The sequence below is a fragment of the Planomicrobium sp. CPCC 101110 genome, assembly GCF_007859395.1.
GTDB lineage: Bacteria > Bacillota > Bacilli > Bacillales_A > Planococcaceae > Planococcus.
In genome coordinates, this window is sequence record NZ_VOHD01000003.1 from 1,283,779 (window position 1) to 1,341,449 (window position 57,671).

Below are 57,671 nucleotides of genomic sequence, written 5' to 3' on the forward strand. Positions count from 1 at the left end.
AATATCCGAGCAAATCTTAACTTTTACCATCGATCGCCCCGATATTCGAAACGCCATAAACGATGAAGTAATGGCTGGATTCGAAGAACTGGTTCAAAAAGCGGAAGAGGGAGATATCCGCTATGTCGTGATAACCGCTTCTGGAACAAAAGCTTTTTGCTCGGGCGGCGACCTTTCCGTTTTCCATGAGTTGAAAACGGAAGCGGAAGCTTATCCGATGCTGAAAAGAATGAGTGACGTGCTGTACCGCATCAAAACTTTGCATGTTCCAGTCATTGCAATTTTGAACGGTGCCGCGGTCGGAGGTGGCTGCGAAATTGCCACAGCCTGCGATTATCGGCTTGTTACAGCGCATGCTAAGTGTGGATTTATTCAAGGGACACTTGCCATTACAAGCGGATGGGGCGGAGGAACCTACTTGTTCGAGGCTTTGCCGCACGACAAAGCGCTTCGCATGCTGACAGAAGCACGCGTGTATACTTCCGATGAACTTGAGGAGAATGGCTGGGCAACGAAAGTAGTCTATAAAGAAGAAGATATACATAATTTTTTTGCTTCAATGAACAATATCCGTCCAGAAGTGCACCGAGCTTATAAATCAATTGCTTTACGCAAATGGCAGGAAACCGATTTAAAAGGAAGAGTGGATGCTGAAGTTCGGAAGTGCGCCGAATTATGGGCGGAAGATGCCCATCATGAAGCAGTTGAATCTTTTTTGAACAAAAACAAGAATTGATAAAAAGCCACAACTTCTCAGTCGTGGTTTTTACAGGCTACCGAGAGTTTCTCGACAGCCTGAAAGGATGAAGAGTAAACTCTTCATCCTTTTTTTATAGGATAAAGAATTTGGAACTAAAAGAGCGATACAGCTAATTGCAAAAAAGTTTGAACAATAGTTGAAATCGCTTACAAAAGTCGTATATGCTAGAAGGGGGAGAAAATCACAGGGGGTATTTCTTATATGAAAAAAATCCTGATTGCGAACCGCGGCGAAATTGCACGGCGCATTATCCGTACGTGTAATCGCCTAGGAATCGATACGGTTGCGATACACTCCGAGGCTGATGGGGATCTGCCTTATGTCAGTGAAGCGACTGAAGCTGTATTGATCGGGCCTAATCCAGTCGTACAGTCATACTTGCAAATGGACAAAATCATCGAAGAAGCGAAAAAACGCAATGCAGAAGCGATTCATCCGGGCTATGGCCTATTATCAGAAAATGCCCGATTTGCCCGCAAAGTGAAAGAAGCGGGAATGGTGTTTATCGGTCCTGAAAGCGGGATTATCGAAAAAATGGGCGATAAGATTGAATCGCGCAAAACCATGATCAAAGCGGGCGTGCCGGTTGTTCCAGGGACCGAAGAAGGCACAAGGACTCTCGAAGAGGCGGCAGAAGCAGCTGAAGGCCTCGGTTATCCCGTTATGTTGAAAGCGAGCAGCGGCGGCGGCGGAATAGGCATGGTCCGCTGTGAAAATGAGCAAGCGCTCAGTCAGCAGTTTGAAGGAGTCAAAAACCGTGCGAAAGCGTATTTCGGGGATGATGTCGTCTTTTTGGAAAAGTTCATCCCGGATGCACGGCATATTGAAGTCCAAATTTTTGGCGACCACCATGGCAATATCGTCCACTTGTTCGAGCGCAATTGCTCTGTGCAGCGGCGCAACCAGAAAGTGATCGAAGAATCGCCGTCGCCGCACTTGCCGCAGGATTCCAGGGAGCGCTTATGCGCCGCAGCTGTGCAGGCAGCCAAAGCTGTCAATTACACCAATGCTGGCACGGTGGAATTTATTGTCGATGGGAACAACGATTTTTACTTTTTGGAGATGAATACGCGCCTTCAAGTCGAGCATCCTGTGACGGAAGAAGTAACAGGACTGGATTTGGTGGAATGGCAGCTGAAAGTGGCAGCAGGCGAAGCTTTGCCTGGACAAGAAACCATCCAGGCTAAAGGCCACGCCATTGAATACCGTATTTATGCCGAAGACCCGAAAACATTTTTTCCATCGCCGGGAGTGCTGGAGAAGATCGAGTGGGGGAAAGAGGCCCGAATCGAATCGGGATATGAAGAAGGGAATAGCGTGACGCCATTCTATGACCCGATGATTTCAAAAATCATCATTAAAGGCGGCGACCGGGTGGAGGCTCTGGCAAAGTCACAAAAATTTTTCGGTCATGCCGCAATTACCGGAGTAAAAACGAACATTCCGTTATTTAAAGAGTTTATTGAATCACAGGAATTCGTATCCGGAGACTATGCAACATCGGTATTGCCGGGATGGATGGATAAAACAAAGGAGGAAAAAAGACTATGACAGAACTTAAAGCATCAATGGCAGGGACGGTATTGAATGTATTAGTGGCAGAAGGCGACGCAGTAACAGCCGGGCAGGCGGTAGTGACAATCGAGTCCATGAAAATGGAAATTCCGATTGAGGCGGAATCCGGAGGCAAAGTCGAGAAAATCCATGTGGAAGCCGGAAGTTTTGTCAACGAAGAAGACATATTGCTGACATTGGGAGAATAAGTCTGAAGCTTAAGCAAAGGGGAAGCGTATTATGACAAAAACAAGCGAGACGACAGGATACAACGAACGGCTGGAACAGAAACTGGCAACAATTTTCGCTGGGGGACATCCCAAATACCATGAAAAAATGAAAGAGAGCAATAAGCTTTTTGTCCGTGACCGCTTGAATCTTTTGTTTGACAGCGGGGAATACATTGAAGATGGCCGTTTCGCCAATGTAGAAGCGGGAGACCTTCCGGCGGATGGTGTAGTAACAGCAATCGGCAAAGTAAAAGGCGAGACGGTTTGTGTCATGGCCAATGACTCGACTGTCAAAGCCGGTTCATGGGGATCACGGACTGTGGAAAAAATCATCCGCATCCAAGAAACCGCTGAAAAGATGCAAGTGCCGATGCTTTACCTTGTTGATTCCGCAGGAGCACGCATCACGGACCAATTGGATATGTTTCCAAACCGTAGGGGTGCGGGACGGATTTTCCATAATCAGGTGAGAATGTCAGGGATGGTTCCTCAAATTTGTTTGTTGTTTGGTCCTTCAGCAGCGGGCGGGGCATACATACCGGCCTTTTGCGATATCGTCATCATGGTCGAAGGAAACGCATCAATGTATTTGGGCTCGCCGCGGATGGCCGAGAAAGTCATCGGCGAAAAAGTGTCCCTCGAAGAAATGGGCGGAGCACGTATGCATTGCACAGTCAGCGGTGTAGGTGATGTGCTTGTTGCCACCGAAGAAGAGGCTATCGCTGAAGCCCGCCGCTACTTGGCGTATTTTCCGGCAAACTTTGCATCCAAACCGGAAAAAATCGCGGGAATAGCAGTGAAAGAGGGACGGCCGCTTGAAGCAATCATACCGGAAAATCAAAATGCTCCTTTTGATATGTATGAATTGATTGGCCAATTGGTTGATGAAGGCAGTTTCTTCGATATCAAAAAACTCTTTGCAGGTGAATTGATAACCGGCCTCGCCAGGATTGACGGCCAAGTGGTCGGGATATTGGCCAATCAGCCGAAAGTGAAAGGCGGGGTATTGTTTGGTGATTCTGCCGACAAAGGGGCAAAGTTCATAAATCTATGCGATGCATTTTCGATTCCACTCCTGTTCTTGGCTGATGTGCCAGGCTTCATGATCGGGACGAAAGTGGAGCGGGCGGGAATTATCCGCCACGGTGCGAAGTTTATTGCAGCCATGAGTTCTGCGACGGTGCCCAAAATCTCAGTCATTGTCCGTAAAGCATACGGTGCTGGCCTATACGCCATGGCAGGCCCGGCATTTGAACCTGATGTATGTATTGCGCTGCCGACCGCGCAAATTGCCGTCATGGGGCCAGAAGCGGCTGTGAATGCTGTTTACTCAAACAAAATTGAAGCGATTGAAGATCCGAAAGAACGCTTGAAATATGTGCAGCAAAAACATCAGGAGTATAAAGAGGAAATCGATATATATAAATTGGCTTCAGAACTGATCATTGATGAAATTGTAGCACCCCATGAATTGAGGAAAGTTCTTGTGCAACGCTTCGCATACTATGAAACAAAAGATTTGCCGATGCCATATCGAAAACATGGAGTTTTTCCGGTATAATAAAATCAATTGTAAAGTCTGCCTTTTACAGGCAGGCTTTTTTATAAGCGAAAATACTGACGCGTCGGGAGGCGGAGGGGATGAAATTCGCCATTGTTGGAGCAGGGGCGGTCGGTTTGCTGACAGCTTGTCTGCTGAAAGACGCAGGCAACGAAGTACAGCTTATTGTGCGGAGAGAAGAGCAGGCGAAACTGATCAACGGGCAAGGCGTATTAAAAGGGGGCGTCCGTTACAATATAACAGCTAACACCGGCTGGCAGGCCATTGCACCTGAAGAATATGTCGTTGTAGCTGTAAAATATGACGGTTTGAAAAACGTACTCCCTTTCTTGCAAACTCGAGCATTGACCAACCCGGTTGTTTTTCTGCAAAATGGAATGCTTCATATTGAAACTATCACAAAGCTTCCACAAACGAATATTGCAGCGGCCAGTGTCGAGCATGGCGTAGTTAAGGTAAGCGACCATGAAATCCGCCACACTGGGAACGGAGTCTATAAATTCGCTTTGTTAAAAGGCGAGGGGAACATCTTCCGGCCGCTGACAGCAATGCCCGGAGTCCGGGCGGAATGGCATGACGATGCTGACCGATTGCTGTTCCGAAAGGTGTTGTTGAATGCTTTGATCAATCCGCTGACAGCGCTGATGGAGTTGAAAAACGGACAATTGTTGTCTAACCCCTATGCTTTTGCATTGCTGGAAAGGATGTATGAGGAGTTGGCCGATGCTTTTCCTGAAATGGTTTCATTGCTGCCGTTTGAAGAAGTGGCTGCACTTTGCAATTCAACATCCGAAAACACTTCCTCGATGCTTGCCGATAAATTAGCAGGCAAAAAAATGGAGCTGGACACAATCTTATTGTACACATTAAACCGTTCAAAAAAAGAGCTGCCGATACTGCAATCGGTATATCAGTTATTAAAATCCTACGAGGTATAAGTGATGATTATCATACAAACTATTGGAGCCGTTTTTATCTTTGCTCCATTTATCGCCTTCATTCTAATCTTTTTAGCTGCACGCAAAGCTTTGCACCGTAAAGCTTTTGCAGTAGCCGCAGATTTCACGACACTGCTGCTATTTTTTGCTATACCAGTGATGATTTATGCGGTATGGAATTATAAAGCGTCGGTTCTTATTGTTTTTATCGCAATTTTGCTTGCCATCGGCTTTTTGGTCGTCGAATGGAAGAGTACAAAAGAAATCAACATTCCGGCCTTTTTGCGCAAAACATGGCGAATGTATTTTCTGGTTTTGACTTTCGCTTACTTTGTTATTTGGATGGCGGGTTTCTTTTATACAGTCAGCGGTTTTCTTTTGGACAATTACGGAGCTTAAGGTCGGCCTGGCGCACTTCAATAGCGCTCTGCCGATTTTTTATGGTTAGAAATCCAGGGCGGTTTTTTTTTGTCCAGTTCCGTCGCCTAGCCCCTCGAGGCCGCTTCGGTCTCTCCGTCCATGGCAGAAACCGCCATGTTCGGCAAGCCCTCCAGCGCTTGTCGGGGCTGCACAGGCGCCTGCGCTTTTCTTTGCAAGCCAAATATTTTTTCAAGTTTGTTTTGGTCTGCTATAGTAAAAGTTAATGTAAAGGGAAAAGGGGACTTTTTTTCATGAGGTTAGAACAACACTATACAGCTCCACCGAGCAAATTGATGAGGGATTACATACATGGCGAGCATACGATTCGCCGATATTTTTCGTACGAACCGCTCCAGTCGGAATTCAGTGCCAGGTTGGAGAAACTTCGCACCCATGCTGCAGACAGAGAAAAACTCAGCAGGATTATGCGCAATTTCATGGAACCGAATGGGATTTCCGAAGCGGCATCGGCTCATTTGGACGATTTTAGAAACGGGGCGCCTGTAATAGTTACTGGCCAGCAGGCGGGGCTTTTGACTGGTCCGCTCTATACCGTACATAAGGCGATTTCCGTGATTGTATTAGCAAAACAAGCTTCTGAGCAGCTGCAGACGAAGGTTGTTCCGGTTTTCTGGATAGCTGGCGAAGACCATGACTTGGCAGAAATCAGCCATTTGTACCGGGAAGTGAACCATCGTGTGGATAAGTTGAATTTTCCGCATGCGGAATACGGAAAAAATTCCGCCTCCACCGCTGTCTTGAATCATGATAAAGTCCGGACTTTCTTGGAAGAATATTTCCGCAGCCTGCCAGAGACGGAACATTCAAAAAGCCTTCACCAGCTAGTGTTCTCTTACTTGGAAAAAGCGGAAACATTCACGGATTTCTTTGCAGCAATCTTGAATTATTTTTTCAGCGAAGAAGGGCTGCTTTATATCGATGCGGCTTTTCCCGAACTTCGGCAGTATGAATCCGTTTATTTCGAGAAGCTGATCGAGAAATCGGAAGAAATCGCTGCGACTGTCTATGAGACAGAGCAAGCTCTGGCGAAGGACGGATATAGCGCCGTTATCGGTGCTGAAAAAGACGCCGCCAATCTTTTCATTACAGTAAAAGGAGAGCGGATTTTGCTTCAGCGTGAAGGAAGCAGGTTCTTTGGCAACAATGGTGCAGTGTCGTTCACTTATGAGGAGCTGATGGATATCGCGAAAACATCTCCTGAACGGTTGAGCAACAATGTCGTGACCCGGCCGATCATGCAGGAAATGGTTTTTCCAGTCTTGGCGTTCGTCGGCGGACCAGGTGAAATTGCTTACTGGGCGGCGTTCAAAGGAGCATTCAACTTGTTGGGAATGGAAATGCCTGTTGTGATGCCTCGCTTGAATATGACATTGATCACTCGGCAAACTGAAACGCTGCTGAAAAGATACAATCTCACTTTCATGGACGTGGTCAATGATCGGAAAATAACGGCTTTGAAGGCTGAGTTGGAAGATGCAATTCGTGAGAAAAAGGCGGAATCATTGGTTGACAGTCTGAAAGAAAAAATAGAAGCCGAATACGAGGAAGTCAAAGAGCAGTTCATGCAAGTCAGTAAAGGGCTGGAGCCGATTGTTGAGAAGAATTTGCAGATTCATTTGAAGCAGCTGACATTCCTTAAGAATAAACTCCAGGATGAAGTGATGCTGAAGCATAGCACCCAGTTCAACCACTATGCATTTATTGAAAATGAACTGCTCCCGAATAACGGATTCCAAGAACGGATCTACAACCCGTTTCCCTATATGAATCTGTATGGGGAGGAACTGGTAAAAGATATATTGAAATTGCGAATTCCATATGACAAAAATCACAAAATAATCTATCTGTAACTAGCTAAAGTCTGCCTCGGCAGGCTTTTTTGCGTCTCAAGAAGACATAATGAGATGAAATTATGTAACATTCATGAAATATTTCAAAAACAAGTGGTGACAAGTGGGGGATTGTGGTACATTAATTACAATAAGTGGGGTGAAGGGAATGTTCATGGGCGAATATCAACATAGCGTTGATGCAAAGGGTCGATTAATCATACCGGCTAAGTTCCGTGAACAGCTCGGAGAAAATTTTGTCATTACCCGAGGCCTTGATCAATGCTTATTTGGCTACACAATGGATGAATGGAAGAAGATCGAAGAAAAGCTGAGAGAGCTGCCGGTCACTAAGAAAGACGCCCGTGCTTTCACCCGATTCTTTTTTTCTGGAGCTACGGAAGTGGAGCTCGACAAACAAGGGCGCGTCAATATTCCTTCAACATTGCTTTCATATGCGCAACTTAAAAAAGAATGCATCGTCCTAGGAGTGTCCAATCGTTTTGAAATTTGGGCAAAAGATTCATGGGAAGACTATTTCGCTGAATCTGAGGATTCGTTTAATGACATTGCGGAGAATTTGGCGGATTTTGATTTTTAAAAATTGAACGGAGGGATTGGATTGTTCGACCACACTACGGTTTTACTTCGAGAAACTGTTGATGGACTGAACATTCGCCCTAACGGTATTTATGTGGACTGCACGCTTGGCGGAGCGGGGCACAGTGAATATTTGGTACAGCAACTTTCAGATGAGGGTCATCTTTATTGTTTTGACCAAGACACAACAGCGATTACACACGCAAAAGAGAGACTGCAAAACTACTTACATAGGATCACGTTTATTCACGCGAACTTTAAATTCATTAAAGAAGAGCTTGCCATGCGGGGTGTAGAGAAAGTTGACGGCATTTTATATGACCTCGGCGTTTCTTCTCCCCAACTCGATACTCCTGAAAGGGGATTCAGTTACCATAATGATGCCCCTTTAGATATGCGAATGGACCAGTCAGCTGAATTGAGCGCTTATCATGTTGTCAATGATTGGCCGTATGAAGACCTAGTAAGAATATTTTACCGTTACGGCGAAGAAAAGTTTTCAAAACAGATTGCACGAAAAATAGAAGCAGCAAGAGAAAAACAGCCGATCGAAACGACCGGACAATTGGTTGAATGCATCAAAGACGGTATTCCCGCTTTTGCGAGACGGACTGGCGGACATCCGGCGAAAAGGGTGTTTCAAGCTATCCGAATTGCGGTCAATGATGAACTGGGAGCAGCTGAAACATCGCTGCAAGATGCTATCGGATTGTTGGCAGTAAACGGGAGAATCAGTGTAATTACGTTCCACTCGCTAGAAGACAGGCTTTGCAAAACGATTTTCAAGGAAGCGTCCTCATTGCCTGAATTGCCGCCAAACATGCCTATGATTCCAGCAGGAATGGAACCGATTCTGAAATTGGTCACAAGAAAACCCATTCTTCCATCAGAAGAAGAACTTGCGCAAAACAACCGGTCACGGTCAGCAAAGCTGCGAATTGCAGAAAAAATAAGAGAGTAAGGACGTGTTCAAATGGCGTTGAATGCTACTAAAGAAACCTACATACAACAGCCGGCCGTTCCTCAAAACCCGGAGCGGCAACCGGTACGGAAAAAGAGTCCCATTACAACAGGCGAGAAAGTTTTGTATTTTTCATTTCTGGCCGCACTCGTAATGTGTGCGTTATTGGTTCTTCAAAACCAATCCGCCATCCAATCGTCTACTCAAGAAATCCAAACAATCGAACATTCAATCGACGAAATAACGAAACAAAACAAAGATTTGTCTGTACAAATGAAAGAAAACTCTACATATGAGCGCATTATGGGTATAGCTAAAGAGCGGGGCCTAAAATCAAATGAGCAAAATGTAAAGGTAGTGCCAGGACAATGAAAAAAAAGTTTCGATTTCAATGGGGAGCCTTTCTGCTATTTTTGTTATTTGCAGGGCTCTTTTTCCTTTTATTCGCTAGAATTGTAACTATTCAGGCAACGGGACAAGTGGAAGGCCAGGAGTTGGCGGCCAAAGCGGCAGCAAAATACAGCCAGGAACAAGTGCTGAAAGCTGAACGCGGGAAGATTCTTGACCGGAACGGAGAAGTCATCGCAGAAGATACGTTGACATATCGGTTAGTAGCCGTATTGGACGAGTCGGCTACACAAAAAGCAAGTGACCCGCGGCATGTCGTGGATGTCGAAAAAACGGCTGATGTGCTGTCGGAACATCTGGGTGCAGAGCGTGAAAGCATTTTGGCGATACTGGAGAACGGTGTGGAAAAAGACTTGTATCAAGTTGAATTTGGGTCTGCCGGCCGGGAGATTAGCCATACCAAAATGAAAGAAATGGAAAAAGAAGAGCTCCCAGGTATATTATTCGTCAAAGATTTGAAACGCCTTTACCCGAACGGCGCATTTGCTTCCCATTTGATCGGCTTTGCCATGAAAGAAGAGCTTGACGATGGGCAAATTGTTACAAAAGGGAAAATGGGTCTTGAAGCGATCCATGATGAGGTGTTAACTGGGAAGAACGGAAAAATGGAGTTTGATACCGATAAGTGGGGTTATTTGCTTCCTAATAGCGAGTCGGCAGTGACACCGGCAGTCGATGGATCAGACGTGCAATTGACCCTCGATAAGACATTGGAGAATTTCCTTGAGGATGCCATGTCGACTGTACAAAAAGAATATGACCCAACACGGATGATTGCGGTTATCGCGGATCCGAAAACAGGTGAAATCCTGGCCATGTCCCAACGGCCGACTTTCAATCCGAATACACGTGAAGGATTGTCTGACAACTGGTTGAATGAAAGCATCGAGCTGACAATCGAACCAGGTTCTCCGATGAAAATGTTTACAATAGCTTCGGCGATTGAGGAAGGGAAATGGGATCCGGATGCCACATACAAATCAGGCACATATAAATTGGGCCCTGATGTGATTGGAGACCATAATTATGGTGAAGGATGGGGGACAATCACCTTCTTGGAAGGAATCCAACGCTCCTCCAACGTTTCCATGGCATATTTGCTGGAACGAATCGGAAAAGAGAACTTCCTGAGATATATAGATGCATTCGGCTTTGGGGAAAAAACAGGAATTGATTTGCCTCACGAGGCATCAGGGAAAATCCTTGATGAGTATGCGAGCAATGTGCTTACTCTAACGTACGGTCAAGGATCGACTGTCACACCAATTCAATTGATTCAGGCCGCATCTGCCATTGCTAATGATGGCGTCATGATGAAACCCTATATTATCGATCAAATAAAGAATCCGGATACAGGGGAAGTAACCATGAAAGGCGAACCGGAAGAAGCAGGACAGCCGATATCCGCAGAAACGGCAAAAGAAGTCCGCGAAATCCTTGCATCAACTGTTACTTCAGAACATGGTTCAGCCGCAGGCTTTGCACTGCAGGATTACACAATTGCCGGTAAAACCGGAACTGCACAAATCCCAGGAAAAGACGGCCGCTATATGACGGGCCGAAACAATTATCTTTTCTCTTTCCTCGGCATGGCGCCGGCGGAAGATCCGGAACTGCTTATCTACATCGGTGTTCAGCAGCCCGATTTGCCGGCAAATGAATATGGCTCTGTGCCTGTGTCAAAAATCTTCACTTCTGTAATGGAAAATGGGCTGAAGCATATGAACATCGAACCGGAAGATATGAAGACAGCAAGGTCGGTTGAATTAGCCGATTATAGCGGAAAGTCCTCAAAAGAAGCTGCAAAAGAATTGAAGGACAAAGGCCTTAAAGTTGTGAAAACCGGATCGTCGTCTGAAGTCGAAGCGCAATACCCGGCTGCGGGAGAAACGGTGCTCGAAAACGGGACAGTGATCCTGAAGACAGGGGGAACAGCCGTGGTGCCGAACTTCACTGGCTGGTCCAAACGTGAACTATTGGCTTACCAATCGCTTAGCGGATTATCGCTCGAAATTGTGGGCCAAGGGTTTGCGGTAAGCCAAAGCTTATCAAAAGGCGCTAAAGTTTCACCGGAAGATCCGCTCGTCATTCAATTGCAGACACCTGAAGATTCTTACAAAGTGAAGATGGCGGATGGACCTGAAGGGATTCCTGCAGCAGACGGCACAAATGCAGAAACAGCAGAATCTCCTGCTGAAGAGGCAACTGTAGAACAAGAAGTTGAAGAAGATATAACAGAAGAGTAAACAACAAAAATATAAATAATAGAAGACACATCTGGTTGATACCGTGTTTAAAGGAGCTCTCAAATGAACGCTGATATGTTGCTTGGTTTTGGCTTTGCCTTAGTTATGACTGTAATTTTAATGCCGATTTTCATTCCTTTGCTGAAAAGAATGAAATTCGGCCAAAGCATACGGGAAGAAGGCCCGCAATCCCATATGAAGAAGACGGGTACACCGACAATGGGCGGCCTTGTATTCCTGATTGCCATTATTGCCACTACACTGATCGTGGCATTGATCGCAGATTTGTTGACATCGGAAATTATGATTTTGTTGCTGGTCCTGTTCGGTTTCGGCTTGATCGGATTTTTGGACGACTTTATCAAGGTTGTATTGAAGCGCAATCTTGGATTGACATCCATCCAAAAATTGGCTGCACAAATTGTTATTGCGGTTGTATCGTTCTTTTTGCTGAATAGCATCGATTTTGATACTGCGTTAACAATTCCATTTACTTCAGTTTCTATTGAACTGTCAGGTTTGTATGTATTGTTCCTTATTTTTTGGCTGGTCGGATTCTCGAATGCAGTCAATCTAACGGACGGCCTTGACGGGTTGGTGGCTGGTACGGCATCAATCGCGTTTGCAGCGTTTGGCGTATTGGCCATTTACCAAGACAAAATGGGAATTGCTCTTTTCACTTTTACCGTAGCGGGAGCATTGATCGGATTTTTGGTTTTCAACAAATATCCGGCAAAAGTCTTCATGGGAGATACTGGATCTCTTGCATTGGGCGGGGCATTGGCTGTCGTTTCCATTTTGCTTAAACAAGAATTTCTGCTATTGATCATCGGGTTGGTTTTTGTGCTGGAGACTTTATCGGTTATCCTGCAAGTCGGCAGTTTCAAACTTAGAAAAAAACGCATTTTCAAAATGAGCCCAATCCATCATCATTTCGAATTAAGCGGTTGGTCAGAATGGAAAGTCGTTACAGTATTCTGGCTGGTCGGACTAGTGGCAGCAGTTATCGTTGTTTCGTTGGAGGTAGTGTAAATGAAAAATATAAAAGATGTATATCAAAAAAAAGTATTGGTTCTGGGACTTGCAAAAAGCGGCTTTACAGCGGCGCGCCTGCTTCATAAACTAGGGGCATTTGTTACGGTCAATGATTCTAAGCCGTTTGAAGAAAATCCGGAAGCCCAGGAATTATTGAACATGGGCGTAACCGTGATTTGCGGAAGGCATCCTGAAGGGCTTCTCGAAGAAGGTTTTGAAATCGTCGTGAAAAACCCTGGAATTCCTTACACGAACATCTTGATCCGTTCGGCATTGGAAAAAGAAATACCGGTATGGACAGAAATCGAACTTGCTTATCTGATCAGTGAGGCGCCATTTATCGGCATTACCGGATCAAACGGCAAAACGACAACGACTACCTTGCTTTTCCATATGTTGAACCAAGATGGCAAAAAACCGTTGATTGCCGGGAACATTGGAACGGTGGCAAGCGGAGTTGCGGAAAAAGCGACTCCGGAAAATGTTGTTGTGACGGAACTGTCTTCTTTCCAATTAAAAGGGACATCAACCTTCCGTCCTCATATTGCCATCATCACTAATTTATACGAAGCCCACCTTGATTATCATGGTACGGTTGAAGATTATGCGGCTTCCAAGATGAAAATCACGCAAAATCAAACCGCGGAAGATTATTTCATCTACAATGCTGATCAGCCGGTGCTGGCGGCCCATGCGGCAACTTGCACAGCCCAAGGGATTCCGTTCACACTAAAGGGCAGAACTGAACACAGTATCAGCGCTGATGATAAATTTGTTTATTGGCAAGGCAAAAAATTGATCGAGCGGTCCAAAATCATGCTGGGCGGCCAGCACAATTTAGAAAATATACTGGCTGCTACAGCCGCCGCCCTTTTATGGGGAAGCACGAAAGAAACCATCCACCGCGTGTTGACGTCTTTTACAGGAGTGAAGCACCGGTCGCAGTTTATCGTTAACTGGAAAGGACGTAAGTTCTACAACGATTCCAAAGCGACCAACGCATTGGCGACAAAAAGCGCGCTTGAAGCTTTTCCGGGACAGATTGTTTTGCTGGCCGGAGGGTTGGAACGCAATCATTCACTTGAAGAATTGCGTCCATACATGGATCGGGTAAAAGTGCTGATCACTTTCGGGGAAACAGCAGACCGATTTGCGGCATTTGCAAAAGAGTGCGGAGTGCCGGAAGTCGAAAAGGCGGGCATGATGCATGATGCAGTTGAAAAAGCGATTCGCCATTCAGCGAGCGGCGATACCATTTTGCTTTCTCCGGCTTGCGCAAGCTGGGATCAATATGACAGTTTCGAAATCCGTGGCGATGCTTTTATCGACGCAGTAAAACAATTGACCGAAACGAACGATTAATAGATAAGGAGCAGCAATTATGGACAAAGTGATTGATATCGAAGAACGCATCCCGACGCTCCGTGAGCGGCGGAAAAAAAGAACCAATCGCAAGTTCGTGGCTCTGCTTGTTATTTTTCTCGTTTTTCTTGCTATTCTTTATTACAGCCAGTCAAAACACAGTGAAATTCAAAATATCGCAGTTGCTGGCGCTGCTGTGTATGAAAAAGACGATTACTTGGAAGCCAGCGGATTGGCAGTCGGCCAGTCGATGTGGTCTTTTAAAGAATCGGCGGTTGAAAAGCGCTTGAACGATTTGGAATGGGTCAAAGATGCGACAGTAGAGAAAAGGTGGCTGACCGGCGTAGATATTAACGTCGATGAATTTGAAAAGATCGGATATCTGGAAAGGGAAAACAATTTTCAAATGGTCCTGTCCAATGGCTACACGGTCGAAAAACCGGTTTCCAGTATTGATGGGCCTATTTTCTCCAATTTCGAAAATGACGAGGCCCGGAAAAAACTGGTCTCTCAATTGTCTGAAATTGATGCCGAAGTGTATAACTTGATCTCCCAAGTCATACTCGCGTCAGAAGAAACAGAGACATCTTATGTTACGTTGTACATGAATGACGGAAATGAAGTCCGCACCATTTTAAGCACGCTTGCCGAAAATTTGAATTACTATCCATCAGTAATCGCGCAGCTCAAAGAGAGCCAAAAAGGTGTAATCGACATGGAAGTTGGAATCTACTTCCGTTCCTATGATGACGTATACGGTCCTCCGAAGGAAGGAGTCGAAGATGAAGAAATCACCCCGGAATAACCGGTCCAAGTTCAGTAAATCGATTATCTTTTCACTCGTATTTTTAGTCCTTGGCTTTATGTTTTCCTATTCGTATAGCCTTTCTAAATCTCAGGAAAGATCAAGTGAATTTACTGGCGGGGCATTTTTTGAGCAAGAAGAGCAGTATCGAAAAGAATTGATTGAACAGCAGGAGCGCAACAAAGCACTGCGTGAAGAATTAGAGAAAAAACAAGCGGCAGTCCAGGAATTTGAACAATCCTTCTCGGAAGGGGAGAGCCGCAACACCGATTATGCGGAAGAGGCCGAAGAGCTTCGCCGGGTTCTTGGCTTGCTGCCGGTGGAAGGGAGCGGCTTGACCGTAACTCTCCAAGATGGCGAATACAATCCGAGTTCTGTGGATCCAAATGATTATATTGTTCATGAGAGCCATATCTTCCAAGTCATTAACGAGCTGTACATTTCTGGAGCAGAGGCCGTTTCGATCAATGGCCAACGCATCCACGCCAATTCACATATTGTATGCACAGGGCCTGTCATAACGGTGGATGGAGTGAAATATCCAGCTCCATTTACTATTGCAGCCATCGGAAAGCCGGATGTTCTGGCTTCATCCATAAAACTGCCGGGGGGCGTCATGGATCAGCTGGTCAATGATAATGTAGTGGTCACTTTGGATGAGGGGCAGACCATATTCATGCCGGCTTTTTTGACGGAATCGTAAGTGAGGGAGGGATTGCATGAGAAAAAAAATCTTTTCCCGGTTTTCAATCATACTATTTGTTATCGGTTTGATGATGGCAGTGCAATATAATACGATCAATGAACCTGACTCCCGAGATACACGGGATGTATGGGAGATTAGGCAAGAGCTTTCTGTTGAAAAGCAGCTTCACTCTGAATTGTTATCGGAAATCAGCCAGATGGACAGCACGCTGGAAAAATACGAAGCAGCTTCTGAAGCAAGCCCGGAACAGGCCTTAAAAGAAACGGTAGAAGAGTTGAGGAGCTTGGCGGGCTTGACAGAAGCCGCCGGGCCGGGAATCGAAGTCTCCATCGAGCCCTCGCCTGAAGCAGTAGCCCTAGGGCAGAATATTGAAGGCATTTCACCTGACCTATTGATTCGGTTTGTCAATTCGGTCAACTCATTCAACAATCTGGAAGTATCGATTGACGGAAACCGGCTCGTCAACACATCAGCCATACGAGACATTAACGGCAAAACAACAGTGAATGCCAATCCGATACAAACACCGCCTTTTACGGCTAAGATTGTTGCGGGCTCCACGGAAGATGCCGAAAAGCTTTATAATTACCTGTTATCTTCTCCGCTGCTGGATGATTTTTATATCGACGACCTGGTTGTCACAGTATCGGAACCGAAAGACGATATGGTGGTGGAAGCGTACGATGGCGAAATCAGTTATCAGCATTTGAAAGAAGCAGAGGGGGAATAACAATGTGGTTGTCTGTGTTAGGCTTGCTATTAGGCATTTCGCTCGGGCTTTTGACAGATATGCAAATCCCTCCGGAATATGCCGACTATTTATCTATTGCTGTTCTTGCCTCTTTGGATACTTTATTTGGAGGAATAAGAGCTCATTTGCAGCATATGTATGACGACAAAGTGTTTGTTTCAGGATTTTTCTTTAATATTGTTTTAGCAGCTGGCCTTGCATTCCTTGGAGTGCATTTAGGAGTCGATCTGTATTTAGCGGCAATTTTTGCCTTCGGAGTAAGGTTATTTCAAAATATTGCCGTTATTCGCAGGCTTTTACTGGCAAAATGGGCCAATAAAAAAGAAGCTGGAGAAACACTTGGATAAATTGAAGGAAAATTTATAAAGTTACACTATTATACTTAGACAAGGTGTAAAATTTACAATAGAATGTAAGTAATTGCAGTTTAATAAGGAGGTGCTACGAATTGAGTCAATCAGAGTTATACGTAAGTTTAGATATTGGATCATCATCGGTTAAAGTCTTAATCGGGGAAATGGCCAATAAGTCGTTGCATGTCATCGGCGTCGGAAATGTAAAATCCCATGGAATAAAAAAAGGTGCGATTGTTGATATAGATGCGACAGTACAATCCATTAAAAAAGCTGTCGACCAGGCGGAACGTATGATCGGGAGATCGATACAGGAAGTGGTTCTAGGAATTCCAGCCAGTAAAGTGGCTCTTCATCCAGTTAAGGGCGTCGTAGCAGTCAACAGCGAGAATCGTGAAATAACGGATGAAGATTTGGACCGTGTGCTGGAATCCGCCCAAGTCATGTCGATTCCGCCAGAACGGGAATTGGTGAATATCATTCCAGAACAATATATTGTGGACCATCTGGATGAAATAAAAGATCCGCGGGGTATGATTGGGATTCGCCTCGAAATGGATGGTACAATGGTGACGACATCCAAAACAATGCTGCATAATGTTTTAAGATGTGTAGAAAAGGCCGGACTTCAAATTCGGGATATTTATGTGCAGCCATTAGCTGCAGGATATTATGCGTTGACAGAAGACGAGAAAAACCATGGCACAGCGTGCATCGATATTGGCGGCGGTTCAACCTCCATCGCCATATTCCAAAACGGCCATTTGTCTGCCTCATCGGTTATTCCGGTCGGGGGAGACCATGTTACAAAAGATCTGTCCATCGTTTTGAAGACTCCTACGGATCAAGCAGAAAGAATTAAAGTCGAGTATGGCCATGCTTTCTATGATAATGCTTCAGAAGACGAATTGTTCGAAGTGCCTGTCATCGGATCGGATACAAGGGAACAATACAGCCAAAAATACATATCTGAAATAATCGGAGTTCGCCTGGAAGAACTTTTCGAATTGATTTTAGATGAGCTTTACCGTCTTGGTGTCCAGGACCTTCCAGGAGGTGTCGTTTTGACTGGAGGCATGGCTAAGCTAGAAGGGCTGCCGGAACTTGCAAGAAATATCCTGCAAACTCGCGTCCGGTTGTTCACCCCGGAATTTATCGGTGTCCGGGAACCGCAATATACAACGGCTGTTGGTTTGATCCAATACGCTTATATGGAAGATGTATTCTACGGACGCATCGGAAGCGGAGTGGCATTATCCGAATCGGCAAAGGTCGAACAAGAACCACAGCCGCAGAAAGTGCAAAAACAGCCGAAACAACCAAAGCAAAACGGTGAAGGTGTAGTTACAAAGGCCAAGAAAATGTTTGATAGATTCTTTGAATAAAATGAACGTTGCAGAGCGTTTACTGAAAGCCCTGCAATCTAGGAGGAAAAAGAATGTTGGAATTTGATACTTCAATAGATTCGTTGGCAGTAATAAAAGTGATTGGCGTTGGCGGTGGCGGAAACAATGCGGTAAACCGAATGATCGAACATGGTGTCCAAGGCGTTGAGTTTATCGCTGTAAATACGGATGCTCAAGCTTTGAACTTATCTAAAGCGGAAGTCCGCCTGCAAATCGGCGGCAAGTTGACGCGCGGTTTAGGCGCAGGGGCAAACCCTGAAGTCGGCAAAAAAGCAGCAGAAGAAAGCAAAGAACAAATCGAAGAAGCATTGCGCGGAGCGGACATGGTATTCGTCACTGCGGGCATGGGCGGCGGTACCGGTACTGGAGCAGCGCCGGTAATCGCAGGCATTGCAAAAGAATTAGGCGCTTTGACAGTTGGTGTAGTAACCCGTCCGTTCACATTTGAAGGACGCAAGCGTTCGACACAAGCGATTGGCGGAATCGGTACGATGAAGGAATCAGTCGATACGCTGATTGTCATCCCGAATGACCGATTGTTGGAAATCGTTGACAAGAGCACACCAATGCTTGAAGCTTTCCGTGAAGCGGATAATGTTTTGCGCCAAGGTGTCCAAGGCATCTCTGACTTGATCGCCGTTCCTGGATTGATCAACCTGGACTTCGCCGATGTTAAAACGATCATGTCCAACAAAGGTTCTGCTTTGATGGGCATCGGTGTTTCTTCAGGAGAAAACCGTGCGTCTGAAGCAGCCAAAAAAGCGGTATCAAGCCCATTGCTTGAAGTTTCCGTTGATGGTGCCAAAGGCGTATTGATGAACATTACAGGCGGATCAAACCTAAGCTTGTATGAAGTGCAGGAAGCAGCTGATATTGTTGCTTCAGCCTCAGATGAAGAAGTAAACATGATTTTCGGTTCTGTCATCAATGACAATTTAAAAGATGAAATTGTTGTAACTGTTATCGCCACAGGCTTCAACGAAGAGCAGTTGCAGCCGAGAACACCGCGAGGGTCTGGCTTGAACTCCAGCCGTGTGCAATCGATTCAGCAGCAGACGCCTCCGCCATCTTACCGCGAATCACGCCGCGAGGAACAGCGCCGTGAAGAGCAAGTCCCTTCTTATCAACAAGAGCCGGTGCGCCAAGAAAAACAACAGGATGATGCGTTAGACATCCCTACGTTCTTGCGCAATCGCCAAAGAAGACGTTAATCCAAACAGCTGCCTTTAAGGCAGCTGTTTTTTTAAAATTCCGATGTTCAAGAAATCGTTGCTTTTTATGGGGCGCCGAAGCCTAAACTGAAAGGGATAATTGATATATTAGGCTTTCCTTGATACAATAAGTTGAACATGCAAAGAAAAGTTGTGAATTTATGAAACCGATAAAACCTGTTTTTGAACAGATGAATAATGAAATCCAAAACATACGAAAAGAAGTCCAGGTAATAGCAGTTACCAAACAAGTGGGAGTCGAGCGCACCAAAGAAGCGATCGATGCAGGCATCCGGCATCTTGGAGAAAACCGCCCTGAAGGCTTGGCTGCAAAACGCGCTGCTATTGCCGACGATGTCCAATGGCATTTTATTGGAACGCTGCAAACCCGGAAAGTGAAAGAAGTCATCAATCAAATCGATTTTTTGCATTCGCTTGACCGGTTAAGCTTGGCAAAGGAAATACAGAAGCGGGCAAACCAACCAATAAAATGCTTTGTTCAAGTGAATGTTTCGCAGGAAGAGTCAAAAAGCGGACTTGCTCCAGAAGAAACTTTGGAATTTATCAAGTCCTTGGAAGCTTTTGATAAAATCCGCGTTGTAGGCTTGATGACGATGGCCCCCAATACAGCGGATGAAGAAACCATCCGGAAGGTTTTCAAGGGCTTGAAAGCCCTTCAATTGGAAGTTGCTGCTGAAAATTGGGAGCATGCGCCGTGTACGGAATGTTCCATGGGCATGTCCAATGACTACTTGATTGCGGCTCAAGAAGGGGCAACGTTTGTCCGTATAGGAACTGCATTAGTAGGAACGGAAAGTGAGGGATGAAAATGAGCATAAAAAACAAGTTCAAAAACTTCTTTTATTTAGAAGAGTACGAAGATGAACAACCGCAGCAACAGCCACAACCTCAGCAAACTCCACGCTATGAAAAACCGGCATCGGTGCAGAAGGTGAGAGAGACGCCGAAAGAGCGCCGGCAAAAAGCGGTTGAAACGCCCGTATCAAACATTGTCAGCCTGCAAAGCGCCATGAAGTCTTCAAAAGTCAATCTTGTCGAACCACGGGTTTACGCTGAAGCGCAAGACATAGCTGAACATTTGAAAAGCAAACGGGCGGTCGTTGTCAATCTGCAGCGGATCGAGAAAGACCAAGGCCTCCGCATCATCGACTTTTTGAGCGGAACGGTCTATGCACTCGGTGGAGATATTCAGCGCATCGGAACCGACATCTTCCTTTGCGTACCTGACACTGTAGAAGTGGACGGCGCCATATCGGATTTTTATTACGATGATCAACAATAAAAGAGGTGGCTAAAGAATAAATGGGCGAACTATTGGGAATACTACTAACAGCTATTCAAATTTATTCGTATTTGCTTATTGCCAGCATTTTAATGAGCTGGCTGCCAAATGCCAGGGAGTCGAGCATTGGCCAGATGCTTGCAAAAGTTACAGACCCTTATTTGGATATCTTCAGAAAAATTATTCCACCGCTTGGCATGATTGATTTTTCTCCAATCATTGCTATTTTTGCATTGAATCTAGCCAGAAACGGCCTTGTAGTTTTATTTAGCTACTTTTATTAATAACCTCACTTTGCGTGGGGTTTTTTTCTTGAAAGCTATTTCATATAAAGGAGGCAGGCACTTTGGAATCTTTGCTGCAGCATTTCAGAAAAGATGAACAGCAGTTTATTGAACAAGTTTCAGGATGGATCATCGATGTGGAAGACCGTTATTCTCCAAAGCTGACGGATTTTCTCGATCCGCGCGAACGCTTTATCGTCCAAGCGGTTATTGGATCGAGCGATGTCCGGATGGCTGCATCCGGCATGTTTGAAGGAGCAGAGCGCCAACGGGTTTTGCTTTATCCGTCATATTACGAACCGCAGCAGGAAGATTTTCAAGTTACAATGTTCGAGTTGAAATATCCGGTGCGTTTTGTCACGCTCAAGCATCCGGATATTTTAGGGTCTTTGATGTCCATCGGTTTAGGACGCGGAAAATTCGGCGATATCCGGATTGAAGGAGAACGGATCCAATTTGCAGCAGCAGAAGAAGTGAGTGCTTATTTGCAGACGAACTTTGTATCAGCGGCGAAAGTGAAAGTCCAGCTGAACCCGGTAGAAGATCCTGCGGAATTTTTAACGTCAGTCGATGAATGGACAGAAGAGTCGTTTACAGTCAGCTCGCTGCGGCTGGATACGGTCATCAGTTCGGTATACAATATCTCCCGTCAAAAAGCGGCGTCTTTGATCCATGCAGGAAGAGTGCGCGTCAATTGGACAGTCCAGGAACATCCATCGTTCGAATTGCACGAATCCGATTTGATCTCTTCTAGAGGGTATGGCCGGATCAAAGTCGGCATGATCGAAGGGCGAACGAAAAAAGATAAAATCCGCCTGCAGATTGGACGTTTGGACACGAACAAGTAAGCGACTTTGAAAAAATGCAAAATAATACTGAAATTTGTTCTATTGAACTGTATAATGTATAGAAACGACGATAAGTTAAGGAGAGGTGCACGTAATGCCATTATCCCCGCTGGATATACATAACAAGGAATTTGGCCGAGGGTTTCGCGGTTACCAAGAAGATGAGGTAAACGAATTCCTGGATCAAATCATCAAAGATTATGAGTTGCTGCTGAAAGAGAAACGGGAACTTGAAGAACGGCTGAAACAGACGGACGAACGGGTCGGCCATTTCACTACGATTGAAACGACTCTTCAAAAGTCCATTCTCGTGGCACAGGAAGCGGCCGAAGAAGTGCGCCGCAATGCACAGAAAGAAGCAAAACTTATTGTGCGTGAAGCAGAAAAGAACGCTGACCGCATTGTCAACGAATCATTGACAAAAGCGCGCCGCATCGCAATGGAAATTGAAGAATTGAAAAAACAGTCCAAAGTATTCCGCAACCGTTTCAAGATGATTGTTGAAGCGCAATTGGATTTGATCGACACAGACGATTGGGATACATTAATGGAATATGATGTGGATACGACGAATCTGGACAAGCTGGAAGACGAGAAAAGCGACTCCCGTTCTTGACGCAAACGGATTCAACTTCTATAATTATTTAATATTCAGGGCAGCGAAGGCGAGAGCCTGGACTATCGATAGCAAAAGCAAGGACAGAGACAGTACTTTAGATGATTCGACAAAGCGATCCAGGGATAGTGGGAGCCTGGTGAAAAATCGTTAAAGGAAAATCACTCTCGAGCTGGATTGGTGAAACTAAGTATCCAATCCCGTCTACACCACGTTACGGTGATCGAGTGGCAGCGTTCAAGCTGCAACAAGGGTGGTACCGCGAGTTTAAGCTCCTCGTCCCTTTACCAGGGATGGGGAGCTTTTTATTATGCCTACAGGAGGAATTGCAATGGATTATAAAGATACGTTATTAATGCCAAAAACAGATTTCCCGATGCGTGGAAATTTGCCGAACCGGGAACCAGAAATGCAAAAGAAATGGGAAGAAATGGATATCTATCGCCAAGTTCTGGACCGGACAAAAGACCGCCCTCATTTTATCCTTCATGACGGACCTCCATATGCCAATGGCGATCTTCATATGGGCCATGCATTGAATAAGGTATTGAAGGACATGATCGTCCGTTCACGTTCGATGATGGGCTTTCATGCTCCATACGTGCCAGGCTGGGATACACACGGTTTGCCGATCGAGCAGGCTTTGACCAATAAAGGCGTCAACCGCAAAGAATTGTCGCTTGCTGAATTCCGTAAATTGTGTGAGGAATATGCTTATGAGCAAATCGATAACCAGCGCACGCAGTTCAAGCGCATTGGAGTGCGCGGCGATTGGGAAAACCCTTATGTTACATTGAAACCGTCATATGAAGCCCGCCAAATCGAAGTGTTTGGATCGATGGCCAACAAAGGCTATATCTATAAAGGGTTAAAACCGGTATATTGGTCTCCTTCAAGTGAATCTTCTTTAGCTGAAGCAGAAATCGAATATCAAGACAAAAAATCTCCTTCCATCTATGTTTCGTTCCAAGTAACAGATGGAAAAGGGGTTTTGGCTGAAGGGACGAAAGTGCTGATCTGGACAACAACTCCTTGGACAATTCCTGCTAATCTTGGAATCACTGCACATGCAGATTTCAACTATGTTGAAGTTTCCGTAAATGGTTCGCTGTATGTAGTTGCGCAAGATTTGTTGGAAGAAGTGGCAAAAGAAGTAGAGTGGACGGATTACGAAGTTGTACGCGAATTCAAAGGGGCAGCATTCGAACATATTTTAACAAAACACCCGCTGTATGACCGTACGTCATTAATGATGCTTGGGGAGCACGTAACGACTGATTCCGGTACTGGATTTGTCCATACGGCTCCAGGCCACGGGGAAGATGATTTTTTGGTCGGCAAGAAATACGGCTTAGAAGTTCTTTGCCCTGTTGACGAAAAAGGTGTGATGACAGACGAAGCACCAGGTTTTGAAGGGCAGTTCTATGATAAGGCTAATAAATCTATCACTGAAGCTTTGAAAGAAGTTGGGGCTCTTGTGCATTTAGAGTTCATCACACACTCTTATCCGCATGACTGGCGGACGAAAAAACCGGTCATCTACCGTGCGACGGCTCAATGGTTTGTTTCTATCGAAGCTTTCCGTGACCAGATTCTAAAAGCAATCAACGAAACAACGTTTACTCCCGCCTGGGGAGAAACGCGTTTGTTCAATATGCTGCGCGACCGCGGCGATTGGAATATTTCCCGCCAGCGCGTCTGGGGTGTTCCGATTCCGGTATTTTACGCGGAAAATGGCGATGCCATCATCACAAATGAAACAATTGATCATATCGCGACCTTGTTCCGCGAAAACGGTTCGAACGTCTGGTTTGAGCGCACTGCTGCGGAATTGCTGCCGCCAGGGTTTACACATCCAAGCAGCCCGAACGGAATTTTTACAAAAGAAACGGATATCATGGACGTCTGGTTTGACTCCGGTTCGTCTCACCAAGGTGTTTTGGTTGAACGCGAAGATTTGTCCTATCCGGCTGATTTGTACCTGGAAGGATCTGACCAATACCGCGGCTGGTTCAACTCTTCTCTTACGACAAGTGTAGCCATCAACGGAATCGCACCATATAAGAGCATTTTGAGCCATGGCTTCACGCTGGATGGCAATGGCCGCAAAATGAGCAAGTCGCTTGGAAACGTCATTGTTCCTGCAAAAGTGATGAACCAAATGGGAGCGGACATCTTGCGCCTATGGGTAGCCTCAGTGGATTATACGGCTGATGTACGGGTATCGGACGATAACTTCAAGCAAGTATCGGAAGTATACCGTAAAATCCGCAACACACTGAAATTCCTTCACGGCAACTTGGCAGATTTCAATGAGCAAGAACATCGCGTTGCATTCGAAGATATGCGCGAAATGGATCAATACATGGCGATGAAGCTTCAAAAAATGGTGGAAACTGTTCGTAAAGGCTATGAAACATATGAATTTTCGTCCATCTACCATGCGTTGAACGGATTCTGCGCAAACGATCTGAGCTCGTTCTATTTGGACGTAGCAAAAGATGTAGTCTACATCGAAGCGCCGAATCATCCGCACCGCCGCGCTATGCAGACAGTCATGTTCGATTCGCTGATGGCGCTGCTGAAATTGGCAGCACCAATCATTCCGCATACAGCTGATGAAATGTGGGGCTATTTGGATTTTGTGGACGAAGCTAGTGTGCAGTTGACCGACTTCCCTGAAGTTCAGGAAAATCAGCTGTTTGCAGATCTGGACTCTAAATGGACGCAGTTCATGAGCATCCGTGATGATGTACTGAAAGCTTTGGAAGAAGCGCGTGCAGCGAAAACGATCGGCAAGTCGCTTGAAGCGAAAGTGACGGTCTACGGAAGCGAAGAAGCGGCCAACTTGCTGGCGTCTGTCGACAGCAACGTCGGCCAGTTGTTCATCGTATCTCAATACCAATTTGGCGGAGCCAAGGAAGCGGCTCCTGAACATGCACTTCAGTTGAGCCAAGTAGCTGTAGTTGTCGAAAAAGCAGAAGGCGAAAAATGTGAACGCTGCTGGACCATTTCCGAAGAAATCGGCCAGAGCGATGCACATCCGACTCTTTGCCCTCGATGCGCATCAGTTGTTGAAACTCAATACGCGTGATTTTCTATTGCCCCGAAGAACTGAAAGCCAGTTCTTCGGGTTTCTTTTTTTTAAAAAGGAAATGCCATCTTTCGCAACTGATTTTTGCAAACTAGCCTTGCCGGCCTGGAAAGTGAAACCCCCCTGGAACAAACTCTTCAGTTCAATGATATGTAGTCCAACTTATCCACTTGTCGATTCAACTTAGTATAGGGAGCTCTTCGAGGTGCTTACTCTTTCACCCGGTATGTGTTAAAATGGAGTGACTGATGAATTGACGGAGGATACACATGTTTATTTATTATGGGATTGCTTTGCTGATCGTGGCGATTGATCAGTGGACGAAATGGTTGGTTATGAAAAATATGGAGTTGGGTGAGCGCATTATTTTGGCGGACCCTTACTTGGCCTGGCTGTCGCACCGGAACCGCGGGGCAGCATGGGGAATGCTTGAAGGGCAGATGTGGCTGTTTGGAATCATTACCGTTGCGGTGATTATCGGCATCCTGTATTATTTCCACAAGCATGCACAAGGAAAGCCTTTGTTTCAGCTGAGTTTAATGGTGATTCTCGGCGGGGCGATCGGAAATTTCATCGATCGCATGTTGCGCGGAGAAGTGGTGGACTTTGTAGACGTGCTTATACCGGTCATCAATTATGAATTCCCGATTTTCAACGTGGCGGATGCTGCTTTGACTGTCGGAGTGGTTCTCATGATCATTTTTATCATTTATGACGAAAAACAAGAAAAGAAAAAGGTGTCTTAATGGAAGATTTAACAATAGAAATTACAGAAGAAATGGCTGGAGAACGGATCGACAAAGCAGTTTCTTCGATTGATGAAGACTGGTCGCGCTCGCAGATCCAAAACTGGGTCAGAGAAGGCGCAGTGAAAGTGAATGGCGAGACCGTGAAACCGAATTATAAGGTGCGGTTGGAGGATGTCATTATCGTTACGCCTCCTGTTCTAGAAGAATTGGATGTTGTAGCTGAGAATTTATATTTGGATGTAGTTTATGAAGACCAGGATGTTTTGGTCGTCAACAAACCGAAAGGGATGGTTGTCCATCCGGCGCCCGGACATTCTACCGGTACGCTGGTGAATGGCTTGATGCATCATTGCACTGATCTTTCTGGCATCAATGGCATTGTGCGCCCAGGAATTGTCCATCGTATCGATAAAGATACTTCCGGCCTTTTGATGGTTGCCAAAAATGATGCCGCGCACACATCGCTTGTTGACCAATTGGTGAAAAAGACCGTTACCCGTAAATATGTCGCTTTGGTACATGGACATATTCCGCATGACAAAGGCACAATTGACGCACCAATTGCGCGCGATCCGAAAGAACGCCAAAACATGTCTGTTGTCGATAAAGGCAAGCACGCAGTTACGCATTTCCGCGTCTTGGAACGTTTCGGCAATTTCACGCTTGTGGAATGCCGTCTTGAAACGGGCCGCACGCATCAAATCCGTGTCCATATGAAGTATATCGGTTTTCCGCTTGTCGGCGATCCGAAGTATGGACCGAAGAAAACGATGGATATCGGCGGGCAGGCGTTGCATGCGGAAGTGATCGGCTTCAATCACCCGCGCACCGGCGAATATATGGAATTTTCGGCGGAGCCGCCGGAAGAGTTTTCGGAGCTTCTGGAATCTGTTCGGAAAAAAGATTGACAAACGGCTGGACCCATAGATATACTAAGAACAACTAAACGAATACATCAACACCTTTAAGACAGTCCAGAGAGGCTGAGAAGGTATTTACGCAAGCCGGAAGTCTGTCTTCCGAGCCTTATTTTCTGCGCATAAAACCTCTTGCCCTCTGGCAAGAGGTTTTTTATTTTGCAGAAGGAGTGGAACCCATGGTTGAAAAAGCAGACATTCTGGATGACAAGGCTGTAGCAAGGGCCATCACCCGAATCGCCCACGAAATTATCGAACGCAATAAAGGAATCGACGATTGCATCCTGGTCGGAATTAAAACAAGAGGCGCGTTCATCGCAAAACGCCTTGCTGAAAAAATAGAGAAAATCGAAGGCAAGCCGATCATGACCGGGGAGCTTGACATCACCCTATACAGGGATGATTTAAGCGTCAAAAACAAAAACGAGGAACCTCTTGTCCAACAAGTGGACATTGCGCATAACATCAAAAACAAGAAAGTGGTTCTGGTCGATGATGTGTTGTACACAGGCAGAACCGTCCGAGCTGCGATGGATGCGGTCATGGATCTTGGCCGGCCAGCGCAAATCCAGCTGGCTGTCCTCATTGACCGGGGGCATCGGGAATTGCCGATCCGCGCTGATTATGTCGGAAAAAACATACCGACATCAAGCGATGAGCGCATCGTCGTCAAAATGCAGGAAAGCGATGGAAGAGACCAGGTAGCTATACACGAATAGAGAGAGAGAATGGAGCGAACACCCAGTGAATGAAACAGTATTGGACGTACAAGACAAACCAAAAGCGGGGCAATGGATTTCGTTAAGCCTGCAGCACATGTTCGCCATGTTCGGCGCGACGATCCTTGTGCCGCAGCTTGTAGGCTTGAGCCCTGCAATCGCTTTATTGACAAGCGGCATTGCAACTTTGATCTTCATCTTAATCACCCAGTTTAAAGTGCCGGCATATCTCGGATCATCATTCGCCTTTATCGTGCCGATCACTATCGCAACCGAGACGGGGGGAATCGGATCTGCCATGATCGGTGCCATGTTCGTCTCGCTTGTATACGCAATCGTCTCGCTGGTCATCTGGAAAACAGGCTATCAGTGGCTGATGCGCTTGCTGCCGCCGATTGTGGTCGGCCCTGTCATCATCGTGATCGGGTTGGCATTGTCGGGAACAGCGGTGGACATGGCGATGAACATTACGGTGGATGGAGCGAAACAGTACAGCTTGATGCACTTTTCCGCGGCGCTTGTTACACTGCTGACAGCCATCATCTGCACCATCTATTTCAAAAACATTATCAGCTTGATGCCGGTCCTGATCGGTATTATCGTCGGATACATCTACTCAGCGCTGGTCGGCATCATCGACTTTGCGCCGATCACAGCAGCAAAATGGATCGCAGCTCCGGACTTCTTGATACCTGGCGTCGATTATTCATTCCAGGTCACGCCAACCTTGCTCTTCGTCATGGTGCCGATTGCAATCGTCACTATTTCAGAACATATCGGCCACCAGCTTGTACTTGGAAAAGTAGTAGAGCGCAATTACATAAAAGATCCCGGGCTTCACCGCTCGATTCTTGGCGACGGCCTTGGGACTTTCATATCCTCTTTAGTCGGAGGGCCGCCGAAAACAACATACGGCGAGAATATCGGAGTGCTTGCCATTACACGGGTCTACAGCATTTACGTAATCATCGGCGCTGCCATCTTCGCCATCTTGTTTTCTTTCTTAGGCAAGCTGATGGCGGTAATCGCCACAATTCCAACCGCTGTCCTTGGCGGGATCTCAATCCTGCTTTTCGGAATCATCGCTTCATCGGGCTTGCGGATGCTGGTTGACAACAACATCAACTTCGGCGACAAACGCAATCTGGTCATTGCATCGGTCATCCTGGTCATCGGGATCGGCGGAGCAAAAATCGAATTCAGCGAAACGTTCCAAATCGAAGGCATGGCTCTCGCAGCCATTATCGGAGTCCTTCTTAACCTGGTATTGCCGGGGCGCAACAAAAATGAATTAGACGACGGAACTAAATAATACACCTTTTAATGAATTGTCCAGAGAGGCATGGAAAGGGATGGATGAGGGCGCAACCTGCCCTTATTTCCTTACACCTTCCTGCCTCGGGGAAGGTGTTTTTTTATGGAAAGGGTGGATCAACATGCCAAACTTAGTGGCGATGAACGACTTAGACAACAAGACAATCATGCATCTGCTCGAACGGGCGGCAGAATATCAGCGCGGTGAACGAACACCTGTGGCCGGAACGGTCGTCAATTTGTTTTTTGAACCAAGTACGCGAACAAAGATGAGTTTTGAAATGGCAGAGCATAAAATGGGGCTTACGGTCCTTCAGTTCGACACCGCCTTTTCAAGCGTATTAAAAGGAGAAACATTGTATGATACCGTGAAAACGCTCGAAGCCATCGGAGTAAGCGGTGTGGTCATCCGCCACGAGGAAGAGGAATACTACAAGGAACTGGAAAACTGCAAGCTCTCCGTCATCAACGGCGGAGATGGATCAGGCCAGCATCCGACCCAATCGCTGCTCGATTTGTTCACCATCTATGAGGAGTTCGGAAGAATCGAAGGCCTACACATCACCATCGTCGGTGATATCGCACATAGCCGCGTTGCAAAATCCAATGCAGCAGCGCTGAAAAATCTGGGCGCACAAGTTTCGTTTGTCTGCCCGGAAGTATGGAGCGGCGACTATGAGACTTCGGAAAACATAGACGATTTTATCGAACATACGGATGTTGTCATGCTTCTGCGTGTTCAGCACGAACGCCATGCAGTGTCTGCACTATTTTCAAAAGAACGGTACCATGAGCAATTCGGTTTGACGGAAAAGCGCGAGCGTAAAATGAAACCATCAGCTATCATCATGCACCCGGCACCAATCAACCGTGGAGTGGAAATCGCCGACAGCCTGGTGGAATGTGAACGTTCACGGATTTTCAAACAAATGGAAAACGGCGTGTTTGTCCGGATGGCAGTACTTGAATATGCATTGAAAGGGAGAGAATAAGAATGAACTTATTTATCAAAAATGTAAACATGCTGAAAAACGGAGAATTGGCTCCGACGAACATACGGATCGCAAACGGCCAAATCGAAGGTATCGGCATTGGGCTCTCCCCGCAAGGAGAACAAGAAATTGACGGCAACGGCCGGATGATCGCACCGGGGTTTGTAGACGTTCACGTGCATTTGCGTGAGCCAGGCGGCGAGCAAAAAGAAACAATCGAAAGCGGAACAAGGTCGGCGGCGAAAGGCGGCTACACCACAATATGCGCGATGCCGAACACACGGCCGGTGCCGGATACTATTGAGAATCTGGGACGCGTCAACGCTCTGATTGAAAAAAATGCGCTTATCCGGGTATTGCCGTACGCTTCCATTACTATCCGGGAAGCAGGAAAAGAACGGACAAACTTGACCGAGTTGAAAGAACATGGCGCATTCGCATTTACGGATGACGGAGTCGGCATCCAGCAAGCCGGCATGATGTATGAAACAATGCAGGATGCAGCAAAACTTGATATGACAGTCGTGGCACATTGTGAAGACAACTCGTTGATCTACGACGGCGTCATGCACGAAGGCAAACGCAGTGCGGAACTGGGGCTGAAAGGGATTCCTTCCATCGCAGAATCGGTACATATTGCGCGCGACATTTTGCTGGCAGAAGCTGCAGGCGCCCATTACCATGTCTGCCATATCAGCACAAAAGAATCGGTCCGGGTGGTCCGGGATGCAAAGCGCGCAGGCATACGGGTAACGACGGAAGTTTGCCCGCACCATCTTTTGCTAAGCGAAGACGACATTCCCGGAGATGACGCAAATTGGAAAATGAACCCGCCGCTCCGTTCAAAAGAAGACGTTGAAGCGCTTCATGAAGGCTTGCTTGACGGCACGATTGACTTTATCGTCACCGACCATGCGCCGCACACGCTGGAAGAAAAATCGAACGGCATGAACAAAGCACCATTTGGAATTGTCGGATTGGAAACAGCATTCCCACTGCTTTACACACATTATGTGGAAACCGGAAAATGGACACTTCAGCAAGTGATCGACTGGATGACGGTCAAGCCGAGCGAAACATTCAACTTGCCTTATGGGAAAATCGAAAAAGGGCAGACAGCGGACCTGGTATTGCTTGATCTGGAAAAGGAGCAGGAAATCAAAGTGGAAGACTTCCTATCAAAAGGGAAGAACACGCCATTCGGCGGCTGGAATTGCAAAGGCTGGCCGGTGATGACGATATTTGGTGGACAAATAGTATGGCAGGAGGAGACAAACTAATGAAACGTTATTTGATCTTAGAAGACGGAACGGTATTTGAAGGAACGGCATTCGGCAGCGAACAAGCATCAGTAGGTGAAATCGTCTTCAACACGAGCATGACCGGATACCAGGAAATCTTATCCGATCCTTCCTACTGCGGACAGATCGTTACGATGACTTATCCGTTGATCGGCAATTACGGCATCAATAGCGACGATTTCGAATCCATCTCTCCTGCAGTGAAAGGGCTGGTTGTGCGTGAACTGGCCGAGTTCCCTTCCAATTTCAGAAGCAACTCGACGCTTGATGAGCTTTTTAAAACGAAAAAAATTCCGGGGATTTCAGATATCGATACACGGAAGTTGACCCGCTTGATCCGTTCAAAAGGCGCCATCAAAGGAATTTTGACGGCAGCGGGGGAAGAAGTGGATGTTCAAGAAGTGGTGCAGAAACTGGCGGAGGTCGAAATGCCGAGAGACCAAGTGGCACAAGTTTCCACCGCACGCCCTTATCCGAGCCCGGGCCGCGGGAAACGCGTTGTCTTGATCGACTACGGCATGAAGCATGGCATCTTGCGCGAACTGAACAACCGCGACTGCGACGTGATTGTGGTGCCTTATAACACAACTTCAAAAGAGATTTTGGCGTGGGGGCCGGACGGCGTCATGCTGTCGAACGGTCCTGGAGATCCGAAAGACGTAGAAGAATGCGTTCAAGTTGTTCGGGAACTTCTTGGAGAAGTGCCGGTTTTCGGTATTTGCTTAGGGCATCAATTGTTCGCACGCGCATGCGGTGCGGAAACTTACAAATTGAAGTTCGGCCACCGCGGCGGAAACCATCCGGTGACAGATTTGACGACAGGCCGCGTGGAAATCACTTCGCAAAACCACGGCTACTCGGTGGACGAAAACACACTGCAAGGAACACGCTTGGAAGTTACACATACAGCATTGAATGATAGCACCATCGAAGGATTGAAGCATATCGATTACCCGGCTTTCACAGTCCAGTACCATCCGGAATCCTCGCCTGGACCGGAAGATTCAAACTACCTATTTGACCGCTTTATCGAAATGATGAGCGCAAACCGAAAGGAGCAGCAATATGCCTAAAAGACAAGACATCCAAACTATACTCGTTATCGGTTCAGGACCGATCATCATCGGGCAAGCTGCCGAATTTGACTATGCAGGGACGCAAGCATGCTTGGCGTTGAAAGAGGAAGGCTACCGAGTCGTATTGATCAACTCGAATCCTGCGACGATCATGACCGATACGGAAATTGCCGATAAAGTATACATCGAGCCGATCACATTGGAATTTGTCAGCCGTATCCTCCGCAAAGAACGCCCGGATGCCTTGCTGCCGACGCTAGGCGGTCAAACAGGTTTGAACATGGCGATTGAGCTGCACGAATCGGGCATCCTGGATGAACTGGGAATCGAAATTCTTGGGACGAAGCTGGAAGCGATCCACAAAGCGGAAGACCGGGACTTGTTCCGGACTTTGATGAACGAGCTTGGTGAACCGGTGCCGCCGTCAGACATCATCCACAACATGGAAGAAGCGAAAGCATTTGTTGCCCGCATCGGCTACCCGGTAATTGTGCGCCCAGCGTTTACGCTTGGCGGAACAGGCGGAGGCATTTGCCATAATGATACTGACCTTCAGGAAATCGTAACAAGCGGCTTGAAATACAGCCCGGTAACACAGTGCTTGTTGGAAAAATCGATCGCCGGCTTCAAGGAGATTGAATATGAAGTGATGCGCGACGCCAACGATACGGCAATTGTTGTCTGCAACATGGAGAACATCGACCCGGTGGGCATCCATACAGGGGATTCAATAGTCGTAGCGCCAAGCCAGACCTTGTCAGACCGGGAATACCAAATGCTGCGCAATGTTTCGTTGAAAATTATCCGCGCATTGAAAATCGAAGGCGGCTGCAACGTCCAATTGGCTCTTGACCCGAACAGCTTCAACTACTTCATTATTGAAGTGAATCCGCGTGTCAGCCGTTCGTCAGCGCTTGCGTCAAAAGCGACAGGCTATCCGATCGCCAAGCTTGCTGCAAAAATCGCAGTAGGGCTGACGCTCGATGAAATGATCAACCCGGTAACCGGGCGCACTTACGCTGCTTTCGAACCTGCGCTTGATTATGTAGTAGCGAAAATACCGCGTTGGCCATTTGACAAGTTCGAATCGGCGAAACGCAATTTGGGCACGCAAATGAAGGCGACTGGCGAAGTTATGGCGATGGGCCGCAACTTCGAAGAGGCGATCTTGAAAGCGGTCCGTTCTTTGGAAACTGGCCAGTATCATCTGGAGCTGAAAAATGCAGACGCAATGAGCGACGAATGGATTGAAAAACGCATCCGCCGCGCTGGCGATGAGCGGCTGTTCTTTATCGGCGAAGCGCTGCGCCGCGGTGTAACGATTGAAACCATCCATGACTGGAGCCAGATCGACTTGTTCTTCTTGATGAAGTTCCAGAACATCGTACAATACGAAGCGGTGCTAGCAGCAAATCCATTCGATTTTGCAACTGCGAAAAAAGCGAAGCGCATCGGCTTTGCGGACCGCACTATCGCGAGGCTATGGAATGTGTCGGAACAGGAAATATACAACTGGCGCAAAGAGCAGAAACTGATGCCGGTTTACAAAATGGTGGATACGTGCGCAGCTGAATTTGAATCGGAAACGCCATACTTCTACGGTACGTACGAAGAAGAAAACGAATCAATCCGCACGGACAAAGAAAGTGTCATCGTCTTGGGATCCGGCCCTATCCGTATCGGGCAAGGGGTGGAATTCGACTATGCCACAGTGCATTCAGTATGGGCCATCAAAGAAGCGGGCTATGAAGCCATCATCATCAACAACAACCCGGAAACCGTATCTACGGACTTCTCGATTTCCGACAAATTGTACTTCGAGCCATTGACGATCGAAGACGTCATGCACATCGTGGACTTGGAACAGCCGAAAGGCGTAGTGGTCCAGTTCGGCGGGCAGACAGCGATCAACTTGGCAGAAAAATTAGAGCAAAACGGCGTGAAGATTCTAGGTACATCACTGGAAGATATCGACCGCGCGGAAAACCGCAACAAATTCGAAGCAGCCCTGCATGAAATCGGCATTCCGCAGCCGCTTGGAAAAACAGCGACCAATGCGGAAGAAGCGGCAGCAATCGCTGAAGAAATCGGTTATCCGGTACTTGTCCGCCCTTCATATGTCCTAGGCGGGCGTGCAATGGAGATTGTCTACAAAGAAAAAGATCTGCGCTATTACATGGAACACGCAGTGGAAGCAAGCCCGGAACATCCGGTGCTCGTAGACCGGTATTTGACAGGGATCGAGCTGGAAGTGGATGCCATCTCTGACGGGGAAAATGTCCTCATTCCCGGAATCATGGAGCACATCGAGCGCGCAGGCGTCCATTCGGGCGACTCCATCGCGGTTTATCCGACACAGAACATTTCGCAGGAGCAGCTGGATACGCTTGTTGATTACACGACACGCCTTGCTAAAGGATTGAATGTTATCGGTCTTCTGAATATCCAATATGTCATTTCCAAAGGCGAAGTTTTTGTTATCGAAGTGAATCCACGGTCGAGCCGGACGGTTCCGTTCATGAGCAAGATCACCAACATTCCGATGGCCAATATCGCGACAAAAGCGATTCTCGGGAAAAGCATTATCGAGCAAGGATTCACGCCTGGTCTTGCGCCGCTGTCAAAAGGCGTCTATGTGAAGGTTCCGGTGTTCTCTTTTGCAAAATTAAGAAGAGTGGACATCACGCTTGGGCCGGAAATGAAATCGACCGGTGAAGTCATGGGGAAAGACATCACGCTCGAAAAAGCATTGTATAAAGGTTTGGCTGCTGCAGGCATGGAAGTGAAAGACCACGGCTGCGTGCTGATGACCATTTCAGACAAAGATAAAGAAGAAGCGGTTGGCTTGGCGAAGCGCTTCAAAGCGATCGGCTATCACATCATGGCAACAGAGGGCACGGCGAAAACGCTGAAACAAGCAGGAATCAGGGTGACGCAAATCGGCAAAATCGGGGCGGAAGGCAAAACCTTGCTTGATGTTATCCAAAACGGCGAGGCCCAAATCATCATCAACACATTAACAAAAGGGAAACAGCCGGAAAGAGATGGTTTCCGCATACGCCGCGAGTCGGTTGAAAACGGCATTCCATGCATGACATCACTTGACACGGCCCAGGCGATGCTGCGCGTTATCGAATCGATGACATTCTCGGCAGAAGAAATGGGTGCTGGCGTATGATCCGCCAAGAGCGCATGCAAGTTGTAGAGCAGAAGCAAATCGCCCGCCATATTTTTGAACTGACAGTTCAAGGCGGGTTGACCGCCGAGATGACAGCGCCGGGGCAATTTGTGCACGTGCGGGTGGCGGATAGTTATGAGCCGCTGCTGCGCCGTCCGATTTCAGTCGCGGCCATCAATCCGGAACTCCAGCGGTTCACGATGATCTACCGTGCTGAAGGGCGGGGCACAAGTCTGCTTTCTGAAAAGAAACCCGGAGACACGCTCGATGTCCTTGGTCCGCTCGGCAATGGATTTCCGGTCGGGCAAGCGGAGGAAAAAGCATACCTGATCGGCGGAGGCATTGGAGTTCCGCCCCTGTACGAACTGGCCAAGCAGCTGAATGAAAAAGGCATCCAAACAGTCCATATTTTAGGGTTTGAAAGCAAGCAGGCGGTTTTCTATGAAGAGAAATTCAAAGAACTCGGCGATACGCATATTGCGACAGTCGATGGCAGCCACGGCACTCAAGGGTTTGTGACGCATATCTTGAACGAGCTGCCGAAGGACTTCGATACGTATTTCAGCTGTGGGCCGACGCCGATGCTAGAAGCGGTCCAGTGGGCATTTCCTGAAAAGCGCGGTTTCTTGTCTTATGAACAGCGGATGGGCTGCGGCATCGGTGCATGTTTTGCCTGCGTCTGCCGCACGACGAAAAGTGAAACGGATTATATCAAAGTTTGTTCCGACGGACCGGTATTTCCAGCGGGAGTGGTGATTGCATGACCAATTTAACAGTGAATTTACCAGGGCTAAACCTAAAAAATCCAATCATGCCGGCATCCGGCTGTTTCGGATTCGGCAAAGAATATGCGCAATTATACGATTTGTCCGAGCTTGGTGCCATCATGATCAAAGCGGCGACTGTCGAAATGCGCCTCGGCAATCCGACGCCGCGGGTAGCGGAAACGGCAGCCGGCATGCTGAATGCCATCGGCCTCCAAAACCCGGGGCTTGCAAAAGTAGCCGGCGAGGAATTGCCATGGCTAGAAAGGTTTGATGTGCCGATTATTGCAAACGTTGCGGGCACAACGACCGAAGATTACGTGGAAGTGGCAAAGGAAATTTCCAAAGCGCCGAACGTCCACGCGCTGGAAATCAATATTTCATGCCCGAATGTCAAACAAGGCGGAATTACATTCGGCACAGATCCTTTGGTCGCTCAGGAATTGACGCGCGCAGTAAAAGACGTATCATCGGTACCGGTATATATCAAGTTGTCACCGAACGTTACGGATATCGTCTCAATCGCAAAAGCGGTGGAAGAAGGCGGAGCAGATGGCATTACGATGATCAACACGTTGCTTGGCATGCGTCTGGATCCAAAAACCGGCCGTCCGATCATCGCGAACATCACCGGAGGATTGTCCGGTCCCGCCATCAAGCCGGTTGCACTTCGCATGGTATATGAAGTTCGCAAACAAACCGATTTGCCGATCATCGGCATGGGCGGAGTTGCAACAGTCGAGGATGCTATCGACTTCTTATCGGCAGGCGCAAACGCTGTAGCGGTCGGGACTGCGAATTTCGTCAATCCGTTTGTCTGCCCGGAAATCATCGCGCAGCTGCCGGAGAAATTGCATGAACTAGGATTCGAATCAGTAGAAGAATTGGTCGGAAGGAGCCACCGCCTGTGAGTAAACCCATCATTGCTTTGGATTTCCCCTCAAAAACAGAAGTGGAACAATTCCTGGCCCATTACGAAGAGCCGTTGTTCTTGAAAGTCGGCATGGAACTTTATTTTCAAGAAGGGCCTGAATTGGTCCGATACATAAAATCGCTGGGCCACAGTGTGTTTTTGGATTTGAAACTGCATGATATCCCGAATACGGTGGAATCAGCAATGCGTGGACTGGCGAAACTGGGTGTGGACTTGGTCAACGTCCATGCGGCGGGAGGCCTGGAGATGATGAAAGCCGCCAAGCGAGGCCTTGCAGGCAGCGAAACGAAACTGATTGCAGTCACACAGTTAACGTCGACGAGCGAAGAACAAATGCACAGCGACCAGCTGATTCCGGTAAGCTTAGAGGAATCGGTGCTTCACTATGCGAAAATGGCAAAACAAGCAGGGCTCGATGGGGTTGTATGTTCAGTGCTCGAGGCGGAAGCCATCGGGGTGGAATGCGGAGAAGATTTCCTGCGGGTCACGCCGGGCATCCGGCCGGCAAACGTGTCAGCCGACGACCAAAAACGCGTCGCCACACCGGAGCAAGCACGGCAAAAAGGCTCGACCCATATTGTTGTGGGGCGGGCAATCACGAAAAGTGAAGATCCAGCAGAAAGCTATAAGCAAATCAAAAACGAATGGAGCGATGCCGAATGAAAAGAGAAATAGCGAAGCACTTACTGAGCATTGGAGCGGTGGAACTCCGGCCGCAAGAGCCATTCACTTGGGCATCTGGCATCAAGTCGCCAATCTACTGCGACAACCGCTTGACAATGTCATACCCGGCAGTGCGCCAAGAAATCGCCAAAGGCTTGGCCCAATTGATCAAGCAGTATTACGGAGAGTGCGAAGTGGTTGCAGGAACCGCCACAGCCGGCATTCCCCATGCTGCATGGGTGAGCGATCTTCTGGATTTGCCGATGGTCTATGTGCGTTCAAAAGCGAAAGAGCACGGGCAGGGCAATATGATCGAAGGCAAAGTGGTTGCAGGGCAGAAAGTGGTCGTCGTTGAAGATTTGATTTCGAAAGGCGGGTCGGTTTTGCAGGCAGCCCAAGCGCTGAAAGCTGCCGGATTTGACGTGCTTGGCATCGTTGCCATTTTCACATACGATTTGCCGCAATCGGTCGAAGCCATTACGGAAGCGGGCTTCATGTTCCACACGTTGACGGATTTCCCGTCGCTTGTCGAAGAAGCAATCAGTACAGGAGCCATCCGCGAAGAAGACATGCCAATGCTTGCTGATTGGCATGAGGGTTTGAAGGCGGGTACGTTGAAAAACGAATCGTAAAAAAGTTCAGCTTGTATAGAAAAAACACATGGCCATCATAGGCCATGTGTTTTGAGCTTGTAGACAAAAGAACAGTTCTCTTTTAAAAGGAATAAACATACAGACCTTGTTGAAGCCGTCTCGGCACCATCGCTTCAGGCGGACGCTTTCCGCGGTCTCGCGCCGAACGGACTCGGGACTGGCGTCCGAGATCGCTTCGATGCTTCCTTGCAAACAGTTGGCCGAACTCCCTACGTCCAACTTGATCGCCGCCTTACGCTCCGAAGCCTAAAGCAAAGTGGGAAGACAGTGCATCTTGTATCAGCTGCTTCTGTGGTGGGAGCAACGTTTCGAAATCGTCTTTTAAATTCAAGCAAGAACCCCAACCGGGCCGGTCACGCAGACTCCTGTGGGACCCGCACGAGCTGAAGACCCTGGACTGAGCGCCGTGAAGGAAGCGGCTGAAGCCGTGCCCACGGAAAGCGGAGTGGCCGGTTGGTTTTATGCACGCTTATTCAACAATTCTAGACTTTGCCTGCAGTCCAAAAGCACATGGCCATCATAGGCCATGTGCTTTTTCTATTATTTCAGCAACTCCACTTTCAGCCATCCGCGGACGCCGTTGACCAGCCAGATGGCATCAAAATCAGCAAGCTCTTGTTTAAGGATCCGCCTTTCTTCAATTTTTCCTGCATCAAGCAAGTGCTGGCGGAACGTGCCGGCCAATAATCCGCAAGGGAGGGGAGGGGTATGGAACTCGCCGTCTTTTTCCGCCACCAGGTTGCCTATGGTGAATTCGGTCAGCTCTTCGTTTTCATTCCATAACAAAACGGAAAAAGCTTCCGGAGGAGCGGTTTTTTGATGGGTTTCGTAAACAAGCCGGTGCGTCGTTTTGTGGAACAGGAACGGATCGGTGCTGTCTACAGGGCTAGTTGCAAGTGAACAAAGCACCGGTTCCTCGAGAGGAAAGACCGCTTGTGCTTCGGCAGTTGGCCGGCCTGATTGTTCCATCAGCAGCCGCACTTTGAAAGAGCCGGACGGGTAGCCATTGGCTGTTTTCAGCAGCAGATTTTCTACAGCTTCTTTGTTGAAGGTGAAGTTGAAAAACTCGGCAGAGTCGCGAAGGCGCTCCATATGATAAGAAAGCAACGGGTATTTCCCGTCTTCCAATTTCAGCGATTCCAGCAATTCGAATGCTGGGCGTTTCGCTGACAACACTTGAGCCTTGGTCAGCAGTTCTTCGTATTCGCCTTCTGATGTCGAGTCCCATGTAACACCGCCGCCAACGCCATAGCTTGCGGCATGTTTTTCGCTGTTGACGATGACTGTGCGGATCGGCACGCTGAAAACCGCATTTTTCTCCGGCGTGATAAAGCCGATGGCACCGCAGTATACTTCACGGGGAGTTTGCTCCAATTCGGAAATAAACTCCATCGTGCTGATTTTGGGGGCGCCGGTGATTGAGCCGCAAGGAAACAAAGCCCGGAACCATTCAAAAACAGGCATATCACCGTTTATTTCCGCTTGGACGGTTGATGTTAATTGATGGACCGTCGGATATTGCTCCGCTTCGAACATGCGCGGGACGGTGACGGTTCCGGATTTTGCCAAGCGGCCGATATCATTGCGGAGCAGGTCGACGATCATCAAATTTTCCGCCTGTTCTTTCTCGGAAGCAAGCAGCCGTTCCACATTTTCGCCATCTTCTAGTGTTGTGCGCCCGCGTGCGGCGGTTCCTTTCATCGGTTTAGCGGTGATTTTCTCGCCGTCGATCCGGAAAAACAGCTCCGGCGATGCGGAGAGAATCCGGTGTTTCCCGAGACCCAAATATGCGCTGTAGCCGGATTGCTGGTTCCTTGTGAGCTGCCTGTAAAATGCCCGGTCGCTTCCTTGGAAATCGGCATGCAGGCGTTCGGTGTAATTGACCTGGTAGGTGTGTCCTTCTTCAATGGCTTGTTTGATTTGCTGAATGCCCTTTTTATACTGCGGGATAGAACCCGCCATCATCCAATCGGAAACCGAATAGTCCCCGGCTGCATCAAACTCTTGTCCAGGAAGGTGCGGTTCATCAAATATGCCGAACCACAGTAAAGGAAGATCGGGCTTCGGATGCACTTTCATCTTTGGATTGAAAGCGGGAGCGGCTTCATAGGAGATATAGCCAGCGGCGTAAAAGCCGTCCTTTACCGCTTCTTCAAGAGCGTCCATAACATCAGGAATGTCCTCCAGTTGGGAAGCGGATAAAACTTTGACCGGTTTCGAAAATGCGAGCGGATTCACTGTCCCATTCTCATCCGGGAACTCAAACAACAGATAAGGGTTTTCCATGGTTCGGACCTCCAGCGAATTTCTGTTTCCAAACAACTGCTTGGGCGTATGCATTTTTCAGCATTTCAAACCCATCACGCGTCAAAATGGATTCCGGATGGAATTGAATGCCCGTTACCGGCAGTGTTTTATGCTGCACTGCCATGATAACGCCGTCTTCGGAACGCGCAATGACGGCAAGCGCCGCTGGCAACGCTTCGTCACTGGCGGCAAGCGAATGATAACGGACGACAGGCGTCGGATTCGGAATGCCGGAAAAAATGCCGGATTCGCCATGATCGACAAGTGAAATCTTGCCGTGGACCGGCTGGAGCCCTTTGACTACTGTACCGCCGAAATGCTCCACAATTGTTTGATGGCCAAGGCAGACGCCCAAAATTGGGACAAGGCCGCCAAATGCCCGTAATATTTCCGACTGCCGCGGCTTGCCGGGTCCCGGAGACAGGACGAGCAAGTCAGGGTCCAGCTGTTCGATGGCTGGAGCTGGTAGTTCACCTTCCTGAAAAACCAAAACGTCTGGATCTATTTGCGAAAAATATTGGACTAAATTATAAGTAAACGAGTCGTGGTTATCGATGATGACGATCACTTTAAGCACCTCTTTGAATAAAATATCGAGTAATCTTATTATACTATCTTAAAGCGCAATCCGGTTGAACTAACAACCGGGCAATAAAAGCTTTCCGATGATTCAGGAAGTTGAAATTTTTATTATAGATTGAATAAGTTCATCCAATGTTCGTGTATGATGAAGAAAAAGACGATATCAATTGAAAGGATGAACTCCATGTTATTCGGAAAACAAGAAATGGCAGAATGGCTAAAGCACGAGCCGCTGCTGAAAAAAGTCGCAGATTTGGAACCGGTGGTCTGGCTGAACCCGAAACGGAAGCTCATGGACGGCATAAACTTGCCAATTTCAAGGACAGATATGGAAGAAGCTGAGGCATTATGGCTGCGTTTTGCACCTTTTTTGGCAAATGAGTTCCCAGCGACACAGCAAACAGGCGGAATCGTCGAATCGCCTTTTCGCCCTATCCGGGAAATGAAAAAAGCTCTGAACGGTTATTGCCAGTCGGATATCCAAGGGGATCTTTTTTTGAAATGCGACAATGAGCTGGCGATAGCGGGCTCCATCAAAGCGCGCGGAGGCGTTTACGAAGTGCTGTACCACGCGGAGCAATTGGCGCTGCAGGCAGGGCTGATTTCAAAGGGAGGAAATTACGAGCTTTTTGCAAGTGACGCGTTCAAGTCGTTCTTTAGCCAGTATGCCATCGGTGTCGGCTCGACAGGGAATCTGGGATTGAGCATCGGCATAATCAGCGCAAAGCTGGGGTTTGACGTATCGGTTTACATGTCGGCAGACGCCAAACCTTGGAAAAAGGAGCTGCTGCGCGAAAGGGGGGCGACGGTCCACGAAATCGCAGGTGATTTTGGGGAAGCCATCAAGAAAGGCCGCAATCAGACCCAAGGAAATCCGAACGCTTATTTTATCGATGACGAAAAGTCGAAAGAGCTGTTTCTCGGCTATAGCACAGCTGCTTTTCGGCTTCAGAAGCAGTTGGAAGAACAAAAGGTGGCAGTTGGACAGGACCATCCGCTGTTCGTTTACTTGCCATGCGGCGTCGGCGGCGCTCCGGGCGGAATCACGTTCGGATTAAAGCAGCTTTTCGGCGACCATGTCCATTGCTTTTTTGTTGAGCCGACCCATTCGCCGGCTGTTTTGCTCGGATTGATGACAGGAATGAAAGAAAAGATCTGCGTCCAGGATCTGGGCATCGACAATTGCACTGAAGGCGACGGTCTTGCAGTCGGCAGGCCTTCAAGTTTTGCATCGGGCATCAGCGAACAGCTGATCAGCGGTGTTTACACAATTGAAGACGAGGAGCTGTTCAAACTGTTGGCACTGCTAGCAGACAGTGAAGGTATTTTCGTCGAGCCTTCGGCGGCGGCAGGCTTGTGCGGACCGGCCAAAGTTTTGCAATCTGATTATTGCAGAGCAAATGGAATTGATGCGAAGAATGCTGTTCATATCGTCTGGGCAACAGGCGGGGCACTTGTGCCAAAAGAGGATATGGAGGGGTTCTATAAAAAAGGAAAGGCGCTTTTGGGATAAGAGGGGAGATTACTCAAAACAGTGTTATTTACAGGATTGGCGCCCCGGGGACTTTACAGCCTTATGAGGACTCGATGCTTCTGCAGAACCACTTACTCAGCAAAGCAGCACCGGCAATGTGGAACCAATGCCGGTGCTGCTTTTTGGATGTTTGGGCTATGGCACTTATTTGATGGCTACGTTATGCTGTGCCTGGTCTTGGTTGGTCCATGTGACCGTCGTACCTGGTGCAACGGTAATCGTTTTTTCGCCAAATGCATAGTCGGCAATGTCGACTGCAACTTTCCCGGTTTGCTCTGAACCTTCTTCAACAAGGACTGTCATCTGCATTACGGGATGCGGTTCGCAAAAGATTGAAAACTCGCCCGCCGTGTTGAAAACATAGCTGGTTTCGTCGCCATTTGACAAAAGTTCAGATGCAGCACCGCTTTCAGCTTCAGGCGGACTTTCCTCCACAGCTTCCTCTTCAGTTTTTTCTTCCGCTGCTTCAGCACTTGTTTTTTCCTTCTCAGTCTTTTCTTTTTCTGCAACTGCTGCTTCAGATCCTCCGTCGGCCGTCGGCTGTTCTTCTTGGCCGCAAGCTGCCAGTGACAAAATCCCTGCAGCTATGATCAACCCGAATTTTTTGCTGCCCATATCTTCTCCTCCTCTTTTGTATTCTTTCCTATAGAACGCAGGAAAAGGCAGATTAGATTACTTTCTGCATAAGAAGATTCTTTTTCTTGAAGAATAGAGCCTTTACTGTTGATGATATAAGGTCATCATTAATGATCAAGTTACTCTTTTAAACGGTATATACTGTTTGAATAATGATAAACAAGTATTCCACCTGATTTCTTCCATTCTTTTTGAAGAAGCCGGTTTTGCAAAGGGAAGCCTATTCTTGGAATTGCCGTCTTTCTCTTTGGTCAGTGCGAAAACAATTGAGAGAGGACGAAAAGGGCCATTGCCCAGACGATCAGCGCCGATAGTTGGTTTATCCTTTTCAAAAGCCTGCCGCTTGTATCAAACTGGCCGACTTTCCTTCCTGCAATCGCCAGTGAAAAAAACCAGATCCAAGAGACGCCAATAACCGCCGATGTAAAAAACCATTTCTCCTCCCCGGTATAAACGAGTGAACTTGTGCCGATCACCCCGATGGTATCCATGATGGCATGCGGATTCAGCAAAGAGACGGATGCCGCAAATGTGATTTGCCGTTTGGCAGACAACCGGCTGCTCCGCTGATGGGCGCCCTTTTCAGGAGTTGTCCTCCACATCACCCATCCCATATAGGCTAAAAATAAAAAGCCCACCAGAAACAATGATGTCCTCAACCATTCGAAATTAAGGACGACAACTGATACGCCAGTGACGGCCAAGTAAATGAGCATAGTATCGCAAATGGCAGCTGTCATAATGGCAGGCCATGCGTGGGAGAATTTCCTATGCGCCGCGCCTTGATTGAATATGAATACGTTCTGGACTCCTAATGGCAGGATAAGGCCGAACGCTAATACGATTCCATGAAGTAATGGTTCCACAATTTTTCCTCCTGACATCCACTTGTATTAGGATAAAGAAAAATTACCGATTTGTCTCCAACCAATTGGCTGCCAAACCAACCAATTGGTTTCTGCAACTGTCAAAAGAATAATTTCCTATCGAAGCGAACAACGCAATACCAGTACCGTAACCGATTTTCAAAAAAATATTTTGACATTTTATTTCCATTGGGATAAACTAGCGAAAATACACAAAATTCAGTGAAGAAGAAAGTAGGAAAGAGGACGGCATAAGCGAGCCGGGGATGGTGTGAGCCCGGTGGCCCGCTCTTTGTGAAACGCACTTCTGAGAAGCGGCCTGAACGGTTCAGTAGGGCTTTGCCGGAGAAATCCGTTATCTTTTTTAAGCTGGTCCAGCAATGGACAATCAGAGTGGTACCGCGGGAAATCCCGTCTCTAATATATAGAGACGGGATTTTTTTGGTTCAACAAATGGAGGGGAAAACATGGAGAAGACGATTTATGCAGAAGCGATCAAAGAACAGTCCCGTGGATTTTTAACGATGGACACGGTTATCGGCCTCATCGAAAAACCGAAATTCAAAGGACAAGGGGATATGGCTTTCCCTTGCTTTGCTTTAGCCAAAACGATGCACAAAGCGCCGCAAAAAATTGCTGAAGAAATTGCCGTCAAAATAGAGCATCCATTGTTTGAGAAAGTTGTAGCGGACGGCCCTTATATCAACTGCTTCCTGCAAAAAGAAACTGTCAGCAAAAAGATCGTTGAGGCTGTCTTGGCCAAAGGCTCCTCATATGGATCCCATTCTTTTGGGAAAGGGAAAAGCATCGCCATCGATTTTTCTTCCCCGAACATTGCCAAACCGTTTTCGATGGGTCACCTGCGTTCGACCGTCATCGGCAATTCACTCGCCCACATTGCGGAAAAATGCGGCTATACAGCGGTCCGCATCAATCATTTGGGCGATTGGGGAACGCAGTTCGGCAAATTGATAGCCGCTTATCGGCTTTGGGGCAATGAAGAAGATGTGCGGAAAGCTCCAATCAAAGAATTGCTTGCCCTATATGTCAAATTCCATAAAGAAGCGGAAAAGGATCCAAGCTTGAACGAGGCAGGTCGCCTCTGGTTCAAAAAACTTGAAGAAGGAAACGAAGAGGCGAAGAGGTTATGGAAGTGGTTCCGTGATGAATCGCTTCAAGAATTCTCGAAAATATACGGATTATTAGGTGTGGAGTTTGATTCGACCGCCGGCGAAGCATTCTACAACGACAAAATGGAACGGGCACTCGAACTGCTGGATGAACGGAACTTGCTGGCTTCTTCACAAGGGGCGGAAGTTGTAGACTTGGAGGAATCCGGATTGCCTCCGATGCTGGCAAAGAAAAGCGACGGAGCCACATTGTACGCTACGCGGGATCTTGCAGCTGCTCTTTACCGGCAGGAGCAATACGGATTTTCAAAAGCCTGGTATGTGGTCGGTTTTGAGCAAACGCTCCATTTCAAACAATTGTTCTTAGTGCTCCAGAAAATGGGCTTCGATTGGGCACAGGAGATGATCCATATCCCATTCGGATTTGTCCTGAAGGGCGGGAAAAAAATGTCTACCCGGAAAGGGGAGGTCGTCTTGCTTGAAGAAGTACTGTCAGAAGCAATTCGGCTGGCCGAGAGGAACATTGAAGAGAAAAATTCTTTTTTGGCAGACAAACAACAAGTGGCCCGAATGGTCGGTGTAGGGGCGGTAATTTTCCATGATTTAAAAAACGACAGGCAGACCAATGTGGAATTCTCACTGGAGGATATGCTGAAATTTGAAGGGACAACCGGTCCTTACGTCCAGTACACCCATGCACGGGCTTGTTCGGTTCTGAGAAAGTCTTCTATCGAAATAGATGCAGGGGCTTCAAAAGGTCTGGCGGATGAAGCAAGCTGGGCCGTGGCAAAACTGCTCATGGAATTCCCGTCCATCACCGAAAAAAGCTTCCATCAAAATGAACCATCAGCCATTGCCAAATACGTGCTGGAGCTGTCCCAGGAATTCAATAAGTATTACAGCCAGGTCAAGATATTAGCGGACGATGCGGAGCAGGAAAGCAGGCTCGCGCTTGTCAAAGCCGTAACGATTGTTCTTTCGGAAGGCTTAAGGCTGCTTGGGATGAAAGCGCCAAGTGAAATGTGAAAAATAACTTGGCTGTTTGCAGGACTCTCTATAAGTAAAGCGAATTAGTAGAGGGTCATACAAAACTGGAATGGAGGAGAACCCATGGCCCTGCAAGCAAAAGAGATGTATGTCAACTTGCCGGTAAAAGACTTGGACAAATCAGTCGGATTTTTCAGGAAGTTGGGATTTGATTTTCACCCCGAAATGACAGATGAAAATGCGTCATGCATGATTGTCGGCGAAAACATCTTCGTCATGCTGTTGACTGAACCGTTCTTCCAAACCTTCACCAAAAAAGAGCTCACGGATGCGACAAAAAACGCAGAAGTCATTGTGGCAATTTCCGCAGACAGCCGGCAAAGCGTCAACGATATCGTCAACAAAGCGCTGGAGGCCGGCGGATCGGCAATGAACGATCCGATGGACAACGAGTATATGTACGCCTGGAGCTTCCAGGATCTTGACGGGCATTTATGGGAAGTCATGGCGATGCCGGAAAATGACGATTTGGATAAAAGCAGCACTTGAAAGAAAAAAAGCTTGAGGAGAAATTCCTCAAGCTTTTTCTTATAGATAATCGGCATAACGCTTTTCAAGATAATTCTGCAGCAGGGTCATAACCGAGCAGATCGCCCAGTAGATGAGCGCCACCAAAATCAGCAATGTCAGCAAATCATATTCACGCGCCCCGACAATGCGGGCTTTTTGGAAAATTTCCGGGACAGTGATCATCGCGGCCAGTGATGAAGCTTTGATCAAATCCAAATAAACATTCGACAAGGGCGGCACGGCAATGCGGATTGACTGCGGCAGGATGATGCGGCGCATCGTTTGCCAATAAGTCATGCCAAGAGCTTTCGACGATTCCCATTGGCCTTTATCGACCGATGCCAAGGATGAACGGAATACTTCCGCAATATACGCTGCGCTGTTGATTGAAAAGCCGATCAGAGCCGCTTGCACAGCTGTGAATTCTATGCCGATGACCGGCAGCGCAAAATACAGCAAAAACAAAATGACCAAAATCGGAACGCCGCGCATAAACGAAATGTACAAACGGGCTGGCCATTCAAGCGCTTTATAAGGTGCGGTGCGCGCCAGTGCGAGGAAAAACCCGATCACGATGCCGACGGCCATGCTGACGATGGAAATCAGCAATGTATACCAAATTCCTTCCATGACATACCAAAATGATTCGATAGCTAATGCGGGGTCAAACAGCAAACCCCATTCTATGTCATTCATGGACGACCCTCCAATTCTGTTTTATTCCATATCCGGTTTTTCGGAAACATCGGCACCCGCAAAAAATTCAGCGGAAATTTCAGAGATGGTGCCATCCGCGAGCATTTCCTTCAGGACCCGATCGACATTTTCCGCAAGTTCTTTGTTGTCTTTGTTCATGACAAGCCCGACTTCCGAGGGGCTGTATTTGATGTCCGGATGAATGGTGATGTTCAATTCCGGGAAGGCTGCAACACCAAAAGTGGACAAGTAATAGTCATTCAAAATAACATCCGTCCGCCCGATAGAGACGTCGCGCAAATATACTTCGTTTGATGCGTTGTCATATGTCACTTCTTCTGCCCCGTAGCTGCGGGCAATTTCCATATAAATCGATGTGGAAACGCCGGCAGCTTTTTTGCCTTTGATGTCTTCTAATGTTTTAATGCCGGACAAGTCGTCTTTGCGTACAACTGCAGTGCCATAAGAATATTTGATTGGTGTTGAGAAGGCGAAGTTGTCTTTCCGGTCTTCCGTGATTTCTATGTCGTTTGCGGCCATATCGATTTGGCCGGTGGAAACGCTTGTAAGCATCTCGTCAAATCCGAGTTCTGTGAATTCGATTTCCAAATCCAAACGTTTGCCGATTTCACGGACAACTTCAACTTCAAAGCCGGTCAATTCATCCGTTTCCGCATCATGAAAAGAAGTGGCAAGCAGCGTTCCTGAAGTCGCGACTTTCATTGAGCCTTGCTCCTGGATTTCGTCCCAGGCAGTCTTCGGCTCCTCGGCTGTTTCTGATGAATCGCTGTTGCCGCAAGCGGAAAGCAATAAAACGGAAATGGCGCTTGATGCCATAAATAGTTTTTGTTTCGAAAAAAGTTTTTTCATTATAAACCTCCAAATTAGTTAGTCCTTTAAAAAGATAGCATCTTGGGCTCTATAGGGCAATAAAATGTTATAGGATTAATAGGGTTTAGAAATAATATAGATATTATGTTAATAAATTGATTTAGGGATGATTCTTACACAGACGGAAGGATGGTCTGCAGAAAAAGAACAGCCGGAAAGCATGGATGCTTTCCGGCTGTAAACCTCTTACTTTTTTAATTTGATGACCAAATCTTCATCCGGCGTCACAAAAAGGGTTTTTTGTTCAAAATAAATGACAAACCCAGGTTTTGAGCCATTCGGCTTTTTCACCTGACGGGCTTCGGTGTAATCGACGGGGACAGAAGATGACTCGCGCGCTTTGCTGAAGTAAGCAGCGATAGAGGCGGCTTCGAGAAGCGTCGTTTCATCCGGTTCATTGTCATGGATAATGACGTGAGAGCCCGGAATATCTTTTGTATGGAGCCATGTATCTGATTTGGCGGCTACTTTGAATGTCACATAATCGTTTTGTTTGTTGTTTTTGCCTACGGAAATCGGTATCCCGGTGCTTGAAACGTACGATTCAACGGATGGTTTTACCGGTTTTTTCTTTTTCTTCGACTTTTGCGCTTTCATAAAACCTTGTTCCGCCAATTCTTCTCGGATTTCCTCAATATCGGAAATGCCGGCCTGCTGGACTTGCTGCATGAGCGTTTCGAAATACTCGATGTCTTCGATTGTTTTTTCAATTTGTTCCCGTGTTTTTACAAGCGCCGTTTTTGCTTTCTGGTAGCGCGAATAATAACGCTGGGAGTTCTCGATCGGAGTCTTCCGCGGGTCGAGCGCAATCGTCACTTTTTCATCGGTATAGTAATTGTCCACTTCGATTTCTTTCATGCCTTTTGTAATGCGATGCAGATTTGCCATGATCAGTTCGCCGTTCAATTGGAGCAGATCGCGTTTTTCAGCCTGGTCCTGTTCCTTCTGCAATTTCTTCAGCTTCAGCTTCAGCTTTGCAATTTCATTTTGCAGCCAGCGTTCCAAGTCTCCGGCCTGCTGTTTGACTCGGTCGCGTTCTGCTTTGGCAAAGTACATGCGGTCTAGCAGTTCGCCAAGTGTCGGGAATGTCATTTCTTCGCTGCCAAGATGAGACAACTCTGTAGCGGAAAAATAACTTTTGCCGTCCTGTTCAACGTAATGGCCTGCTGGATTTGCTGAAAGGAAATCATCAAGGAATTGCTGGGCGGCCGCAGTCCTATCAGAGGCGTCTTTCATGCGGAAATGAAGTTCCCGGGCATTGAGCGGGGAGAAGCCTGCAAACGTCCCGACAAGCTCTTTTTCATCCAGGCCGGCTAGTCCGCCAATGGACTGGAAAGGATCTTTCTTCCCCTGGGAAGGCGGAAACACATACGGCTGCCCGGGAAGAACCGTACGGTACGAATTGACGCTTGGCGGCAAATGCTTCAAGCTGTCCAGAATCATCATCCGCTGTGAATCGACCAATATCACGTTCGAATGGCGGCCCATGATTTCCACATGGAGTTCCCGTTCAATATCGTCTCCGATTTCGTTTTTCGATCTTATTTTCAGGATGATGAGCCGGTCCATTTCGTGCTGGGTCACTTCTGTAATGACGCCGCCTTCGATATGTTTGCGGAGCAGCATGCAAAACATCGGCGGTTCGGACGGATTGATGTTGGCCATCGCGGTCAAGTGGACCCGTGAATAGGACGGATGGATTGAAATCAATAATTTATGATTGTGGCCTTGTGCACGAATATGCAGCAGCAGTTCTAGCTGGTTGGGCTGATGAACTTTTGAGATCCTGCCCGACACGAGACTTTGGAGTTCCCGTGTCATTGCTTTTGTAAATAATCCATCAAATGCCATGAAAAAATCCCTCTTTCAAATCGTTTTGTTCCATCTTATCATTTTCCCGGTGTATTATGATATAATAAGACAGTTAGTTAGAAAACGAAGAAGAATGGTCAGTTGCAGATGGCGGTGGTTCAGGCGGAAAAAGCGGTGAAGTTCATTTCTATCGGCGGCAGCAGTGCTGTTTCCGCGAATCGGATCGTCTCTAATGTCACTCCAGATTCCGCGCCGGCCAAGCGACTGATCTAGGAAGCCCGCAACAAAGGGCTGCTCGTCGATGCCGCTGCCGGGAAAACACCAAGTCCGTTTTTATTTTGGACAGTGACCATGCGGTGATCTCCTCGGCGTCTGCCGAGACAGCAATTGCATGCGGTGAAGAAAAATGATGCTGAGATGAATGAGGGATAAAATGAGAAAACAACGCGGACTGCTGATAGTTCTATCAGGGCCTTCGGGTGTTGGAAAAGGCACAGTAAGAAAAGAGCTGTTTTCACAGCCAAATACAAATTATGAATATTCCATTTCGATGACGACAAGATTGCCGCGCGAAGGCGAAGTCGACGAAGTCGATTATTTTTTCAAGACGCGAAGCGAATTCGAGGAACTGATCGAACAGGATCAATTGCTGGAATGGGCTGAGTTTGTCGGCAATTATTACGGGACTCCGCTGGAATACGTCAATAAGATGCGGGATGCCGGCCGTGATGTGTTTTTGGAGATCGAGGTTCAAGGGGCAGCGCAAGTCCGCGCGAAAGTTCCCGATGGCTTGTTCATTTTCTTGGCGCCTCCGAGTTTGACCGATCTGGAAGCGCGCCTGGTCGGCCGCGGCACTGAAACAGATGAAGTGATCGCTTCGCGGCTTCAAGCCGCACGCCAAGAGTTGGAAATGATGAACTTATACGATTATGTAGTGGAGAACGATTTGGTTGAACATGCGTGCGAACGCATCAACGCAATTATCATCGCGGAACATTGCAAGCGTGAACGTGTTGAAAAACGATATTTTGATATGCTAAAGGAGAATGTCTAATGTTATACCCATCCGTTGATAAACTGAAAAGCCAGATTGATTCGAAATACTCGCTGGTGGCGCTAGCTTCAAAACGCGCCCGCCAATTGCACGAACATGGCGACGAAAGACTTCACCGCTATGTTTCTACAAAATCAGTCGGCAAAGCGCTTGAAGAAGTGGCAGCCGGTGTTTTGCAGAAAGAAGACCAAGATGCATCTGCTATCTACGAAGACGAAATTTAACCATTAATCGCAACAGACGACTCCCAGAGCAAACTTGTTCTTTGGGAGTTTGTTGTTTAGAAAGGGTGTTTAGGTTGTTGGCGAATCGTAAAATTCTATTGTGTGTAAGCGGAGGAATCGCCGTTTACAAAGCGGTTGCGCTTGTCAGCAAACTGTCTCAGGCAGGAGCTGCCGTCAAAGTGATCATGACCCAGTCAGCGACAAATTTTGTCCAGCCGCTGACTTTTCAAGTGATGTCGAGAAACGACGTCTATTTTGATACATTCGATGAAAAAGACTCTTCCGTCATCGCCCATATCGACTTGGCGGACTGGGCGGACCTCATAATCGTAGCGCCGGCTACGGCTAATGTAATCGGCAAGTTGGCAAACGGCATCGGGGACGATATGGTGACCACGACATTGCTTGCCGCTACCGCCCCGATCTGGATCGCTCCGGCGATGAACGTCCATATGTACGACCATCCGGCAGTAAAGCGCAACATCCAGCGTCTGCATGAAGACGGCATCCGGTTTATCGAACCGTCCGAAGGGTTTTTAGCTTGCGGTTATGTCGGGAAAGGGCGCTTGGAAGAGCCGGAAAAAATCACCGCTCTAGTTGCGGATTATTTCTCGAAGCCAAAAAGTTTAACAGGGAAAAAAGTGGTAGTAACTGCTGGCCCGACCCGGGAGCGCATCGACCCTGTCCGTTTTTTGACGAACTTTTCCAGCGGTAAAATGGGGTATGCCATGGCACAGGCAGCAGCTGAAATGGGAGCTGAAACAATTCTGATCAGCGGACCGGTTTCGCTGCCGGCGCCAAGCGGCGTCCGGCGGATTTCAGTGGAAAGCGCGGAAGAAATGCTGAATGCGGTAAAAGCGGAGTACGCGTCAGCGGATATAGTCATAAAAACCGCGGCAGTAGCCGATTATCGGCCAATTTTTGTCGAATCGCAGAAGATGAAGAAAAAAGAAGGCGGAGCGGCGATTGAACTTGAGCGGACGGTTGATATCCTGCAGACCTTGGGGCAGGAGAAAGCCCATCAATTGCTCATCGGTTTCGCAGCAGAAACCAATGATGTCGCCCATTACGCAAAAGAGAAGCTGCAGCGGAAAAACGCGGACTATATTATTGCCAATGATGTGAGCGAAGCGCAAGCCGGTTTTGAATCGGACACCAACCGTGTTACCGTCTACGGAAAAGCAGATTTTGAGTATTCTTTCGATATGATGCCGAAGGCTGAATTGGCTCGCCGCTTGCTGGAATTGATAATGGAAAGGGAAGTTTTGCATGATCGCTGAAGTTATTGTCGATGTAGCAGCCCACCCAATCGACCGGCCATTTGATTATGCGATACCGAAACATCTGGAAGTGTTGGCAGAACCCGGCATGCGCGTCAAAGTCCCATTTGGCAACCGCAAAGTGCTTGGGTTTATTACGCATTTAAAAGAAACATCGGAATTTGATCCGGCCCGCCTGAAGCCGGTCCATGAGTTGATGGATGTTGTGCCGGTATTGAACAAGGAAATGCTCCAGATGGCTAAATGGATGAAAGAACAAACCGTCTGTTTTGAAATTGACGCTTTGAAAGTGATGATTCCGGCTGCTCTGCGCGCAAAATACGAAAAACGTTTCGTGCTGAATGCGCCTCTTGAAGAATTGCCGAAACTGCTGCAGCCCCATTTTAAAAACAAACCATTTTTGCGGGACCAGGAGGCGGTCGAGCTGTACGCTTTGCTGAAAAAAGAGATGGCGAACGGCACGATTGTGGCCGACACGGATATTTCCCAGCAAACCGCCGTTAAGAAAGTGAAAATGGTCCATATTACGGAATCGCTTGAAAAGCTGGAAGGAGTCGCTGTTCGCGCCAATGCCAAACAGCAATTAAAGCTTTTGGCGTTTTTCAAAAACAATCCTGGGCGGTCAATCGAGGCATCCCAGCTTCAAAGAGAAGCCGGCGTGACGCTGCCTACTGTCTATAGCTTAGTGGAAAGAGGCTTGGCGGAGATTTCTAATATGGAATCCTACCGGGACCCGAGCCTTTTATCTGCCATTGAGAAAAAAGGTTCCTTGCAGCTGACGGACGCCCAGCAAACGGCGTTTGATGCGATCGAGGCGTCTCTTAACCGGGCAAAAACGTTCTTGCTTCATGGCATTACAGGAAGCGGGAAAACGGAAATTTACTTGCAGACGATCGACCAAGTGCTGAAAGAAGGAAAAGAAGCCATCATGCTTGTGCCGGAAATTTCATTGACGCCGCAAATGACGGTCCGTTTTAAAGAACGGTTCGGGGATATGGTGGCGGTCCTCCACAGCGGCTTGTCCGCTGGAGAAAAGTATGATGAATGGCGAAAAATCCAGCGCCATGAAGTGAAAGTGGTGGTTGGAGCCAGATCGGCCATCTTTGCGCCTTTTGAGAACTTGGGATTGATCATTTTGGATGAAGAGCACGAATCCAGCTATAAACAGGACGACTCGCCGCGCTACCATGCGCGGGATATGGCTATCTGGCGGAGCGAATACCATAATTGCCCGGTTATTTTAGGCAGTGCGACCCCGTCGCTGGAATCGTATGCCCGTGCACAGAAAGGCGTTTATGAACTGCTTGTGCTGGAGCACCGCGCGAAAAACCAGCCGCTTCCGACAGTCGAGATTGTCGATATGCGGGAAGAGCTCAGAAGAGGCAACCGGTCGATGTTTTCCGTGCAATTGGCAGATGCCATCCGCGAACGCCTTGAACGAAAAGAGCAAGTTGTGCTGTTTTTGAACAAACGCGGTTATTCTTCGTTTGTTTTATGCCGTGACTGCGGCACCGTCATGCAATGCCCGAATTGCGACATCTCCCTTACGTATCACCGCTCGAGCGAATTGATGAAATGCCATTATTGCGGCTATGATGAGCCGGTTCCGCACACATGTCCGGAATGTACGAGCGAACACATCCGCTTTTTCGGGACTGGGACGCAAAAAGTCGAAGAAGAACTGGCTAAAGTTGTCCCAGGCGCACGAGTGCTTCGCATGGATGTCGATACCACACGCAATAAAGGGGCGCACGAAAAAATCCTGAGCGCTTTTGGCGAAGGGAAAGCCGATATTCTCTTAGGCACCCAGATGATCGCCAAAGGCCTTGATTTCCCCAATATTACTTTGGTGGGCGTATTGTCGGCAGATACCACGCTGCATTTGCCGGATTTCCGGGCAGCTGAAAAGACCTACCAACTGCTGACGCAAGTCAGCGGCCGCGCCGGGCGGGACAAGCTGCCCGGCAGCGTGTATGTCCAATCGTATACACCGGAGCATTACGCGATCACGCTTGCGAAAGACCAATTGTATGAACCATTTTACGAGCAGGAAATGGCGATGCGCAGAGCAAGCGGCTACCCGCCGTATTACTATGTGGTCAATATTCAGTTCACGCATGAGGACTTGATGACCGTCGCCGGCTACGCGGAACAGACAGTGCGCTATTTGTCGGGCCAGCTGTCTCCGAACACCTTGATCATCGGGCCATCAGCCTCGCTCATAGCCCGTGTGAACAATAGATATCGCTATCAATGTCTGATAAAATACAAAAAAGAACCGAAACTTGCTGAAGTCATGCAACAACTGATCAAGATCTATCGGACCGAGTGGATCAAAAAAGGCGCCACTTTGTCGATCGATATGAACCCAACTTCAGTGATGTAAAAGAAATGGGGATTAATAATGGCAATTCTAGATATAGTAAAACATCCGAACGCAGTATTGGAGCAAAAATGTGAAACAGTCACCAAATTCGATAAAAAGCTTGGCGCCTTGTTGGATGATATGCACGACACCATGGTAGCTAATGACGGGGTCGGCATTGCGGCTCCCCAAGTCGGAAAAGCGATCCGTGTGGCTATCGTCGATTTCGGTGAAGGGCAAGAACCGATTGAAATGGTCAATCCGGAATTGGTTCTATATGAAGGAATGGATACAGATGTTGAAGGCTGCTTGAGCTTCCCGGGGATTTTCGGGGAAGTCGAACGCCATGACCATGTGAAGATCAAAGCGCAAGAACGTGACGGTTCTTGGTATGAGCTGGAAGCGGAAGGCTATGAAGCCCGGGCTATTCTGCATGAAATGGACCACTTGGACGGAGTTCTGTTCACTAGCAAAATAACCAAATATGTAACACAAGAAGAATTGGATGCAATGATCGCGGAAGCTGAGGCCCAAGCGCGCGCCGAAGAGGAGGAACAGGTTTGACGAAAATCGTCTTTATGGGGACTCCAGCATTTTCAGCGCCGATTTTGCGCATGCTGGTTGAAGAAGGCTATGAAGTAATTTCAGTCGTCACTCAACCGGATCGTCCGGTCGGCCGCAAAAAAGTGCTGACGCAGACACCGGTAAAAGAAGAGGCGATTCGCCTCGGCTTGCCGGTTTATCAGCCTGAAAAGCTAAAAAATCCGGAAGAATTGCAAGTGGTGCTTGATATGGAGCCTGATCTTGTCATTACGGCAGCATTCGGCCAGATTTTGCCGACGGCATTGCTGGAGGCGCCGAAGCTCGGTGCCATCAACGTCCACGCTTCACTGCTTCCGGCATACCGCGGAGGTGCACCAATCCACCAAGCCATCATCGATGGACAAAAAGAAACCGGCGTTACGATCATGTATATGGTCGACCGGTTGGATGCCGGAGACATCATTTCCCAAACGGCTGTCCCGATCGGAAAACAGGACCATACCGGAACCATGTTCGATAAATTGAGCGCTGCAGGAACCGAATTGCTCAAAGCTACGCTGCCTTCCATCATCGCCGGCACGAACGAGCGGATTTCTCAAAACGAAGAGCAAGTGACGTATGCACGCAACATTTCACGCGAGCAAGAACGCATAGACTGGTCGAAGCCGGCTTTGGCCATATACAACCAAGTGCGCGGCCTTCATCCTTGGCCCGTCGCCTATACCGCATACAATGAAGCGAATGTGAAAATCTGGTGGGCGGAAGAACGTTCGTCCGGTAAAACCGGGAAACCTGGCGAAGTGCTTGAATTGGCGGATGACGCCATTTTGGTTCAGACGGGGGATGGGGTTCTGGCCATCACAGAATTGCAGCCGGCCGGCAAAAAACGCATGGCGGCAAAAGATTATTTAAAAGGACCTAAAATCCAGGCAGGAGATTACTTCCAATGAAAAACAAAAAACTTCAAGGCAATGTACGGGATGCGGCATTTTCGATCCTTTGGGCTGTTGAAAACAAGCAGGCATACAGCAACCTGCTCTTGAACCAAACCATCCAAAGCTACGGCATCGCGGACAAGAACAAAGGCTTGCTGACAGAAATCACTTACGGCACACTCCAGCATCAAATGACGCTCGATTTTTATTTGGAGCCCTATCTGAAGGGCAAAATCGAACCGTGGGTGAAAACGTTGCTTCGCTTGTCGCTTTACCAGATTGTCTATCTGGACCGGATCCCATCCCATGCAGTTGTGCATGAAGCGGTCGAAATCGCAAAACGCCGAGGGCATGGAGGAGTTGCATCTGTCGTCAATGGCGTTCTCCGCTCCATCCAGCGGAACGGTGTCCGTTCGTTCAACACAATCAGCGACCCGATTGAAAAAATCTCTATTGAAACGAGCCATCCGGCATGGATGATCAAACGCTGGTCCGAACAGTTCGGAATGGAAAAAGCCCGCGAAATGGCATTGGAAAACAATAAAATTCCGGCTCAGACCGTACGCGTCAATACTGTAAAAGCGACGGTCGAGGAAGTGATTGAAATGCTTGAATCGGAAGGGCTGGAAGCGGCGCGCAGCAGCCTGGTTCCGGAATGCCTCGTCATAACAAACGGCCAGCCGGCGCGGAGCACCAC

At 47.7% G+C, this 57,671-nt stretch carries 54 protein-coding genes, 1 pseudogene and 2 other annotated features (2 of these 57 only partly in view); of the genes and pseudogenes, 48 read left to right on the plus strand and 7 right to left on the minus strand.

What is annotated here, in order from left to right; genetic code table 11:
• The 37 genes from FQV30_RS06245 to pyrE all read left to right on the plus strand — a co-directional run.
• Positions 1–736 carry the 3' portion of an enoyl-CoA hydratase/isomerase family protein gene (locus FQV30_RS06245; protein WP_146499238.1) on the plus strand. Its footprint begins 17 nt before the window's first position, so the window shows 736 of its 753 coding nt (coding positions 18–753); the start codon falls outside the window, past its left edge; it ends in the stop codon at positions 734–736.
• A 225-nt stretch (positions 737–961) separates the two neighbouring features.
• Positions 962–2,311, plus strand: a complete 1,350-nt coding sequence (locus FQV30_RS06250) for an acetyl-CoA carboxylase biotin carboxylase subunit (protein WP_146499239.1) — start codon at positions 962–964, stop codon at positions 2,309–2,311.
• A complete protein-coding gene (locus FQV30_RS06255; RefSeq protein ID WP_146499240.1) occupies positions 2,308–2,523 on the plus strand; it encodes a biotin/lipoyl-containing protein in 216 nt (71 codons plus the stop codon). The genes FQV30_RS06250 and FQV30_RS06255 overlap by 4 nt, the downstream gene beginning before the upstream one ends.
• Positions 2,524–2,554: 31 nt before the next feature.
• A complete protein-coding gene (locus FQV30_RS06260) occupies positions 2,555–4,105 on the plus strand; it encodes an acyl-CoA carboxylase subunit beta (RefSeq protein WP_146499241.1) in 1,551 nt (516 codons plus the stop codon).
• An 80-nt stretch (positions 4,106–4,185) separates the two neighbouring features.
• Positions 4,186–5,043, plus strand: coding sequence for a 2-dehydropantoate 2-reductase (locus FQV30_RS06265; protein ID WP_146499242.1), 858 nt, complete (start codon positions 4,186–4,188; stop codon positions 5,041–5,043).
• A 3-nt stretch (positions 5,044–5,046) separates the two neighbouring features.
• Positions 5,047–5,442 (plus strand): DUF3397 family protein, encoded by a 396-nt coding sequence (locus tag FQV30_RS06270; protein ID WP_146499243.1) that lies wholly within the window; start codon positions 5,047–5,049, stop codon positions 5,440–5,442.
• A 272-nt stretch (positions 5,443–5,714) separates the two neighbouring features.
• Positions 5,715–7,334, plus strand: coding sequence for a bacillithiol biosynthesis cysteine-adding enzyme BshC (gene bshC / locus FQV30_RS06275; protein ID WP_146499244.1), 1,620 nt, complete (start codon positions 5,715–5,717; stop codon positions 7,332–7,334).
• Positions 7,335–7,482: 148 nt separating this feature from the next.
• Positions 7,483–7,914, plus strand: coding sequence for a division/cell wall cluster transcriptional repressor MraZ (gene mraZ / locus FQV30_RS06280; protein WP_146499597.1), 432 nt, complete (start codon positions 7,483–7,485; stop codon positions 7,912–7,914).
• Positions 7,915–7,935: 21 nt separating this feature from the next.
• Entirely contained in the window at positions 7,936–8,874 is a 939-nt protein-coding gene (gene rsmH, locus FQV30_RS06285; RefSeq protein WP_146499245.1) for a 16S rRNA (cytosine(1402)-N(4))-methyltransferase RsmH, read from the plus strand.
• Positions 8,875–8,886: 12 nt separating this feature from the next.
• Entirely contained in the window at positions 8,887–9,246 is a 360-nt protein-coding gene (gene ftsL, locus FQV30_RS06290) for a cell division protein FtsL (RefSeq protein WP_146499246.1), read from the plus strand.
• The gene (locus FQV30_RS06295; protein ID WP_146499247.1) at positions 9,243–11,528 is read left to right on the plus strand and encodes a penicillin-binding protein; all 2,286 of its coding nucleotides are present in this window, start codon (positions 9,243–9,245) and stop codon (positions 11,526–11,528) included. The genes ftsL and FQV30_RS06295 overlap by 4 nt, the downstream gene beginning before the upstream one ends.
• 63 nt (positions 11,529–11,591) lie before the next feature.
• Positions 11,592–12,560: a phospho-N-acetylmuramoyl-pentapeptide-transferase gene (mraY, locus tag FQV30_RS06300; protein ID WP_146499248.1), complete on the plus strand. Its 969-nt coding sequence runs from the start codon at positions 11,592–11,594 to the stop codon at positions 12,558–12,560.
• Entirely contained in the window at positions 12,561–13,925 is a 1,365-nt protein-coding gene (murD, locus tag FQV30_RS06305; protein WP_146499249.1) for a UDP-N-acetylmuramoyl-L-alanine--D-glutamate ligase, read from the plus strand. It abuts the gene before it with no gap.
• Positions 13,926–13,944: 19 nt separating this feature from the next.
• On the plus strand, positions 13,945–14,730 hold the full coding sequence (locus FQV30_RS06310) for a cell division protein FtsQ/DivIB (RefSeq protein WP_146499250.1): 786 nt from the start codon (positions 13,945–13,947) through the stop codon (positions 14,728–14,730).
• Positions 14,708–15,433 carry a DUF881 domain-containing protein gene (locus tag FQV30_RS06315; RefSeq protein ID WP_146499251.1) on the plus strand — a complete coding sequence of 242 codons (726 nt, stop codon included), beginning with the start codon at positions 14,708–14,710 and terminating at the stop codon, positions 15,431–15,433. Before FQV30_RS06310 ends, FQV30_RS06315 begins: the two co-directional genes overlap by 23 nt.
• A gap of 16 nt (positions 15,434–15,449) precedes the next feature.
• Entirely contained in the window at positions 15,450–16,166 is a 717-nt protein-coding gene (locus FQV30_RS06320) for a DUF881 domain-containing protein (RefSeq protein WP_146499252.1), read from the plus strand.
• Between the two features lie 2 nt (positions 16,167–16,168).
• Positions 16,169–16,534, plus strand: a complete 366-nt coding sequence (locus FQV30_RS06325) for a small basic family protein (protein WP_146499253.1) — start codon at positions 16,169–16,171, stop codon at positions 16,532–16,534.
• Between the two features lie 101 nt (positions 16,535–16,635).
• Positions 16,636–17,925, plus strand: coding sequence for a cell division protein FtsA (gene ftsA / locus FQV30_RS06330; protein ID WP_146499254.1), 1,290 nt, complete (start codon positions 16,636–16,638; stop codon positions 17,923–17,925).
• Positions 17,926–17,978: 53 nt separating this feature from the next.
• Positions 17,979–19,157: a cell division protein FtsZ gene (ftsZ, locus tag FQV30_RS06335; RefSeq protein WP_146495662.1), complete on the plus strand. Its 1,179-nt coding sequence runs from the start codon at positions 17,979–17,981 to the stop codon at positions 19,155–19,157.
• Between the two features lie 161 nt (positions 19,158–19,318).
• Entirely contained in the window at positions 19,319–19,984 is a 666-nt protein-coding gene (locus FQV30_RS06340; protein ID WP_146499255.1) for a YggS family pyridoxal phosphate-dependent enzyme, read from the plus strand.
• Between the two features lie 2 nt (positions 19,985–19,986).
• The gene (locus FQV30_RS06345; protein ID WP_146499256.1) at positions 19,987–20,460 is read left to right on the plus strand and encodes a cell division protein SepF; all 474 of its coding nucleotides are present in this window, start codon (positions 19,987–19,989) and stop codon (positions 20,458–20,460) included.
• Positions 20,461–20,480: 20 nt separating this feature from the next.
• Positions 20,481–20,744: a YggT family protein gene (locus FQV30_RS06350; RefSeq protein WP_146499257.1), complete on the plus strand. Its 264-nt coding sequence runs from the start codon at positions 20,481–20,483 to the stop codon at positions 20,742–20,744.
• Positions 20,745–20,806: 62 nt separating this feature from the next.
• Positions 20,807–21,592: a YlmH family RNA-binding protein gene (locus FQV30_RS06355; RefSeq protein WP_146499258.1), complete on the plus strand. Its 786-nt coding sequence runs from the start codon at positions 20,807–20,809 to the stop codon at positions 21,590–21,592.
• 94 nt (positions 21,593–21,686) lie between these two features.
• Entirely contained in the window at positions 21,687–22,208 is a 522-nt protein-coding gene (locus tag FQV30_RS06360; RefSeq protein ID WP_146495652.1) for a DivIVA domain-containing protein, read from the plus strand.
• 71 nt (positions 22,209–22,279) lie between these two features.
• Positions 22,280–22,495 (plus strand) — a binding site (T-box leader).
• A 44-nt stretch (positions 22,496–22,539) separates the two neighbouring features.
• Entirely contained in the window at positions 22,540–25,302 is a 2,763-nt protein-coding gene (gene ileS / locus FQV30_RS06365; protein ID WP_146499259.1) for an isoleucine--tRNA ligase, read from the plus strand.
• A gap of 269 nt (positions 25,303–25,571) precedes the next feature.
• Positions 25,572–26,048 carry a signal peptidase II gene (gene lspA / locus FQV30_RS06370; RefSeq protein ID WP_146499260.1) on the plus strand — a complete coding sequence of 159 codons (477 nt, stop codon included), beginning with the start codon at positions 25,572–25,574 and terminating at the stop codon, positions 26,046–26,048.
• Positions 26,048–26,959 (plus strand): RluA family pseudouridine synthase, encoded by a 912-nt coding sequence (locus FQV30_RS06375; RefSeq protein WP_146499261.1) that lies wholly within the window; start codon positions 26,048–26,050, stop codon positions 26,957–26,959. The genes lspA and FQV30_RS06375 overlap by 1 nt, the downstream gene beginning before the upstream one ends.
• 188 nt (positions 26,960–27,147) lie before the next feature.
• Positions 27,148–27,687 carry a bifunctional pyr operon transcriptional regulator/uracil phosphoribosyltransferase PyrR gene (gene pyrR / locus FQV30_RS06380; protein ID WP_146499262.1) on the plus strand — a complete coding sequence of 180 codons (540 nt, stop codon included), beginning with the start codon at positions 27,148–27,150 and terminating at the stop codon, positions 27,685–27,687.
• A gap of 25 nt (positions 27,688–27,712) precedes the next feature.
• Positions 27,713–28,999, plus strand: coding sequence for a uracil-xanthine permease family protein (locus FQV30_RS06385; protein ID WP_146499263.1), 1,287 nt, complete (start codon positions 27,713–27,715; stop codon positions 28,997–28,999).
• 124 nt (positions 29,000–29,123) lie between these two features.
• Positions 29,124–29,993, plus strand: a complete 870-nt coding sequence (locus FQV30_RS06390) for an aspartate carbamoyltransferase catalytic subunit (RefSeq protein WP_146499264.1) — start codon at positions 29,124–29,126, stop codon at positions 29,991–29,993.
• A 2-nt stretch (positions 29,994–29,995) separates the two neighbouring features.
• Positions 29,996–31,273 (plus strand): dihydroorotase, encoded by a 1,278-nt coding sequence (locus FQV30_RS06395; protein WP_146499265.1) that lies wholly within the window; start codon positions 29,996–29,998, stop codon positions 31,271–31,273.
• A complete protein-coding gene (locus FQV30_RS06400) occupies positions 31,273–32,367 on the plus strand; it encodes a carbamoyl phosphate synthase small subunit (protein WP_146499266.1) in 1,095 nt (364 codons plus the stop codon). Before FQV30_RS06395 ends, FQV30_RS06400 begins: the two co-directional genes overlap by 1 nt.
• Positions 32,360–35,548: a carbamoyl-phosphate synthase large subunit gene (gene carB / locus FQV30_RS06405; RefSeq protein ID WP_146499267.1), complete on the plus strand. Its 3,189-nt coding sequence runs from the start codon at positions 32,360–32,362 to the stop codon at positions 35,546–35,548. The genes FQV30_RS06400 and carB overlap by 8 nt, the downstream gene beginning before the upstream one ends.
• A complete protein-coding gene (locus tag FQV30_RS06410) occupies positions 35,545–36,312 on the plus strand; it encodes a dihydroorotate dehydrogenase electron transfer subunit (RefSeq protein ID WP_146499268.1) in 768 nt (255 codons plus the stop codon). The genes carB and FQV30_RS06410 overlap by 4 nt, the downstream gene beginning before the upstream one ends.
• Complete coding sequence (locus tag FQV30_RS06415) at positions 36,309–37,223, plus strand: dihydroorotate dehydrogenase (protein ID WP_146499269.1); 915 nt, start codon at positions 36,309–36,311, stop codon at positions 37,221–37,223. The genes FQV30_RS06410 and FQV30_RS06415 overlap by 4 nt, the downstream gene beginning before the upstream one ends.
• The gene (gene pyrF, locus FQV30_RS06420; RefSeq protein WP_146499270.1) at positions 37,220–37,909 is read left to right on the plus strand and encodes an orotidine-5'-phosphate decarboxylase; all 690 of its coding nucleotides are present in this window, start codon (positions 37,220–37,222) and stop codon (positions 37,907–37,909) included. The genes FQV30_RS06415 and pyrF overlap by 4 nt, the downstream gene beginning before the upstream one ends.
• Positions 37,906–38,541, plus strand: coding sequence for an orotate phosphoribosyltransferase (gene pyrE, locus FQV30_RS06425; protein ID WP_146499271.1), 636 nt, complete (start codon positions 37,906–37,908; stop codon positions 38,539–38,541). Before pyrF ends, pyrE begins: the two co-directional genes overlap by 4 nt.
• A gap of 561 nt (positions 38,542–39,102) precedes the next feature.
• Here pyrE and pabB read toward each other — a convergent pair.
• Together pabB and FQV30_RS06435 are read right to left on the minus strand one after the other, a co-directional pair.
• On the minus strand, positions 39,103–40,848 hold the full coding sequence (pabB, locus tag FQV30_RS06430; protein WP_146499272.1) for an aminodeoxychorismate synthase component I: 1,746 nt from the start codon (positions 40,846–40,848) through the stop codon (positions 39,103–39,105).
• On the minus strand, positions 40,823–41,437 hold the full coding sequence (locus tag FQV30_RS06435) for an anthranilate synthase component II (protein WP_146499273.1): 615 nt from the start codon (positions 41,435–41,437) through the stop codon (positions 40,823–40,825). Before FQV30_RS06435 ends, pabB begins: the two co-directional genes overlap by 26 nt.
• A 198-nt stretch (positions 41,438–41,635) precedes the next feature.
• Here FQV30_RS06435 and FQV30_RS06440 point away from each other — a divergent pair, with 198 nt between their 5' ends.
• On the plus strand, positions 41,636–42,964 hold the full coding sequence (locus FQV30_RS06440) for a D-serine ammonia-lyase (RefSeq protein ID WP_146499274.1): 1,329 nt from the start codon (positions 41,636–41,638) through the stop codon (positions 42,962–42,964).
• A gap of 165 nt (positions 42,965–43,129) precedes the next feature.
• Here the strand turns inward: FQV30_RS06440 and FQV30_RS06445 are convergent, their stop codons facing one another.
• The gene (locus FQV30_RS06445) at positions 43,130–43,600 is read right to left on the minus strand and encodes a plastocyanin/azurin family copper-binding protein (protein ID WP_146499275.1); all 471 of its coding nucleotides are present in this window, start codon (positions 43,598–43,600) and stop codon (positions 43,130–43,132) included.
• Positions 43,601–43,872: 272 nt separating this feature from the next.
• Positions 43,873–44,487 (minus strand): LysE/ArgO family amino acid transporter, encoded by a 615-nt coding sequence (locus tag FQV30_RS06450; RefSeq protein ID WP_146499276.1) that lies wholly within the window; start codon positions 44,485–44,487, stop codon positions 43,873–43,875.
• Positions 44,488–44,700: 213 nt separating this feature from the next.
• Positions 44,701–44,909: a binding site (T-box leader), on the plus strand.
• A gap of 45 nt (positions 44,910–44,954) precedes the next feature.
• On the opposite strand from FQV30_RS06450, the gene argS reads away from it, so the two are divergent.
• Both argS and FQV30_RS06460 read left to right on the plus strand, forming a co-directional pair.
• Positions 44,955–46,643 carry an arginine--tRNA ligase gene (gene argS / locus FQV30_RS06455; protein WP_146499277.1) on the plus strand — a complete coding sequence of 563 codons (1,689 nt, stop codon included), beginning with the start codon at positions 44,955–44,957 and terminating at the stop codon, positions 46,641–46,643.
• An 84-nt stretch (positions 46,644–46,727) separates the two neighbouring features.
• Entirely contained in the window at positions 46,728–47,153 is a 426-nt protein-coding gene (locus tag FQV30_RS06460) for a VOC family protein (RefSeq protein ID WP_146499278.1), read from the plus strand.
• Between the two features lie 39 nt (positions 47,154–47,192).
• On the opposite strand, the gene FQV30_RS06465 is transcribed toward FQV30_RS06460, so the two are convergent.
• From FQV30_RS06465 to FQV30_RS06475, 3 genes are all read right to left on the minus strand, one after another.
• Positions 47,193–47,870: an amino acid ABC transporter permease gene (locus FQV30_RS06465; protein ID WP_146499279.1), complete on the minus strand. Its 678-nt coding sequence runs from the start codon at positions 47,868–47,870 to the stop codon at positions 47,193–47,195.
• Positions 47,871–47,891: 21 nt separating this feature from the next.
• On the minus strand, positions 47,892–48,740 hold the full coding sequence (locus FQV30_RS06470) for a transporter substrate-binding domain-containing protein (RefSeq protein ID WP_146499280.1): 849 nt from the start codon (positions 48,738–48,740) through the stop codon (positions 47,892–47,894).
• 207 nt (positions 48,741–48,947) lie between these two features.
• The gene (locus FQV30_RS06475; protein WP_146499281.1) at positions 48,948–50,612 is read right to left on the minus strand and encodes an Rqc2 family fibronectin-binding protein; all 1,665 of its coding nucleotides are present in this window, start codon (positions 50,610–50,612) and stop codon (positions 48,948–48,950) included.
• A 108-nt stretch (positions 50,613–50,720) separates the two neighbouring features.
• Here FQV30_RS06475 and FQV30_RS18350 point away from each other — a divergent pair.
• The 8 genes and pseudogenes from FQV30_RS18350 to rsmB form a co-directional block, all read left to right on the plus strand.
• Positions 50,721–50,983: pseudogene (locus FQV30_RS18350) on the plus strand (DUF370 domain-containing protein).
• 23 nt (positions 50,984–51,006) lie between these two features.
• On the plus strand, positions 51,007–51,627 hold the full coding sequence (gmk, locus tag FQV30_RS06485) for a guanylate kinase (RefSeq protein WP_146499282.1): 621 nt from the start codon (positions 51,007–51,009) through the stop codon (positions 51,625–51,627).
• A complete protein-coding gene (gene rpoZ / locus FQV30_RS06490) occupies positions 51,627–51,851 on the plus strand; it encodes a DNA-directed RNA polymerase subunit omega (RefSeq protein WP_146495591.1) in 225 nt (74 codons plus the stop codon). The genes gmk and rpoZ overlap by 1 nt, the downstream gene beginning before the upstream one ends.
• A 74-nt stretch (positions 51,852–51,925) precedes the next feature.
• On the plus strand, positions 51,926–53,131 hold the full coding sequence (gene coaBC, locus FQV30_RS06495) for a bifunctional phosphopantothenoylcysteine decarboxylase/phosphopantothenate--cysteine ligase CoaBC (RefSeq protein WP_146499283.1): 1,206 nt from the start codon (positions 51,926–51,928) through the stop codon (positions 53,129–53,131).
• Positions 53,121–55,517 (plus strand): primosomal protein N', encoded by a 2,397-nt coding sequence (gene priA / locus FQV30_RS06500; RefSeq protein ID WP_146499284.1) that lies wholly within the window; start codon positions 53,121–53,123, stop codon positions 55,515–55,517. Before coaBC ends, priA begins: the two co-directional genes overlap by 11 nt.
• A gap of 18 nt (positions 55,518–55,535) precedes the next feature.
• Positions 55,536–56,060: a peptide deformylase gene (gene def / locus FQV30_RS06505; protein WP_146499285.1), complete on the plus strand. Its 525-nt coding sequence runs from the start codon at positions 55,536–55,538 to the stop codon at positions 56,058–56,060.
• On the plus strand, positions 56,057–56,989 hold the full coding sequence (gene fmt, locus FQV30_RS06510; protein WP_146499286.1) for a methionyl-tRNA formyltransferase: 933 nt from the start codon (positions 56,057–56,059) through the stop codon (positions 56,987–56,989). The genes def and fmt overlap by 4 nt, the downstream gene beginning before the upstream one ends.
• Positions 56,986–57,671: the 5' portion of a 16S rRNA (cytosine(967)-C(5))-methyltransferase RsmB gene (rsmB, locus tag FQV30_RS06515; RefSeq protein ID WP_146499287.1), read on the plus strand. The gene runs 652 nt beyond the window's last position; only the first 686 of its 1,338 coding nucleotides appear in the window; its start codon is at positions 56,986–56,988; the stop codon falls past the right edge of the window. The genes fmt and rsmB overlap by 4 nt, the downstream gene beginning before the upstream one ends.

Coding starts and splice junctions, on each gene's coding strand:
- FQV30_RS06250 (WP_146499239.1), top strand. CDS start 962: ATGAAAAAAATCCTGATTGCGAACCGCGGCGAAATTGCACGGCGCATT.
- FQV30_RS06255 (WP_146499240.1), top strand. CDS start 2,308: ATGACAGAACTTAAAGCATCAATGGCAGGGACGGTATTGAATGTATTA.
- FQV30_RS06260 (WP_146499241.1), top strand. CDS start 2,555: ATGACAAAAACAAGCGAGACGACAGGATACAACGAACGGCTGGAACAG.
- FQV30_RS06265 (WP_146499242.1), top strand. CDS start 4,186: ATGAAATTCGCCATTGTTGGAGCAGGGGCGGTCGGTTTGCTGACAGCT.
- FQV30_RS06270 (WP_146499243.1), top strand. CDS start 5,047: ATGATTATCATACAAACTATTGGAGCCGTTTTTATCTTTGCTCCATTT.
- bshC (WP_146499244.1), top strand. CDS start 5,715: ATGAGGTTAGAACAACACTATACAGCTCCACCGAGCAAATTGATGAGG.
- mraZ (WP_146499597.1), top strand. CDS start 7,483: ATGTTCATGGGCGAATATCAACATAGCGTTGATGCAAAGGGTCGATTA.
- ftsL (WP_146499246.1), top strand. CDS start 8,887: ATGGCGTTGAATGCTACTAAAGAAACCTACATACAACAGCCGGCCGTT.
- FQV30_RS06295 (WP_146499247.1), top strand. CDS start 9,243: ATGAAAAAAAAGTTTCGATTTCAATGGGGAGCCTTTCTGCTATTTTTG.
- mraY (WP_146499248.1), top strand. CDS start 11,592: ATGAACGCTGATATGTTGCTTGGTTTTGGCTTTGCCTTAGTTATGACT.
- murD (WP_146499249.1), top strand. CDS start 12,561: ATGAAAAATATAAAAGATGTATATCAAAAAAAAGTATTGGTTCTGGGA.
- FQV30_RS06310 (WP_146499250.1), top strand. CDS start 13,945: ATGGACAAAGTGATTGATATCGAAGAACGCATCCCGACGCTCCGTGAG.
- FQV30_RS06315 (WP_146499251.1), top strand. CDS start 14,708: ATGAAGAAATCACCCCGGAATAACCGGTCCAAGTTCAGTAAATCGATT.
- FQV30_RS06320 (WP_146499252.1), top strand. CDS start 15,450: ATGAGAAAAAAAATCTTTTCCCGGTTTTCAATCATACTATTTGTTATC.
- FQV30_RS06325 (WP_146499253.1), top strand. CDS start 16,169: ATGTGGTTGTCTGTGTTAGGCTTGCTATTAGGCATTTCGCTCGGGCTT.
- ftsZ (WP_146495662.1), top strand. CDS start 17,979: ATGTTGGAATTTGATACTTCAATAGATTCGTTGGCAGTAATAAAAGTG.
- FQV30_RS06340 (WP_146499255.1), top strand. CDS start 19,319: ATGAAACCGATAAAACCTGTTTTTGAACAGATGAATAATGAAATCCAA.
- FQV30_RS06345 (WP_146499256.1), top strand. CDS start 19,987: ATGAGCATAAAAAACAAGTTCAAAAACTTCTTTTATTTAGAAGAGTAC.
- FQV30_RS06350 (WP_146499257.1), top strand. CDS start 20,481: ATGGGCGAACTATTGGGAATACTACTAACAGCTATTCAAATTTATTCG.
- FQV30_RS06360 (WP_146495652.1), top strand. CDS start 21,687: ATGCCATTATCCCCGCTGGATATACATAACAAGGAATTTGGCCGAGGG.
- ileS (WP_146499259.1), top strand. CDS start 22,540: ATGGATTATAAAGATACGTTATTAATGCCAAAAACAGATTTCCCGATG.
- lspA (WP_146499260.1), top strand. CDS start 25,572: ATGTTTATTTATTATGGGATTGCTTTGCTGATCGTGGCGATTGATCAG.
- FQV30_RS06375 (WP_146499261.1), top strand. CDS start 26,048: ATGGAAGATTTAACAATAGAAATTACAGAAGAAATGGCTGGAGAACGG.
- pyrR (WP_146499262.1), top strand. CDS start 27,148: ATGGTTGAAAAAGCAGACATTCTGGATGACAAGGCTGTAGCAAGGGCC.
- FQV30_RS06390 (WP_146499264.1), top strand. CDS start 29,124: ATGCCAAACTTAGTGGCGATGAACGACTTAGACAACAAGACAATCATG.
- FQV30_RS06395 (WP_146499265.1), top strand. CDS start 29,996: ATGAACTTATTTATCAAAAATGTAAACATGCTGAAAAACGGAGAATTG.
- FQV30_RS06400 (WP_146499266.1), top strand. CDS start 31,273: ATGAAACGTTATTTGATCTTAGAAGACGGAACGGTATTTGAAGGAACG.
- carB (WP_146499267.1), top strand. CDS start 32,360: ATGCCTAAAAGACAAGACATCCAAACTATACTCGTTATCGGTTCAGGA.
- FQV30_RS06410 (WP_146499268.1), top strand. CDS start 35,545: ATGATCCGCCAAGAGCGCATGCAAGTTGTAGAGCAGAAGCAAATCGCC.
- FQV30_RS06415 (WP_146499269.1), top strand. CDS start 36,309: ATGACCAATTTAACAGTGAATTTACCAGGGCTAAACCTAAAAAATCCA.
- pyrE (WP_146499271.1), top strand. CDS start 37,906: ATGAAAAGAGAAATAGCGAAGCACTTACTGAGCATTGGAGCGGTGGAA.
- pabB (WP_146499272.1), bottom strand. CDS start 40,848: ATGGAAAACCCTTATCTGTTGTTTGAGTTCCCGGATGAGAATGGGACA.
- FQV30_RS06440 (WP_146499274.1), top strand. CDS start 41,636: ATGTTATTCGGAAAACAAGAAATGGCAGAATGGCTAAAGCACGAGCCG.
- FQV30_RS06445 (WP_146499275.1), bottom strand. CDS start 43,600: ATGGGCAGCAAAAAATTCGGGTTGATCATAGCTGCAGGGATTTTGTCA.
- argS (WP_146499277.1), top strand. CDS start 44,955: ATGGAGAAGACGATTTATGCAGAAGCGATCAAAGAACAGTCCCGTGGA.
- FQV30_RS06460 (WP_146499278.1), top strand. CDS start 46,728: ATGGCCCTGCAAGCAAAAGAGATGTATGTCAACTTGCCGGTAAAAGAC.
- FQV30_RS06465 (WP_146499279.1), bottom strand. CDS start 47,870: ATGAATGACATAGAATGGGGTTTGCTGTTTGACCCCGCATTAGCTATC.
- FQV30_RS06470 (WP_146499280.1), bottom strand. CDS start 48,740: ATGAAAAAACTTTTTTCGAAACAAAAACTATTTATGGCATCAAGCGCC.
- FQV30_RS06475 (WP_146499281.1), bottom strand. CDS start 50,612: ATGGCATTTGATGGATTATTTACAAAAGCAATGACACGGGAACTCCAA.
- gmk (WP_146499282.1), top strand. CDS start 51,007: ATGAGAAAACAACGCGGACTGCTGATAGTTCTATCAGGGCCTTCGGGT.
- rpoZ (WP_146495591.1), top strand. CDS start 51,627: ATGTTATACCCATCCGTTGATAAACTGAAAAGCCAGATTGATTCGAAA.
- priA (WP_146499284.1), top strand. CDS start 53,121: ATGATCGCTGAAGTTATTGTCGATGTAGCAGCCCACCCAATCGACCGG.
- def (WP_146499285.1), top strand. CDS start 55,536: ATGGCAATTCTAGATATAGTAAAACATCCGAACGCAGTATTGGAGCAA.